We start from the raw sequence: 57347 nt of genomic DNA on the forward strand, positions 1-57347 counted from the left end.
CCCGGCCCTGCAGCTCGTGCGGCACGAGCCGCTGCCGCACGGTCGTCGAGATCGTGCCCCAGATGAACGCGTAGAACCCGAACACGAACATGATCAGCAGCGCGATCCAGCCCTGCGTGGTCAGTGCGAACGCCAGGTGCATGACCACCTCGAGCGAGAGGCACACGCGCATCATCGTGGCGAAAGACACGTGGCGCTCGAGCCGGCCGAAGCTCACCGTCGCGAGGAGCCCGCCCGCGGCCGAGGCCGTCGTGAGCATCCCGTAGCCGACCGCGCCCATGTGCAGGTGCTCGGTGGCGTAGAGCACGAGCACACCCCAGGGCGCCGCCCAGGTGACGTTGAACAGCAGGATGATGAGGACGAGCATGCGCACGGGAGGATTGCGCCACAGCCAGCGCAGGCCCTCGGCGATGTCGGTGTGCACCTTCACCCGGCCAGGCGCGGATCCGGCCGCCTCGCCGGCCGAACCGGTCGGGGCGGTCCCGGAGCCCGTCGAAGGGCGCGGCGGCACCGGCGTCCGCGCGATGCGGGAGATGAGCACCACCGCGAGGCTCACGCACACGGCCTCCAGCAGGAACGGCCAGGCGTGGCCCGCGGCGAACAGGAACGCGCCGAGCGGCGGGCCCGCGAACTGGTTCGCGACGAGGAACCCGGCCTGCAGGCGGGCGTTGCCGAGGCCGAGGTCGGCCGGCTTCAGGAGCATCGGCAGCAGCGTGGATCCCGCGGTGTCGACGAACACCTCCGCGGTGCCGTAGAGGAACGCGGAGGCCAGCACGATCCAGATGTTCGCCACACCCGTGACGAGGAACGCGCACAGCGCGAGCAGCACGACGGCACGCGCCGCGTTCGCGACCATGACGAGCCGGCGGCGGTCGAAACGGTCCGCGATCGCGCCCGCATGCAGCCCGAAGACCAGCCAGGGCAGGAACTGCAGGATCGCACCGGCGGCGACCAGGATCGGCGACGAGGTCATCGACGCGATCAGCAGGGGAGCGGCCGCCAGGGCCACGCCGTCGCCGACGTTGCTCGTCCAGCTGGAGGCGAGCAGCCAGCGGAAATCCCTGCCCATGCGCCGGGGCGCGACGAGTTCACCGATCGAGGGCATCCGAGAAGACTATCGACCGTAGGGGACAATGGTCAGATGACCGTCTCCCTGCTCGGCGCCGCCGACATCCGCCGGCTCGCGGCCGAACTCGATGTGACGCCCACCAAGAAGCTCGGCCAGAACTTCGTCGTGGATGCGAACACCGTGCGCAAGATCGTCCAGGCGGCCGACGTCCGGCCCTCCGAACGGGTCGTGGAGATCGGGCCGGGCCTCGGATCCCTCACCCTCGCGATCCTCGAGACGGGGGCGAGCGTCACGGCCGTCGAGATCGACCACCGCCTCGCCGAGCGCCTGCCGCAGACCGCTCGGGACCGCGGCGTGCCCGAGGGTGCGCTGACCGTCGTCGACGCCGACGCGATGCGCGTGACGGCGCTGCCGGGGGAGCCGACGGTGCTCGTCGCGAACCTGCCGTACAACGTCTCGGTGCCGGTGCTGCTGCACTTCCTCGAGACGTTCCCGTACCTCGAGCGCGGCGTCGTCATGGTGCAGGCCGAGGTCGCCGAGCGGCTCGCGGCCAAGCCCGGCTCGAAGATCTACGGCACGCCCAGCGTCAAGGCGGCCTGGTACGGTCCGTGGAAGCTCAGCGGCACCGTGTCGCGCCAGGTGTTCTGGCCGGTGCCGAACGTCGACAGCCTGCTCGTCGGATTCCACCGGGATCCGCAGCCGCGCGGATCCGAGGAGGAGCGTCTGCGCACCTTCGCGATCGTCGACGCGGCGTTCAACCAGCGCCGCAAGATGCTGCGCCAGGCGCTGTCCGGGATCTTCGGCAGCTCCGCCGCGGCGTCCGCGGTGCTGGAGTCCGCCGGGGTCGCGCCGACCGCGCGCGGCGAGGACCTCACGGTCGACGACTACCACCGCATCGCGCTGGCGGCGCCGGCCGCCTGACGTCCTCGGATCCCGGAGGGTAGAGTGCCGATCGTGATGCTGATCGCGGTGCTCGACGAGGCGATCGTCCGGATGGACGTGTCGCTCGCGCTGTCGCTCACCGCGATGCCGGCCGCGTGGCTCCTCGCCCTCGGGCTGGCGGCCGTCGGCCTCGTGCTCCTGGGGGCGCGCGGCCGGATCCGGATGCAGGCGATCCTCGCCGCGATCCTCGGCGGGAGCACCCGGATGGCGGTGCGCCCCGCGGAGGGCGCGCGGTCCGAGATCCTGGCCGGGACAGTGTTCCGACCGGCTGGAGCGCGCGGTGCACGCTCACCGGGGAGAGGGCCGCTGCGCTCCCCGCTGCACGGCTGAGCGGTCCACCGGATCCCGGCGGCGTCTTCGACGACCCCGAGCGATCGGTATCGACCCCGGCCGGACGTGCGGGCACGCGCGCGTGTCCGTCTGTCCGTCGACCCGGAGTCCACCATGCCCGTCCTGCCCCCGCCCCGTGTCCGCCCGCGCCTGCTCCGGATGATCCGCTACCGCCTTCTGCGCCTCAGGCACCGATGCGCCGAGACGGCGCTGCGTCATGCCGTGCGCATGGAGGTGTGGGTCTATCTCGCCGCCGGCGCGTTCCTCGGGTTCGAGGGGCTGGAGGCGCTGCTCGGTGCGATGCTCATCGCGCCGGAACTGGTTCCGCTCGTCCTGCTGGCGCTCGCCGTCGTCTGGACGGCGAAAAGGCGCGGCCGCTGGATCCTGCGGCGGATCGCGCTGGCGCGACGGCGGCGCAGATCGCGGAATCCTCGACGCTCCGCGGCCTGATGGCGCGGATCCTCCCCGCGAAGTTGTGCCCTCTCGGGATCGGGTTCCCGAGAGGGCACATTCACTTCGACTGGAGGTACCTTCACGTCGACCGAGTCCCCAGTCCCGGTCGACTTCCTCAGCTGAGGTCTAGACAGTAACACCGGATCGCCTTGTCCCCCAAATGGGGGACAAGAACAAATGCTGAGAGTTTGCCGAGAATGGGGTCGACGGGCCGGTCGGGAACCGCTTCGCGCGCATCTCGAGCGCGTGCAGCCAGGCGATGACCGACCCGAACGCGAGCCCCTCGAACACCGTGAGGGTGAGCACGCCGGCGATCAGGCCGACCATGCCGAGGGTGAGGACCACGACCGCCCCGGTCGCGATGCGGTCGAGATTCCGGGAGAGGCCGCGCAGGTACCGGCGGTGCAGCAGCAGCAGTCCCGCCGACGAGGCGAGCGCTCCGTTGGCCGCGCGCTCGTGGGCGAAGACGTTGAACGAGAGCGGCAGCATCCCGATCAGGATGAGGCTGAGTCCGAGGGTCGCGATGAGCAGCGGAACGTACGCGGCGGCGGCACCCGTTCCCCGGAATCCCGCGGCAGAAGCGCCGCGGAGACCGCGCATCACGGGGACCGCGGAGAGGCCGATCACCGCCCCCGCCAGGACCATGCCGCCGTTGAAGAACATGCTGGAGGCATCGTCCGTCGCGCCCAGCCGGCTGAAGCAGGACAGCCACCAGAGGGAGTCGGGGGTCGTCAAAGCAGCGGCGGGGATGCTCGCGCAGAGCACGCCTGCCGCTGTCAGGACGAACGGTACGCGTCGGTGCCAGTGCATGACGATCCTGTCGCCGCACGCTCGGGCGAATGCATTGGCCGGGTAGGGATCCGCACTCGGGCGAGCGTGATCGGACGCGGATCGGGCTCGGTCCGCGGTTGGCGGATCATCTTAGCGAGCCTGGGAAGACACGGCGAGCCGGGCAGCGACCCCCGGGGCGCCGCGACGCACGGCCCGCGCATCGCACAGGCGCCGATCAGAGCGGGCGACGCTAACCTGGGACGGTGACCGAGCCGCGCTTCCGCCCAGACGTCCTCGACATCCACCGCCCCTACACCGCTGCGGCGGACCGGTACGAGGGGGCGCATTTCCGTCAGGTCGGATCCTCCGGACTGTACCTGCCGGCGATCTCGCTCGGGCTGTGGTGGAACTTCGGCGACAACATTCCGCTGGACGATCAGCGCACACTGCTGCGGCACGCCTTCGACCGGGGCATCACGCACTTCGACCTCGCGAACAACTACGGACCGCCCTACGGATCCGCCGAGAAGAACTTCGGCCGCGTCTTCGCCGAGGACTTCCGCCCCTACCGCGACGAGCTGATCATCTCGTCGAAGGCGGGCTGGGACATGTGGCCGGGACCGTACGGCGACCTCGGCAGCCGCAAGTACATCCTGGCGAGCGCGGAGCAGTCGCTGACCCGGATGGGGCTGGACTACGTCGACATCTTCTACTCGCATCGCGTGGACCCCGTCACGCCGGTCGAGGAGACCGTCGGCGCACTCGACACCTTGGTCCGCCAGGGCAAGGCCCTGTACGTCGGCATCTCCTCCTACAGCGCGGAGCGCACCGAGGCCGCGATGGACGTCGCGCGTGAGCTGGGCACGCCCCTCGTCATCCACCAGCCCTCCTACTCGATCCTGAACCGCTGGATCGAGGACGGGCTCACCGAGACCCTCCGCGAGGAGGGCATGGGCGCGATCGCGTTCACGCCGCTCGCCCAGGGCCTGCTCACCGACAAGTACCTCGGCGACGGCACCGCGGCGCGCGCCCAGAAGCGCGGATCCCTGCCCGACAAGCCGCTCAGCGACGAAGGGCTCGCGATCCTGCGCGCTCTCAACGAGCTCGCGCGCGAACGAGGGCAGAGCCTCGCCCAGCTGGCGCTGCAGTGGGTGCTCCGCGACGGCGTGGTGGCCTCGGCGCTCATCGGCGCCTCGCGTCCCGCACAGCTCGACGAGAACCTCGCCGCCCTCGACGCGCCGGAGCTCACCGCGGCGGAGATCGCCCGCATCGACGCCATCGCGGGCGCGGGCCTCGACGTGAACCTGTGGTCGGTCTCGTCGGAGCTGTGAGCCGATGAGCATCGCGGAGGAGCAGGCGGACGAGCAGCCGCTGCGGCGCGTGCACGTGCGCGCGCCCGGCAAGGTCAACCTCTTCCTCGGCGTGGGGGATCTCGACGACGACGGCTACCACGAGCTCTCCACGGTCTTCCAGGCGGTCTCGCTCTATGAGGACGTGATCGCGACCTCCGCGGACGACTTCACGATCTCCGTGTCGGGTGTCGCCGATCCGTCCACGGTCCCGCTCGACGACCGCAACCTCGCGATGCGCGCCGCCAAGGTCCTCGCCGCGGCGACCGGCTACGACGGCGGGGTGCACCTGGACGTGCACAAGCGCGTGCCCGTCGCCGGAGGGATGGGGGGAGGATCCGCCGACGCCGCGGCCGCGCTCGTGGCCTGCAACGAGCTGTGGCGCACGGGGCTCGACCACGGGCGCCTGCACGAGCTCGCCGCGCGGCTCGGAGCAGACGTGCCCTTCTCGCTCATGGGCGGCACCGCCGTCGGTTCGGGGCGGGGCGATGTGCTGACGCCCGCACTGTCCCGCGGCCGGTACGAGTGGGTGCTGCTCCTCGACGACGAGGGCCTGTCCACGCCCGCGGTCTACCGCGCGTTCGACATGGTCATGGCCGAGGACCAGCGGAGCGACCCGGAGCGGCACGCCCAGCACCGCCGGCTGGATCCCGTGCAGGTGCCGCCGTCGTTCTTCGAAGCGCTGCTCACGGGGGAGGCGTTCGAGCTCGGGCAGAGCCTGCGCAACCAGCTGGAGGCGGGATCCTTCCGGCTGCGCCCGCAGCTCGAGGAGACCATCGACGCGGTGGTCGGCGAAGGCGGCGGGCCGGCTGTGAGCGGGATCGTCTCGGGGTCGGGGCCGACGCTCGCGTTCCTCTGCGAGACGGCCGAGGGCGCGGACAGCACCGCCGAGCGGCTGCGCGGGTGGGGGCGCACGGCGCTGCGGGCGCACGGCCCCGTGCGCGGCGCGCACGTCGTCGCCGCGGACGACTGAGCGACCGGCGAACGAGCCGGGCGGGCCTCAGCGCTCCTCGGCGGTGAGCAGGCGCAGCTGCATCATCGCGGAGAACCGCGATTCCGGATCCGCGAGGTCCAGCCCGCTGATCTCGGCGAGCCGGCGCAGCCGGTAGCGGAACGTGTTCGGGTGCGTGTAGATGCGGGCGGCCGCGATGCTGACGTCTCCGAACGCGTCCAGCCACGCCCGCAGCGTCTCGACGAGCTGGGTGCCCTTCTCGCGGTCGTGGTCGATCAGGAGGCGCACCGGCCCGGTCGGCTGGTCCCCGCGCGCGCGGGCGAGATCGCCGAGCTCGACGAGCAGGGCGTCCACCTGCACCGCGGTGAACAGCGCCACCGGCTCTCGGTGCGGGGAGTGCTGCAGCACGCGCAGCGCGCGGTCCGCGTTCACCCGCGACGCCGGGATGCTCTGCACGTCCTCGGCGACCGTGCCCACCCCGACGCGCACTTCGCGCGTGCTGCCGAGACGCCCGAGGAAGTCGGACGCGACCCGGGAGGCGCGCAGGTCGGCGTCGCCGTGATCGGCGCGGATCCCGACGACGGCGTAGACGACGTCCCCGATCGGCGCGACCGCCGAGCGCAGGTACACGGCGCCGAGATGCATCGCGAACGCATCCGCGATGTGCTGCCGCTCCGCGATGGCCCTCGCGTCCGCGGAGGACTCGTCCCTGGTGCGATCCGCGGCGGCGAGCGCCAGCACGACGCAGCGGTGTCCGTCGAGCCGGAGCCGGGACGCCGCATCCGCGGCCCCGCCTCCGCCCTCCAGGACGGTGGCGAGCAGGTCGGCGCGGAGCCGTCGCTCGACGTCGGCTCCCGCCCGCTGGCGGAGCATGTGCAGGGCGACGAGGCCGGCGGAGTCCTTGAGCGCGCGCACGCGATCCGCGGTGAGCGGCTCGTGCACGGCGGCCCAGATCGAGCCGAGGATCTCGTCGCCCGCGCGCACGGCGAGGGCGACCCGGGGGAAGGACGGGACCCCGTCGGCGTCGACCGGATCGATGTCGATCGGATCCTCGCTGCGGTACAGATCCCGGAAGACGCCGCGCTCCTCGAGCTGACGGGTGAAGCGCTCCGGCACCTGGCGGCCCAGGACCGTCTCCACGCGGGCGGGGTCGGCCTCGTCCTGGCGTCCGGAGAACGCCACGACGCGCGAGTTGCGGTCCTCGATGGTGACCGGCGCGTTGAGCAGGGTGGCGATCGCGTTGGCGAGCGCGAACAGGTCGCCCGAGGGCATTCCGCCGAGCGTCTGCGCCCCCTGGTCGCCGACGTCGCCCTCCGCGATCAGGGAGCGGAGCATCGCGGCCAGCTGCGCCCAGGACGCGCCGCGCGTGAGGGCGAGCACGGGGATGCCCGATGCCTCGGACGCGGCGAGCACCTGCTCCTCCGCGCGCACCGGTGCGCGCAGCACGAGCGCGGTCGCCTGCTGCGCGGCGAGCGCGGCGAGCAGGTCGGCGATCTCGGCCGGATCGCTCAGCCCCACGCCGAGCACCATGGCCCCGCGCATCGGCATCCCGTCGTCGAGCACGTCGTGGATGACGACGGTCTCGATCTCCGCATCGCCGTCGGCCGCACCGCACACCACCTCGAGCAGCGTGGTGCCGAGGTCCTCCACCACGCGACCGAGACTGGCACGTGGACGCGTCGTCACTGACATGAGCACAGCCCCCAGGGTAGGCGGCGGGCGTGCGGCCCGCGATGGTGCGGGACGCCCGAATCGAGGGTGGAGTTCGTCGGAATCGACGAAGGGGCGGTGCGCGCGGGGCTGGTCATGCGGGATCAGGGCTCAGCTGCGCAGGTAGGCGAGGACGGCGAGCACGCGGCGATGACCGCTGTCGCTGGCGGCGAGACCGAGCTTCGCGAAGATGTTGCCGATGTGCTTGCTCACCGCGGTCTCGGTGACGAAGAGACGGGCGGCGATCGAGGCGTTGTCGAGCCCCTCCGCCATCAGGCCGAGCACCTCGCGCTCGCGGGGCGTGAGAGCGCGCACCGGATCGTCGGCGCGGCGGCGGCTCATCAGCTGCGAGATGACCTCGGGATCCATGACGGTCCCGCCGGCGGAGACGCGGTGCAGCGCGTCGATGAACGAGGCGACCTTGCCGACCCGCTCCTTGAGGAGGTAGCCGAGCGCGCCGGCGCCGTCCGCGAGGAGCTCTCCCGCATAGCGGTCCTCCACGTACGCGGAGAGCACCAGGACGGGGAAGCCGGGGCGGCGGCGGCGCGCCTCGGCGGCCGCCTTCAGCCCCTCGCTCGTGAACGTCGGGGGCATCCGCACATCGAGCACGGCGGCGTCGGCCTCGTCGAGGCGGGCGAGGAAGTCCTCGCCGTTGTCCACGGCGGCGATCACGTCGAACCCCTCGCTGCGCAGCAGGAGGGCGAGTCCCTCCCGCAGCAGGGTGTCGTCCTCGGCGATCACGATCCGCATGGCAGCTCCGTCCTCAGTACTGTCGGCCCGCCGGCCGGGCTGGTGAGCGTCATCGCGCCCTCGAAGGCCTCGAGGCGCTTGCGGATCCCCGCGTAGCCTCCGCCGGGTCGCTCCACGGCGCCGCCGACGCCGTCGTCCTCCACGGCGACCTCGAGGACGTCCTCCCGGCGGCGCACGCGCACCGCGGCGGCGGTCGCCGCGCTGTGCTTGTTCACGTTGCTGAGCGCCTCGGCGACGATGAAGTAGGTCGCGGACTCGACGGCGGCGGGAACCCGGCCCACCCCGCCCGCCTCGAGCGTGCAGGGCACGGCGCTGCGGCCGGCGAGCGAGGCCAGGGCGCCCTCGAGCCCGAGCTCGTCGAGGATCGGCGGGTAGATGTCGTGCACCGTGCGGCGCAGGGCCGAGAGCGCCTCGGTCGCGGCCTCCTGCGCGCGATGCAGCTGCTCGACGGTCTGCCCGTCCTCGCCCTGCATCGAGCGCTCCGCGATCCCCAGCATCATGACGACCGAGACGAGCCGGTTCTGCGCGCCGTCGTGCAGGTCGCGCTCGATGCGCCGCAGCTCGGCGGCGTGCGCGTCCAGCGCCGCGGCGCGGCTCAGCGTCAGGGCGTCCACGCGCTCGGCCAGGCTCGATCGCAGGGGCGCGGCCAGCAGGCGTGCGGAGATCAGCGCCAGAAGGCGCGTGACCGCGGGGATCAGCGCCCAGGAGATCAGCACGTAGACGAGGGCGATGAGCGGCATGGTCGCCGCGAGCGGCCAGGACGTGACCGGGTACGGCGCCGTCACCGGCTCGTCGACCGGAGCGTACTGCCAGTAGAACGGCACGGCCAGGGCGTTCACCGCGCCCAGCGGGATCACGATCGTCACGATCGAGATCGAGAAGAGGGGGACCGCGTCCACCGCCAGCCAGAGCGCGTCGCGCACGGTGGCCGGTGAGAACGCGAGCTGGATGCGCTCGTCGATCGTCCGCAGGTCCTGCGGCACGGGTGCAGGACCGCGGATGCTCTCGTCGCGGTAGGCGCCGATGCGACGGCGCGCGCGATCCGACCAGCCGTGCAGGATCCTGACGGCCCCGGGCAGCAGGAGGACCCCGCCGGGGATGATCATGAGCGGGATCAGCACGAGGCCGGCGCAGAACAGGAGGATCGACACGGCGGACGTCACGGCCTCGACGGCCACGAAGCGCCAATCCCGCAGCCAGCGCCGCACCGGTCCCTGAGTCATCCCGACAAGTCTGCCGGAGCGGGAGGCCCCGCACGGTACAGCCAGCTGCACCATCGGGGCGGTGCCCAGCAGGATGGGCATCGCCCCGGGTGCTTCCTAGCGTCGAAGCATGACGACTTCATCCGCACCATCCCGGCCCACGCAGGCCGGCGACGCGCTCCGCCTCGAGAACATCGTGAAGACCTACGGATCCGGAGCGAACACCGTCCCCGCGCTGCGCGGCGTCGACCTCACCCTTGCGCGGGGGACCTTCACCGCGATCATGGGGCCGTCGGGATCCGGCAAGAGCACCCTGCTGCACAGCGCCGCGGGACTCGACCGGCCGACGAGCGGCCGCGTGGTCCTCGGCGACACCGAGGTCTCGTCGCTCAGCGCACGCCGGCTCACCGAGTTCCGGCGGGATCACGTCGGCTTCGTGTTCCAGGCGTACAACCTGCTGCCGGCCCTGAACGTCGAGGAGAACATCACGCTCCCGTTGCGGCTCGCACGGCAGAGGCTCGACCGGGAATGGCTCGACTTCCTGCTCGAGTCGGTCGGGCTGGCCGACCGGCGTCGGCGGCGCCCCTCCGAGCTCTCCGGCGGGCAGCAGCAGCGCGTGGCGATCGCCCGCGCGCTGATCACGCGGCCGTACGTGGTCTTCGGCGACGAGCCCACCGGCGCACTCGACTCGCGGTCGGGCAAGCAGGTGCTCGACCTGCTCGCGCACACCACGAAGGCTCTCGCGCAGACGGTCGTGATGGTCACGCACGATCCCGTCGTCGCGTCGCACGCGGACCGGGTGATCTTCCTCGCCGACGGCGCCTTCGCGGGACACCTCGACGGCGCCACGCCCGCGGAGATCACGGACCGCATGAGCTCGCTCGGGGAGTGGTGATGGCCGGCGCACGATTGGGGTTCGGCCGGCTCGTCCGGGCCGACCTCCGGCAGAACAGGGGCGGCTTCGTCGGCGTGGCCGTCGCGGTGTTCGTCGCGAGCGCCCTCGTGACGGGCCTCGGCGTCCTGGTGGAATCCGGTGTCCGCGGCGGGCTGGCCCCGGTCCGCTACACGGCGGCTCCCGTGATCGTCGGGGCCTCGCAGCAGGTGGAGGTGCCGGAGGATCTGCCGGTCCCGCTGCACGAACGCGCCCCCCTGCCCCAGGACGCGGCGGCGCAGGTCGCGGCGGTTCCGGGCGTCGACCACGTGGTCGCCGACGTCACGGTGCCCCTCGTGGATGCGGGCGGGCGCGTCGTCGAGGCGCACCCCTGGGGTGCGGTCGCCCTGGCCGGCACCGCGCTGCAGGAGGGCGCAGAGCCGGCCGGCGCGGACGAGGTCGTCGTGACCGCCGGCCGCGCGGAGGGACTCGGCGCCCGGATCGTGCTCGCGCACGGCGGGACGCCCGAGGAGTACCGGGTCGTCGGCGTCGTCGAGGCCACGGCCGGAGCCGAGCGCGCCCCGCAGGTGTACCTCAGCAGCGCGCGCATCGCGGAGCTGGATCCGCGCGGCGGCGCCGCGCAGACCCTCGGGGTGTTCCCGGCGCCCGGCGCGGACGCGGCGGAGACGGCGGAGTCGATCCGCCGGGCGGTGCCGGGTCTCGCCGTGCAGACCGGCGCGGGGCGGGGCGACATCGAGTTCCTCGACTCCGGGGCGGCGCGCTCCACGCTCGTGACGATCGGCAGCGCGTTCGTCGGGACCTGCGTCCTCGTCGCGCTGTTCATCGTGTCCGGCACGCTTTCGCTGTCGGTGCAGTCCCGCCGTCGCGACTTCGCGCTGCTGCGGGCCGTGGGAGCGAGCCCGAAGCAGGTCCACGCGCTGGTGTCGCGCGAGGTGATGTCGATCGCGATCGTCGCGGGACTCCTCGGCATCGTCCCCGGATACCTCCTGTCCGGCGTCCTGCAGCGCGCGTTCGTCTCCGGCGGCGTGATCCCCGGCGACTTCGCGCTCGCCGTCGGCCCTGCGCCCGCCGTGGGCGCGCTGCTGCTCGTGCTGGGCGCCGCCTGGGCGGCCGCGAGGATCGCCGCGCGCCGACCGGCCGGACTGGATCCGATCGAGGCGCTCCGGGAGTCCTCGAGCGGACCGACGCGCATCGGACCCGCCCGGTTCGTGAGCGGCGGGATCCTCGCCCTGGCGGGGCTGGCGGTCTCGGCCGTCCCGCTCTTCGCGCGCGGCGTGGCCGCGGCCGGCGCCTCGGCCGCGGCGGCCCTCATGCTCATCGTGGCGCTCGCGCTGCTCGGCCCGTGGCTCGTCGCGCTCGTGATGCGCGCGGCGGCTCCGTTCCTGGGCCGCCTGTCCGCGGCCGGCTTCCTGGCCTCGGCCAACGGCGTCGCGAGCAGTCGGCGCCTGGCCGGCGCGATCCTCCCGATCGCCCTCGGCGTGGGCCTCGGGCTCGTGCAGATCGGGGCGCCGTCGATCGTCGCGCACGAGTCGGCCGCGCAGGCGGATGCGGGCGTGACCGCTGCCCTGCGGGTCAGCGCACCCGCGGGCCTGTCATCGGGCGCGGTCGCAGGACTCGGGGAGATCCCCGGGGTCGCCACCGTCGCCCCCATCGCCCTGAGCGGCGCGATCATCGGCTACAAGGAGTTCGACGGCACGCCGAAGAACGCCGAACCCGTGCTGCAGGGCGTGGATCCGGCAGCGGTCGAACGGACCATGGACCTCCAGGTCCGGGCGGGTGCGCTGACCGGGCTCGACGGCGCGGGCACCGTGGCCGTGAGCAGCGATGCGGCGCAGACCTGGGGCGTGGGCGTGGGGGACGCGATCGAGGGCTGGTTCGGCGATGGCACGCCGCTGCATGCGACGGTCGTCGCGGTCTACGAGCGCGGCCTCGGGTTCGGCGATCTCACGATGGACGGCGCGGCGGTGCGCGCGCACACCACGAGCGCTCTCGACGCCTTCGCGCTCGTCGCCGTCGACGCCGGGCAGGCCGAGCAGGTGCAGGCGGCCGCGGTCGCGCAGGGGTTGCACGCGGCCCCCGGGGGCGGGCAGAAGGCCGCCGGCGCCGATGCGCAGTCGCAGCAGGGCTGGGTGAACCTCGTGGCGCTCATCGTCATCCTCGGCTACATCGCGATCGCGGTGATCAACACGCTCGTGATGGCGACGGGAGAGCGCTCCCGGGAGTTCGCGCTCCTGCAGCTGATCGGATCCTCGCGGCGCCAGGTGCGCGCCATGATGCGGACCGAAGCGGTCATGGTCGCCGTGATCTCGACGGCGTTCGGCGTCATCGTCGCGATCCCGCCCCTCATCGGGATGAGCATCGGCATCTCGGGCCGGCTCGTGCCGGAGCTTCCGGTGCTCGCCGTGCTGGGACTCGTCGGCACGATGGGCGCCCTGGCGCTGGCGACCCTGTGGGTCGCGACCCTGGGCGCGATGCGCACCCGGCCGATCGAGGAGATCGGATCACGGCAGTGACGGCCCGCTGACGAGGAGGCCGACGACGAAGAAGGGCGGCCCCGCGGATGCGGGGCCGCCCTTCTCGGTCGCGGGAGGTCGGCGGAGCAGAGGGATCAGAAGGTGATCCACTCGGTGCGGACCGTGACCTCCTCGAGCGCCTCGGCGGTCGGGGTCACGCCGATCCCGGGGCCCGTGGGCACCGTGAGAGTGCCGTTCTCGATCACGAACGGATCCGTGATGTCGCGGGTGTAGTAACGGTTCGAGCCGGACGTGTCGCCGGGGAGCGTGAAGCCGGGAAGCGCGGCGAGCGCCACGTTGGCCGCCCGCCCGATCCCCGTCTCGAGCATTCCGCCGCACCAGACGGGGATGTCGTTGGCGGCGCAGACGTCGTGGATCCGCCGCGCCTCGAGATAGCCGCCGACGCGGCCCGGCTTGATGTTCACGATCGAGCACGCGCCGAGGGCGATCGCATCGGCCGCCGCGCGGGCGGACACGATCGACTCGTCCAGGCAGATCGGCGTCCGCACGGCCTTCGCGAGCTGGGCGTGACCCAGCAGGTCCTCCTCGTCCAGCGGCTGCTCGATCAGCAGCAGATCGAACGGATCGAGGCGCGCGAGGTGCCCCGCGTCGCCGCGGTGGTACGCGGTGTTGGCGTCCACCTGCAGCAGCACGTCGTCGCCGAAGCGCTCGCGGACGGCGCGCACCGGCTCGACGTCCCAGCCGGGTTCGATCTTCAGCTTGATCCGGACATAGCCCTCGTCCAGATAGCCGCCCACGGCGTCGAGGAGCTCGGGGATCGAGTCCATGATCCCGACGGACACGCCGCAGTCGACCTGCGAGCGCACGGCGCCCAGCTCCCGCGAGAGCGGCACCCCTCTGGCGCGCAGCTCCGCGTCGAGGATGGCGAGCTCGACGGCCGCCTTGGACATCCGGTGGCCCTTGAACTTCGCCAGGGCGGGCGCGACCTTGGACGCGTCGAGGTCGGACACCTGGGCCAGGGCGGGCAGCAGGAAGCGGGTGATCACGTCGACGCTCGCCTCGACGTATTCGGAGGAGTACAGCGGATCGGCCATCGCGACGCCCTCGCCCCAGCCCTCGGCCTCGTCCGTCACGGCGCGGACCAGCAGGGCCTCGCGCGCGGTCGCGACGCCGAACGACGTGCGGAACGGAGACACCAGGGGCATCTCGATGACGCGGAGTTCGATCCCGCTGAGCTTCATTGCACTTCTCCTCTGTCGATGGTGTAGGCGCCGGAGCGGTCGAAGGAGAGCACGTGCGCCCCCTCGTCCATGAGGTCGCCGAGGGTCTTGCGCACGGCGAGGCGCCAGCGCGTGGCGAGCTCCGGATCCGTGCGGCGGAGGGATTCGATGTCCCGGGGGAGCGAGACGCGGACCAGGCGGGCGGACGTCTCGCGCACGACCGGGACCGTGTCGTCCTCGCGGTCGAGCAGGGCTTCGGCCGGACCGGCCGTCGCGTCGGGGGCCGCGCCGCGGCAGGCCGCCGACACCGCCGGATCGTGCAGATACCAGGTGACGAGCATCCGGTCGGTGTCGTCCGCGCCGTTCAGCGCGTCGCTCATCTGCCCGTAGAAGTTGCGGAGGTACCCGGTCGGGGTGGCGGCGAGCTTCACGAGGTTGAAGTAGGCGTTCCGGCTGATCAGCGGATCGAAGGTCCAGGAGATCTCGTCGAGCCCGTGCTCGAGCGCCCAGGAGCGCTGGTGCACCTTCAGCGCGAAGCCCACGTTCCGGCCGCGCATGCGCGCCGAGACCCCCGCGATGTGACTGTGCAGCGCGCGGCGCTCCGGGGCGGCGAAGAAGCCGAAGCACGCCCCCACGAGCTCGTCGCCCTCGTAGGCTCCGCCGACGTAGCTGCCGGCCTTCGAGAGCGCGCGCAGCGTCTCCACGTTGACCGGCGCGCGGTCGCCCTCCGCGGTCCAGATGCCGCGGAAGAGCGCGGTCACCTGCGCGAACTCCTCGACCCCGGAGAGGATCCGGATCTCGATCCCCGCCTCGGCCGCGGCCGCGTCGGCGGCATCCGCGGCGGCCGCGGTCTCCTGCATGGAGGTTCCCATGATGGTCATCTTCCGCCTCCTGACAGGACGTCCGCGATGAGTTCTCGCACGAGCGCGATCCGCTCGGGGATCATGCCGACGATGACGTGCTCGTCGTCGGCGTGCGCGCCGCCGCCGACCGCGCCGAGGCCGTCGAGGGTCGGCACGCCGATGCCGGCCGTGTGGTTGCCGTCCGAACCGCCGCCCACGGCGACGCCCTCGAGCGGCGCGAGACCCAGATCGGCGGCGATCGCGCGAGCGCGGGCGAACAGGCCGGCGGAGGCGCTCCGCTCCATGGGCGTGCTCCGCGGCCCGTCCTCGACGCGCACCCCGGCACCCGGAAGGGTCGCGCCGAGCGCATGCAGGGCCGTGTCGACGCGCTCCTGCTCCGCACGGGTGACGGCGCGCACGTCGACCGAGAACTCGGCCTCCGCAGGCACGGTGTTGCTCGCGGATCCGGCCCGCAGCAGGGTCGGCGTCACGGTCGTGCCGGCGTCGGGGTCGCCGAGCGCCGCGATCGCGAGGATGAGATGCGCGGCCTCGACCGACGCGTTCACGCCGCGTTCGGGTTCGAGACCCGCGTGCGCGGCCCGCCCCGTGACGTGCACGCGGTAGACCGAGACACCCTTCCGGGCGACTTTGACCGCACCGCCGTCGGCCGAGGCCTCCAGCACGAGAGCCGCCGCGCAGCCGCGCGCCTCGGCTTCGATGAGCGCGCGGGAGGAGGGCGATCCGAGCTCCTCGTCGCCCGTGATGAGGATGCTCACGCCCTCGCGGTCGTCGAGCGCCGCGACCGCATGCATCGCCATCACCACGCCCGTCTTCATGTCGAAGCAGCCCGGCCCGCGCAGGACGCCGTCCTCGACGCCGAAGGGGAGGCGCTCGAGGGATCCGCTCGGCCACACCGTGTCGTGGTGCCCGAGCAGCAGCACCCGGGGAGCGCCGAACCGCCAGCGCAGATGGGGCGTGCCGTCGACGACGATGCGCTCCGGAGCGGCGCCGAGCACGCGCTCGCCGAGTGCCGCGGTGACCTCGGCGCTGCGGAGGAGGGCGTCCCGGTCGCGCGAGGGCGACTCGCAGCGCACGAGCGTGCCGATGTCCGCGACGATCGCGTCCAGGGAGACCCCTGGCGCTTCCGCGATGCGGGCCTGCGCGGCCATCACGAGACCTTCGGCGCCGCGCGCACGCCGTAGTGCAGGTACTGCTCGCCGGTGGCGAGGCGGTAGAAGACCACGGCGTTCCACGCCTGCGTGCCCTCGGGGCGGACGACGAACTCGTTCTCCCGCACCGGGATCAGCGCGTGCTCGTCGACCGGATCCGGCAGCAGCTTCGCGAGCGGGCCCGTCATCGTGGTGCGCAGCCGCAGGCCGGCGTCCGAGTCGAACACCTCCGCCCGCACTCCCGCGCGGTCGTAGGTGCCGAACAGCTCCGAGAAGTCGGCGACGAAGGGATCCTCCGGAGGGGCGAGCTCCTCCGGGAGGTGCACGTCGGCGACCTCCGAGAAGATCTCCTCGAACAGCTCGAGGTAGAGGTCGTGCGCGCCCCCGCCGTTGGTCAGCAGGGTGACCGCGACGCCCTCATCGGGCAGCACGCGCAGGAACGCGGACTGGCCGATCGTGTTGCCGTCGTGGCCGTACAGCCGCCGCCCGTTCCAGTCGAACAGGATCCAGCCGACGCCCCAGGCATCCCCGAGCGTGTAGGGGTTGGGCATGTCGACCTCGCGCTGCTGCATGCGCGCCACGCTGCGCTCGGAGAGCACCCGCGTGCCGTCCGCGGCGAGGCCGCCGGTGAGGTGCATGCGCGCGAAGGCGAGCACATCGGCGGTCGTGGAGCAGACCAGCCCCGCCGGGCCCATCGCGCGGGGCAGCATCCACGCCGGGGCCAGCTTCCAGCCGTCGTCGAGGATCTCGGTGTGGCCCGCGGCCGCGCTGTGCAGCAGCACCTCCTCGGGCAGCGTCGCGGAGTGCTCGAGGCCGAGCGGCGTCATCACGAGGTCGCGCAGGGCCTGGTCCCAGGTGGTGCCGGTGACCTTCTCGATCACCCTCCCGGCCAGGACGAACCCGGAGTTGCAGTAGGACATGGTCGCCCCGATGGGATGGTTCTGCGCGACGCCGTCGAGGATGCCGACGTAGTTCTCGAGGGCGTCGTCCCCGCGGCCGGTGTCGGTGAAGACGTCGCCGTCGATGCCGCTCGTGTGGTTGAGCAGGTGCCGGAGCGTCACCGTCCGGGTGATCTCGTCCTCGGAGGAGCGGAACTCGGGGAGGTACTCCACGACCGGACGGTCGAGGTCCAGCACGCCGTCGTCCACGAGCCGCATGATCGCCGTCGTCGTCCAGACCTTGGTCATCGATCCGATCTGGAACAGGGAGTCATCGGTCGCGGCGACCCCGGTGCGCACGTTCAGGATGCCGTGGCGGGCGAACACCGGATCCTCGCCGAGCCGCAGGATGCCGAGCGTCGCGCCCGGCACCTTGTGCGCGGTCGCGAGCGCGCTCAGCCGCTGCTGCCAGTGCCGTGCGTCCAGCCGGGCGCGTCCGGGCCGGCCGGCGGCGGGCGCGTACTGCTCGACCCAGTCGATCACGCGCTGCGAGAAGTCGGCGCGGTGCGACGGCGGCCCCGACAGCGGGAACAGGTGGGATCCGCCGGGGTACAGCACGAGACGGGAGGGGACGTCGCGCTCGCGCAGCGCGGTGAACCACTGCTCCGCCTGGCCGACGGGGCAGCGATCGTCCTCCGCGCCGTGCAGGATCAGGGTCGGCGTGGTGACCCGGTCGACGTGCGTGAACGGGGACTGCGCCGAGATGAGGGCCTCGTCGCGCCAGGGAAGGCCGCCGTTCTCCTTCGCGGAGAGGTAGTGGCCCATGTCGGACGTGCCGCCCATCGAGAACAGGTCGGTCACGACGCCGCCCGCGACGGCGGCGGCGAAGCGGTCGTCGCGCGAGGTGAGATAGCAGGTCATGAACCCGCCGTAGCTGTATCCGGTGAGGGCGAGGCGGGCCGGATCCGCGACGCCCTCCGCGACGAGCGCGTCGATCGGCTCGAGGAAGTCGTTCGCGTCGCTCACGCCCCAGCCGCCGGCCACGGCGCGGAAGAACGCGTCGCCGTAGCCGTCGCTGCCGCGCGGGTTGAGGGTGAGGATCGCCCAGCCGCGGCTCGCGAGCACCTGGTGGTAGGGATGGACCAGGTCGGCCGCGCCGTTCCAGGCGTTGTGCGGTCCGCCGTGCACGTCGAGCAGCAGCGGGAGCGGGCCGGAGGCGTTCTGATCCCGGCGCAGCCACCCGGTGACGACGGTGCCGTCGGAGATCGTGAACCTCCGCTCCTCGGCGGGGACGAGATCGAACCCGCGCTCGGCCGCCGTGGTGAGCACCGTGGTCGTGCCTTCGACGAGGTCGACCAGGACGACCTCGCCGAAGGAGTCGGGGGTCGACCGCACGATCGCGGCGGCCGAGCCCGCGACGGAGAGGCCGGAGACGTTGGCCGTGCCGTCCACGAGCGCGCGGGCGGCCGAGCCGTCCTCCGCGATCCGCCAGAGGTGGGAGGATCCGTTCTCACGCAGGCAGAAGACGAGTGCGCCGTCGGCGGCGTGCTGCGGCATGCCGCCGGGGTATCCGGGACCGCCGGGCATGATGTTGCGGTCGAGCCCTGAGGTGAGATTCGTCGGGGCGCCGTCCGCGAGCGGGAAGAGCAGCAGATCGGCGTTGCCCACCTCGGTGTCGGTGCGGCCGGCGGCGAGCACGTGCCGTCCGTCCGCGCTCCAGCCGACGGCGCTCGCCTGCACCTCGGCGGCGCTCACCCGCACGGGGGCGCTGTTCGCATCGGTCGAGGAGGTGACGAAGACCTGGATGCGCAGGGTGAGATCGGCGTCGTCATCCGGCGCGGAGGAGTAGGCGAGGAGGGATCCGTCGGGCGACCAGAAGGGGTCGGAGGCGTGCGCGCGGCCGCGGGTCAGCACGGTGACGGCGCCGGTGGCGACCTCGACGACGTGCAGCTGCTGCACGAGCGTGCCGAGCCGGCCCGCGCCGTCGGCCTTGTACCCGAGGCGATCGGCGACCGTCGGGGCGGAACGGCGGGCGAGGATCGTCTCGGCGCCCTCTCCGGGCAGGGCTGCGCTGTCCACCGGCGCGGCGAACGCGATGCGCGTGCCGTCGGGGCTCCACTGCGGGGAGCCCGCCCCGAGCGGCAGGGCGGTGAGCGCGCGGGCCTCGCCGCCGGACGCGGGGAGCACCCAGAGCTGTGCGGGGCCCTGCGGGGCGCGCAGGAACGCGAGTGCGGATCCGTCCGGACTCCACACGGGCGTGGTGTCGGCGTCCCCGCGGGTGAGCCGCTCGGGCTCGCCTCCGCGGGTGGATACCTGCCAGAGCGATCGGAGGTCGCGGTCGGCGTCGCGGTCCGTCGTGCGCAGCGCGTACACGACGCGCGTGCCGTCGGGGGAGAGGGCGGGCTGCTCGGGGGAGGCGATGGCGAGGAGGTCGTCGACGGTCGCGGGGCGGTTCATGCGGACTCCAATCGGTGGTCGGTACTCACTGTGTCCGCACGGGGACGGCGGATGTTGTCGTGCCCGCCGAAAGGGCCACCCCCTCTTGGGCGCCGCGCACAGGCGCGGCCGAGTGGGCGTCGCCGAAGGCCGCGAAGTGGCAGGAGGCGCCGCGGACGCCCGTGGGCAGGACGGGGATGACGGTGCGGCAGACCGCACGATCCGGATGCGCGGCGGGCCCGATCGGGCACCGCGGGTGGAAGCGGCATCCGCTCGGCGGAGAGTGCGGGTCCGGCGGCTCGGCGTCGAGCGCCGCGGTGCCGCCCGTGCGCAGGAGGTCGCCGTTCCGGGTGGGCGCGGCGGCCAGCAGCTCGCGCGTGTACGGGTGCTGCGGGTCGGCGAGCACCTGCTCGGTCGGACCGAACTCGACGATGCGTCCCAGGTACATCACGGCGAGGTGATCGCTGAGATAGCGGACCACGGCGAGGTTGTGCGAGATGAACAGCATCGTGAGCGACAGCTCCCGCCGCAGCTCGCGGACGAGGTTGAGCACCGAGCCCTGCACGGAGACGTCGAGCGCCGAGGTGATCTCGTCGGCGATCACGACCTCGGGGTCGGCGGCGAGCGCGCGGGCCAGGGCGATGCGCTGACGCTGACCGCCGGAGAGCGCCGCGGGGAGGGATCCGGCGCGCTCGGGGTCGAGACTGACCATCTCGAGCAGCTCCGCGACCCTGGCGCGCCGGGCCGCACCTCCGCGCAGACTGCGGGGCAGCGCCTCGGCGATCGATTCGCCGATGCTCATCCGCGGGTCGAGGGAGGAGAAGGGATCCTGGAAGACCATCTGGATGGGCCGGCGCCGGCGGAACGAGCGCACGTCGGCGCCGTCCAGCGTGATCGCACCGCCGCTGATCGGTGCGAGGCCGATCGCGGCGCGGGCGAGCGTCGACTTCCCGGATCCGGATTCGCCGACGAGGCCCACGACCGAGCCCGACGGGACGACGAGGCTCACGTCGTCGACGGCGGTGAGGCCGGAGCGGTGGGTGCCGTAGCGCACGCTCACCTGATCGAAGCGCAGCTCGCTCATCGGACGACCTCCTCGGATTCGAGCTCGGGCACCGGCACGGCCGTGGTGATCGCGGGCACCGCCGCGACCGGCAGCGCGCCGTCGACCGGGTGCCAGCACGCGACCCTGTGGCCGTCTCCGGCGTCGATCAGCGCGGGATCCTGCTCCCGGCACAGGGCGGAGGCGAGCGGGCAGCGGTCCGCGAACGCGCAGCCGGCGGGGAACGCCCCCGGTGCCGGCGGACGACCGGGGATCATCCGCAGCGGTGCGTCGCGGTCGGTGTCGAGCTCTGGCACGACGTCGAGCAGCGCACGCGTGTAGGGGTGCCGGGCGCTGTCGTTCAGCCGGCTCGCGGGGAGATCCTCGACGATGCGTCCCGCATACATCACGAGCACGCGATCGCAGGTCTGCGCGACGACCGCGATGTCGTGGCTGATCAGCAGGATCGCGGCCTCGGTGTCGCGCCGCACGCCCGCGAGCAACTGCAGCACCTGGCGCTGCACGGTGACGTCGAGGGCCGTGGTGGGCTCGTCGGCGATGATGAGCCGCGGGTGGTTCATGAGGCCCATGGCGATCATCGCGCGCTGGCGCATGCCGCCGGAGAACTCGTGCGGGAACTGGCGCGCGCGGCGCTCGGCGGCCGGCACGCGCACGGCCCTGAGCCGCTCGATCGCCCGCTCCATCGCCGCCGTGCGGCGGAGGCCCTGATGCTCCGCGGCGGCCTCGGCGAGCTGCGAGCCGATCCGGCGGGTGGGGTTGAACGAGGTCATCGGATCCTGGAACACCATGGCGAGCGAGGTGCCGAGCAGGGGGCGCAGCGTCCGCTCGGGGGTGTCGAGCAGCGGCGTGCCGCAGAACTCGAGCCGGGCCGCGTCCACGTGGCCCGGTCGCTCGATGAGCTGTGCGGCGGCCAGCGCGGTCAGGCTCTTGCCGGATCCGGATTCGCCGACGACGCCGATCGCCTCGCCGCGGGAGATCGAGAAGCTCACACCGCGGACCGGGGTGACCCAGCCGTCCGCGGCGGGGAAGGACACGCGCAGATCGTCGACGAGGAGAACCATGTCATCGTTCACGACCTGCGCGTGCCCGGGGTCGCCCGTGGGGGCGGTCTGGGGGAGCCGGCGCGGGCGCCGTGCGTTGCGGCCGCCGAGGGCTGCGGCGGCGGTCTCGCCGAGGAGGTTGAAGGCGAGACCCGCGATCACCACCGCGGCGGCGGGACCGAGGGCGGCGGCCGGGTTCAGGTAGATGCGGTTGAGGCCCTCGCCGAGGAGCCGGCCCCAGTCGTACGCCGGCACCTGCACACCGAGTCCGAGGAACGACAGGCCGGCGAAGGCGAGGAGCGCCCCGCCCGCGCTGATCGTCGCGTTGACGATGAGCGGCTCGCCGATGTTGGGCAGGATGTGCCGGATCAGCACGCGGAAGCGCGAGACGCCGGCGACGCGCGCCGCGGCGATGAAGTCGCGCCCGGCGATCGCCGCGGACAGCGTCTGGGTGAGGCGGGCGAAGCCCGGGGCCATCGCGAAGCCGATCGCGAGGACCGATCCGACGGTGCCCACACCGAAGATCACCGCGAGGAACAGCGCCAGCAGCAGTCCGGGGAACGCCACGGCGATGTTGACGAACGTCGAGAGGATGCGACCCGCCCACCGGGGCAGCACGGCCGGCGCGGTTCCGAGCACGGTCCCCGTGACGACTCCGATCAGCACCGCGGCCATGGCGAGTCCGAGGGACAGGCGCGTGGCGACCATGACGCGGGCGAGCACGTCGCGTCCGAGGGCGTCGGTGCCGAGCAGGTGGGCCGCGCTCGGGGCGCGGTAGGCGGCGGTCGGGTCGATCTGCTCCGCCTGCGCGCCCCAGATCAGCGGACCCAGCAGGGCGACGAGCACGAGCAGGAGCACGAGGGTCAGTGAGACGGATCCGAGCGGGGTGCGGACGACCTTCTTGATCGTGGCTGCGGCGGACATCAGGCCTCCTTGATCGTGGAGCGCGGATCGAGGACGGCGAGGGCGATGTCGATCACCAGGTTCACGAGCAGCACGCCCATGCCGTAGACCAGCACGATCGCCTGCACCACGGGGTAGTCCTTGGTCAGGATCGACTGCACGATCATGGTGCCGAGCCCCGGCCAGGCGAAGACGTTCTCCGCGAGGACGGTGCCGGTGACCATGCCGGCCAGCAGCAGCCCGGTGAGGGTGAGGGTCGACGTCATCGCGTTGGGGAGCGCGTGGCGCGTGTAGACGCGACGGGGGAGCAGCCTCTTGGCGCGGGCGGTGCGGATGTAGTCCTGTCCCAGCACGCTCAGCACCTCGACGCGGATCAGACGGGAGAACACCGCGATCGGACCGATCGCGAGCGCGGTCACGGGAAGCACGAAGGAGAGCGGTCCGGAGGCGCCGGCGATCGGGAGCCATCCGAGGGAGACGGCGAAGACGTACACGAGCCCGACCGCGAGGAGGAACTCGGGGATCGCGGCGAGCACCACGGTCACGACCGCGAAGCTCAGCTCGAGTCCGCGCCGGCGGCCGCCGCGCGTCGCGACCGCCATCGTGACGCCGATCGGCACCGAGGCCAGCAGCACCACCAGCACGGCCAGCAGTGCGAGCTGCAGCGTCGCGGGGAGGCGGGTCGCGATGATGTCCGAGACGGGCTGGTTGGTGAGCATCGAGACGCCCATGTCGCCGGTGAAGAGGTTGCCGAGGTAGTGCAGGTACTGCACGATGAGCGGCTGGTCCAGTCCGAGCGCCGCCCGTCGCGCCTCGACCAGCGCGACGGGCGCGTTCAGGCCGAGCGCCGCGCGCACCGGATCCCCCGGCACGAGGTGGATCATCAGAAAAGCAGCCGTGACCAGCACCCAGACCGACAGGACGAAGAGACCTCCGCGACGGACCAGGAAGGACAGCCAGGGGCTGCCCGACCGTGCGGATCGGATGAGTATCGCCTGGGTGGCGGTGGTGCTGGTCACGGCTGGGTCCTCACAGGTGCGGAGAGATCGAGGCTGGTCCGGTGGGACCGAGGCTATTGACCGGGTGGCGGGGCCGGGTTGTCGCCCGCCACGAGATGGGCGGGCGAAGTTGTGCACGATGACAACGTCGCCCGCCCCTCGGTCGGCGGATCAGATCCGCGGGGCCGCGCGCAGACCCATGTGCAGGAACTCCGTGCCGTCCGCGGCCGTGAGGAACCGGCCCACCGCCCGCCCGTCGGGGTCGCGCAGCAGCAGATCCGCGCCGAGTGTCGCGCGCACCGTGGGCAGAGACGGCAGGCCCAGGTCGATGAGATCCTGGCGCAGCTCGGGCGTGATCACGATCTCGTCCTGCTCGCGCGTCACCACGTTCTGCCAGAGATTGACGTCGTAGCGCCCGAGGACATCGTCGGGAGACGGGTGCGGTTCCACATCGTCCGCCGGCGCAGGACGGATCCCGCGCAGGTTCTCGAGGCACCAGGACACCACCTGCGGGCCGAGTCCGCTCGCGCCGTTGGTCAGCACCGTCACGGCGAGGTCGTGGTCGGGCAGCAGCACCATCTCGCTGAGCTGCAGGTTGCTGATGTTCCCGCCGTGCCGCACGACGCGTGCGTCGCCGACGTGCGTGAGCAGCCAGGGCAGGCCGATTCCTTCCAGGGGCGGTCCCACCTCGATGTGCGCGCGCTGCATCGTCCGCCGCGTCTCGTCGCCGATCGGGGCCGACCCCTCGGCCTCGCCGCGCAGGTGGAACCGGGCGTAGCGCAGCTGGTCGCGCACCGAGGAGAGCAGACCGCCCTCGGGTGCCAGGTCGCGGGCGAGGCCCCAGACCGGCGCGGGGGTCGCGACGCCGTCGACCACGACATGGCCGGTCGCGACGGGCCGGGTGATCGCCTCCCAGGGGAAGTACACGCTGTCCGTCATGCCGAGAGGGGCGAGGACGGACTCGGTGATGAGCTCCTCGAACCCGCGACCGGCCACGACGGCGCAGAGGTGGCCGAGCAGGCGCAGGCCGCTGTTGCTGTACGACGCGATCGCCCCGGGCGGGAAGAGCTGGGGGAGCTCGCCGAAGCCGGCGATGCTCTTCCGCAGCGCATCCGGTCCCCAGTCCTCGGCGTCGTCGTCGATGTCGCCGAGGAAGCCGCCGGAGTGCGTGAGCAGGTGCCGCACCAGGAGCTGGTCGAGGGCCTCCGCGTCGGCCAGCCGGAGATCGGGCAGGAGCTCGGCCACGCGCGTGTCCAGCTCGAAGGCGCCCTGTTCGATGAGGCGCATCGCGGCCGTGGCGGTCACGGTCTTCGAGGTGGATCCGATCGCGAACAGGGTGTCCGCGGTCACGGGCGCCCCTGTCGCGGTGGAGGCGACCCCCGTCGTGAGCACGTGCTCCGTGCCGCGGTCGAGGATGCCGACCGCGACCCCGGGGACGTTCATCTCCCGGGCGCCGTCGTCGAGAAGTTCCTGAAGTGCGTCCAGCATGGTGCTGCCCCTCACTCGTACATGCGGATCGAGGTCGGGTCGATGCCGTCGCCCTCGGTGAAGGTGGCCTTGTTCGCGAACGTGTGCCGTGCGATGGTCGCGTAGAGCACCACGGACGACGTGGTCAGCAGCGACTTCTCGGCGGCGGCCCAGTCATCGCATCCCTCGGTGCCCGCCTTGGCGGACGCGGCCGCCACCGCGGCGACGTAGTCCGGGTCGTCGATCGAGGCGAAGTTGGAGCCGTTCGGAGGGGTCGGGCCGGAGACGAACGGCACGAGCGACGTGGGCAGTCCCACGGTGACTCCGGCGCCCGAGATGTCCCAGTCTCCGGTCGAGAGCAGCGTCTCGCTGATCGAGGGGCCGTCGAGGGACTTCACGGTCACGTCCACGCCGATCTTCTTCCACATCGACTGCAGGAGCTCGACGGCCGCCGTGCCGGTGTCGCCCAGGACCGAGGCGTAGACCATCTTGAGCGTGAGCGGCTTGCCGTCCTTGGCGCGCACGCCGTCGGATCCGAGCTTCCAGCCGGCTGCGTCGAGGGCAGCGCCGGCCGCCTTGGCGTCGAATCCGGGGATGTTGCCCTTGACGGTGTCGGCACGGCACGGGTTCGGGGCGACGGTCACGAACCCGGTCGGCACCTCACCCGCGAAGACCTGACGCGCCTGGTCCAGATCCACCGCCTGGGTGAGCGCCTTGCGCACGGCGGGATCCGCCGTGGCCCGGCCGCTCGCCTGGTTGTAGATCAACTGGCCGGCCGGGGCGAGGATGTGCGTGCTGAAGAGCTTGGCGTTCTGGAGGCGCTGCTGATCCGGTCCGACGACGCCGGCGGCGTTGACCTCGCCGGACATCACGAGATTGGCCGCGGTGGTCTCGTTGGGGATCACCCGGAAGACGGCCTTGTCCGGCAGTCCCTTCTGGTTCGGATCCCAGCCGCCGGCGACGAAGTCCTTGCGGCGGGTCAGCGTGTACTGGCTGTTCGGGGTGATCTCGGTCATCGTGAACATGCCCGTCGAGCCCTTGCCGGCGGCGAGGGCCTTGGGGTCCTTCAGCACGGTGCCGCACACGATCGAGATGTTGCCGATGTTCTGCAGGAGGAACGCGTCGGGGTGGCCGCTCGTGACCGTCACGGTGCGCGTGGCGTCGTCGCCGACGGCGGTCGTGCCGGGCTGCACCTCGAGGCCGACGAGAGGGGAGGCGGTGGCGGGATCCACGACGTGGCTGATGTTGGCGGCCACGTCGCTCGCCTTCAGCGGGGTGCCGTCTTCGCAGGTGAGCTTGTCGCGCAGCGTGAACGTCGCGGTCGTGGTGTCGGCGGTCCACTTCTCGGCGAGACCGGACGCGACGCCGCCGTCCTCCTTGATCGAGACGAGGCGGCCGTAGAGGAAGCGGTCGATCCCTCGGGCCACGGACATCGCCGTGATGAACGGGTCGAGCGATCCGGGGTCGGTCGCGATGGCCTGCGTGAACGTCTTTCCGTTCGCGAGCGCGGCGTCCTTGCCGGCTCCGGCAGCGCCGCCTCCGGCGCAGGACGTCAGCACGAGGGCGGTCGCGCCGAGGATCGCGATGAGCGGGGTGCGGTGTCGCATCAGAAGCCTCCAGCAGTGTTCGGGTGGTGCGGGATGGGGAACGGGATGGTGCGGGAAGGGGAGAGGGGAGGGATGACGGGGGGAGGGGAGTCCGGGCCGACCCCTGAGCGGGTCGGCCCGGACGTCAGGACCGCTCGGCGCGCAGCTGCTCGACAGCGGCGAATCCGGCGCGGCCGATCGACGCGTCGACGCGCGGCAGCCGCTCGTCGAGCGTGCGCGCGCGGGTGAACACGGCGACGGCGTGCTGGCGGCCGTCGGGATAGGTGACCACCCCCGCCTCGTTGCGCCAGCGCGGGAGGGTTCCGGTCTTCGCCGCGAGGGTCACCCCGTTCGGGAACCCGGACGTCAGCCGGTGCGGCCAGATCTGCTGCGCCATGATCGCCCTGGCCTGTGCGCAGGCCTCGGCGGGGGCGGCGGTGTCGGTCCACAGCGCGTTCAGGAGCGTGGTGACGTCGCGAGGGGTGGACGCCGAGGTGCGTGCGGGGTCGAGGGCGGAGATCCCGAGCAGCTGCTCGGGCTCCGCGCCGGACAGCAGCTCCTCCAGATCGTCGTCGCTGGAGCCGCCGAGGTCGGCCACGACGGAGGCGAACAGATCCTCGCAGCACCCGATGAGCCGCGTGTTCCGCAGGCCCAGGTCGGCGATCACCCGGTCGACGGCGTCGCCGCCCAGGCGGTGGTACAGGACGTCGGTGGCGGCGTTGTCGCTCATCGTCATCATGTTCTGGGCGAGATCGCGCCAGCTCGCCTGCACGTCGTCCGAGAACCCGGCCGTGCCGATGCCGCCGATGCGGTAGCGCGCGGTGACGGTCGCCCTCTCGGTCGGATCCAGCGTGCCGGCCGCGACGGCCCGGACGTAGGCGGTGAGCACCAGGATCTTGAAGACGGAGGCGAGCACGACGGGCTCGTCGGCGCCGGAGTCCACCTCCGGGCCGCCCTCGGCGCCGATCTCGCGGGCGTGCAGGAAGCCCTCCGCGTCCGCCTCCTCGAAGATCTCCGCGATCGAGGTCGCGGTCGCGGCGAGCGCGCTCATGCGTCGACCCGGCGGTCGGCGCGTCCGGTGTGCAGGTACAGGGCCCGGCCGTGGCCGTCGTCCCCGACGAAGGCGTGCGGGATGCGCACGCCGTGGTCCGTCTCCCGGGGGAGCAGGCTGTCGCGCGACCAGCCCACGAGCTCGACGGGCGCGGGCGCGGGTCCGAGATCGGCGAAGATCCCCTTCATCGTGCGCGTGAGCCAGATCCGGCCGTCGTCGTCGACGCTCACCGTGGAGTCCGAGACCGAGGACGAGTAGGTGCCGAGGATGCGGTCCAGGTCGACGTCGACCGGGGAGGACGGGAGGGCGGGGAGCGGGGGCATCTCGACCCCGGCGAGGGCGGACAGGACCTTCGAGAGCACGCGGTGGTAGAGCTCGATCGTCTCGCCGCCGTTGGTGAGCAGCACCACGGCGACGCCCGCGGAGGGCACGAAGCGCAGGAACGCGTTCTGCCCGATCGTGCCGCCGTCGTGTCCGTAGACGGGCCCGCCGGCCCAGTCGAAGATCTCCCAGCCGAGGCCCCACGCGTCGCCGAGCACGCCGAGGTCGGGGAGGTCGACCTGACGCTCCTGCATCGCGGCGACGCTCCGGGCGGACAGCACCCGCGTGCCGTCCTCGGCGACGCCGCCGGCCATGTGCATGCCCGCGAAGCCCAGCAGGTCCCGCGGGGTCATCGCGAGCATCGATCCCGCCGGCGCGTTGGAGCGGACCAGGCTCCACACCGGCGCGGGGACGGGCTCGCCGCCGCCGTCCGCCGGGATGTGCCCGAGCGCGGCGCGGAACATGATCGCCTGCGAGGCGTCGGTCGCGACGTGCGTGAGTCCCAGCGGGCCGGCGAGGTGCGCGTGCAGCGCCTGGTCGTAGGTCTGGCCGCGCAGCACCTCGATGATGCGGCCGAGCACGACGAAGGCGGCGTTGTTGTAGGAGAAGCGCTCGCCGGGGGCGAAGAGCTGCGGGGCGTCGGCGATCGTCGCCAGGTACTTCTCGACCGCGTCGTCGCCGACCCCGGTGTCGTTGAAGAGATCGCCCTCGAAGCCGCTGACGTGGCTGAGCAGCTGCCGGGTGGTGATGGCGGAGGCGGCGGCGTCGTCGCCGATCGCGAAGGCGGGGACCGTATCGCGCACGGGGGCGTCGAGATCGAGCAGCCCTTCGTCCACGAGCTGCATGATGAGCGTCGCGGTCCAGGTCTTCGTGATGGATCCGATCTGGAACACCGAGTCCTCGTCGGCCTCCACTCCGGTGTTCTTGTTCAGGACGCCGGCCGCGGCGGTGAAGATCTCGCCGCCGGCGAGGATTCCCACGGAGGCGGCGGGGACGTGCGCCTCGGCGATCAGTGCGGGGAGGTTCTCCCGCACCCAGGTGCCGATTTCGTTCAGGTCGGACATGTGCGCTCCTCTTCGTCGAGTGCGCCGTCGGTCAGGGTGACGGCGATGGGCCGAGACTATTCGCGCGGATCCGCGTCCCGTTGGTGCGTGCCGACGAGGCTTCCGGAGACCTTGGTGCCCCCGGACAAGGCCTCGCCGGTCCGCGGCGACGGACGGGGCGCACGGTCGTCTCCGGCTACGCGGCGCCGCGTACGGCGCGCCCCGGGTGGGCGTCCGTCACGATGTCCCCGGCGCGGACGACCTCGGTGCCGTGCACGTACAGATGCCGCACGCCCTGCGAGGGGCGTGTGGGATCGGCGTACGTCGCGCGGTCGGTGATCGCGGCGGGGTCGAGCACGACGAGGTCCGCATCGGCGCCGACGGTCAGGTGACCCTTGGCGCGCATCGCGGGGGAGACCTCGTCCAGCACACGGGCGGGCAGATAGGAGCAGCGGCGGAACGCCTCCGTCCAGCTCCAGGCGCCGGATTCGCGGACCATGAGGCGCAGCGACTTCGCGAAGGTCCCGGCCGTGCGCGGATGCGTCTGGCCGCCCTCGGGCAGCGGCCAGACGCGCTGCTCGTACACGGTCGGCGCCCCGCCCGATGCCGGCCAGGCGATCGGCATCGCATCGCTCGCCACGATCGCGTCGGGGTAGGCGAGGGCGCGGTGCAGATGGGCGCGATCGAGGGGATCCGCCTCGTCCAGGAATGTGACGATGCACGCGGCCCCGGGATCCGAGGCGCGCACTTCGCGCAGCCGGGCCTCGTCGGCGATGCGCTCCCCGGTGTCGACGAGCACGAGTGCGGTCGGGCCGATGCCCAGACCCGCGAGCTTCTCCGGCGCGAGGAAGAACGCGCCGATCGCGGTGCTGCCCGCGCCATAGGGATACGCCTCGACGGTGACCTGGGATCCGGCTGCACGACTGCGGTCCAGCAGCCCGAGAACGCGGTCGATGTGGCGCAGCGACGTGCTGTTCACATGGCAGTGGTGCATCGCGGCCCCGGTCTCCGCCGCCGCGCGGACGAGCTCCTCCGAGCCGTCGATCGGGGTCGCCGGGTCGGCTTCGATCAGCTCCCGCACGTGCGTGAAGGTCGGGGCGTGGGCTGCGGCGGCGAGGCGCGCGAGCTCCAGGTACTCGTCGGGATCGGAGCGCGGGGCGTAGCCCATCAGCACGCCGATGCCGAGGGCTCCGGCGGCGAGCTCGTTCTCCAGCAGCCCCAGCCAGCGCCGGCGTTCCGCGGGACTTGACGAGCGCTGCCATCCCGGGTTGCCGAGGAGGTCCATCGACGCGGTGAAGTCGGGGACGGGGACCCGCTCGAGGTGCGCGTAGGCGCGGGCCTGGGCCCAGGAGGCGGAGAATCCGTAGTTCAGCGGACGCCCCTCGCGCCCGGCGCGCGCGATCGCCTCGGCTACCGGCATGAGGCCGGCCTCCAGATCGAGCGCCGTGGTGACGCCGTCCATGGCCTGCAGGCGATGTCCGGCGATCGAGTGCACGTGGCTGTGCAGGTCGACGAAGCCCGGCCCGACGACGAGGCCCTCCGCGTCGACGACGGCCGCCCCCTCCGGTGCGGGGATGCCCGATGCGATCGCGGCGATCCGGCCGTCGGAGATCAGCAGGTCTGAGATCGTGTCCGATCCGGTCCTCGGGTCGATGACGCGCCCGCCGCGCAGCAGAGTTTCCACGCCCCCACGGTGCCAGCATCCGCACGCGGATGTCCGATGCGGCCGGACGAAGATCGCGCGCATTCCGGTGCGCCACGACGAAGGCCGCGGGCGGCGCGGCGGCGAAGCGGATGCGCAGGGAACGCTCCGACCCCATAATGGACTCAGCCATGTGACCGTGCACATCGAGGAGGCTCTGCATGTCGACCTCCTCCGAGCGCGCCCGTATGCCCAGCATCCGGGACGTCGCGCGTCTCGCCGGCGTCTCCCATCAGACGGTCTCCCGCGTGTTGAACGACCACCCGAGCATCCGTCCGGAGACCAAGGAGCGGGTGCTCGACGCGATCCGCGTGCTGGACTACCGGCCCAACATCGCGGCGCGCGCGCTCGCCACCAGCCGGTCGAACACGCTCGGAATACTGTCCGCGACCACCGGGGAGTTCGGCCCGACGTCCTCGATCGCCGCGATCGAGGACGCGGCGCGCGCGGAGCGCTACTCCGTCAGCACGCTGAACCTGCCGGACACCACGCCCGAGGCGATCGGCGCCGCGGTGCGCCAGCTGGTGAGGGAGGCGGTCGACGGCATCGTCGTGCTGGCCCCGCAGGTGCGCGTGTTCAACGTGCTGCGCGGGATGGCCGTGTCGGTGCCGTTCGTCAGCCTGCAGACGGCCTCGGGATCCGACGGCTTCAGCCACTCGGAGGATCAGCTCGCGGGCGCGCGCATGATCACCGAGTACCTGATCCGGCTCGGGCACAGCGACATCCTGCATCTCGCGGGACCGCAGGACTGGATCGAGGCCGAGTCGCGCATGCGCGGCTACCTGGACGCGATGCGCGATGCCGACCTGCCGACGATCCCGCCGATCCGCGGCGACTGGACCGCCGACTTCGGCTATTTCGCGGGGCAGGAGCTCGCCCGCCGGCGGGACTTCACGGCCGTGTTCGCGGCGAACGACCTCATGGCGATCGGCCTCATGCACGGCTTCCGCGATGCGGGGATCCGGGTTCCGATCGATGTGAGCGTGGTGGGCTTCGACGACATTCCGGTTGCGGCACATGTCGCGCCGCCCCTGACGACCGTGCATCAGGACTTCGCCGAACTGGGTCGCAGGGCCGTGCGGATCCTGCTGGCGCAGCTGCGCGGAGAGACCGCGCCGGCGTTCGGGCCTGTCGTGCCGGTGCTGTGCGGCCGCGAATCCGCGGCGTCACGGTAAGGACACGAATTCGGCTGCGGCACTTGACACTGCCGAAGCGCACGTGCACGATGTATCCCGATGTGAACGGTAACATTGACGGGAACATCACCGGACCTGGTATCGAAGGAGATCCGTGAGCGAGACGACGGCGTTGCCCACCGTGGCGGGACCGATCCTCGAGATGCGCAGCATCACGAAGGAGTTCCCGGGCGTGAAAGCCCTCTCGGAAGTGTCGATCACCGTTCGCACCGGTGAGGTGCACGCCATCTGCGGCGAGAACGGCGCCGGCAAGTCCACGCTGATGAAGGTGCTGTCCGGGGTGTACCCGTACGGCAGCTACGACGGCGAGATCCTGCTCTACGGCCAGGAGCAGCGCTTCAAGGACATCGCGGCGAGCGAGCATGCCGGAATCGTGATCATCCACCAGGAGCTCGCGCTCATCCCCGAGCTGTCGATCACCGAGAACATCTTCCTCGGCAACGAGATCCGTCGCGGCCCGCGCATCGACTGGACCGCGCAGAAGCAGCGCACGGTCGAGCTCCTCGCCCGCGTCGGCCTCAAGGAGGACCCCGATGTCGCGGTCAAGCACCTCGGCGTCGGCAAGCAGCAGCTCATCGAGATCGCCAAGGCGCTCAACAAGGACGTCAAGCTGCTGATCCTCGACGAGCCGACGGCGGCGCTGAACGAGAACGACTCGCAGCACCTGCTCGACCTGATCCTGGGCCTGAAGGCCAAGGGGATCACCTCGATCATCATCAGCCACAAACTCAACGAGATCGAGCAGATCGCCGACGAGATCACGATCATCCGCGATGGACGCACGGTGGAGACGCTCGATGTCGGCCGGGGCGAGATCAACGAGGACCGCATCATCCGCGGCATGGTCGGCCGCTCGCTGGAGAGCCGCTATCCCGACCGCACCCCGGAGATCGGGGACGTGTTCTTCGAGGTCAAGGACTGGTGGGTGCGCCACCCGTCGGTCGCCGAGCGCATGGTCGTGAAGGGCTCCAGCATCGAGGTGCGCCGCGGCGAGGTCGTCGGCATCGCCGGACTCATGGGCGCCGGCCGCACCGAGTTCGCGATGAGTATCTTCGGCCGCTCCTACGGGCAGTTCCTCTCCGGCACGATCGTCAAGGACGGCCAGGAGATCGCGCTGCCCGACGTGCGCAGCGCCATCCGGCACGGGCTCGCCTACGTGAGCGAGGACCGCAAGGTGCTGGGCCTCAACCTGCTGGACACGATCAAGCGCTCGATCGTCTCGGCGAAGCTCTCCAAGATCTCCCGCAACGGCGTCGTCAACGACATCGACGAGGCGCAGGTCGCGGAGCGCTACCGGAAGTCGCTGCGGATCAAGACGCCGACCGTCGACCAGGGGGTGGGCACGCTCTCGGGCGGCAACCAGCAGAAGGTCGTGCTGGCCAAGTGGATGTTCACGGATCCGGATCTGCTGATCCTGGACGAGCCCACGCGCGGCATCGACGTCGGCGCCAAGTACGAGATCTACGGCATCATCAACGAGCTCGCGGCACAGGGCAAGGGCGTCATCGTCATCTCCAGCGAGCTGCCGGAGCTCCTCGGCATGTCCGACCGCATCTACACCGTGTTCGAGGGGCGGGTCACCGACTGCCTCCCGGCATCCGAAGCCACCCCGGAGGCGCTCATGCGCAGCATGACCTCCCTTAACCAGAAGGCGTCCGCATGAGCACCACGACCACCCCCGCACCGCAGGTGCCCGCGCCCGAGCCAGGCTTCCGCATCCGCGACATCACGAAGATGATGGGCGGCGGGCAGTCCACCGGGCGTCAGTTCGGGATCCTCGGATCGCTGATCGTCATCATCCTCATCTTCCAGGTCTGGACCGGCGGACTGACGCTGTCGTCCGGCAACCTGATCAACGTCGTCAGCCAGTACTCGTACATCCTGATCCTGGCCATCGGCATGGTGATGGTCATCATCATGGGTCACATCGACCTCTCGGTCGGTTCGGTGGCCGCGTTCGTCGGCATCGTCGTGGCCCAGTCCATGGCCAACTGGCACTTCCCGTGGTGGGCGGCGATCCTGCTCGGTCTCGCGCTCGGGGCGCTCGTGGGCGCGTGGCAGGGTTTCTGGGTCGCGTTCGTACGGGTTCCGGCATTCATCGTCACGCTGGCGGGCATGCTGTTCTTCCGCGGCGCCAACCAGGCGGTCGGGCAGTCGACGTCGGTGGCGGTTCCGGCTGACTTCCAGTTCATCGGCGCGGGGTATCTTCCCGAGCTCGCGGTGCCGCTCGACTTCAACGTGCTGACGATGCTGCTCGCGGTCCTGGCCGCGGCGTGGGTCGTGTTCTTCGAGTTCCGCATGCGCGCCTCACAGCGCAAGGCCGGCACCGAGAGCGCCCCGGTCTGGGTGAGCATGGTCAAGGTCGTGGTCCTCGCCGCGATCATCCTCGCTGCCGGCTGGCTGTTCGCCAACGGGCGACCGGGCACGAGCTTCCCGATCTCGGGCCTCATCCTGCTGGTGCTCGTCATCGTCTACACGTTCGTCACCAACAACACCGTCTTCGGTCGCCACATCTACGCGGTCGGCGGCAATCGCCAAGCCGCGCGCCTCAGCGGCGTGAAGGACCGGTGGACCGACTTCTTCGTGATGATGAACATGTCGGTGCTCGCCTCGGTCGCGGCCATGATCTACGTGGCCCGCGCCACCGCCTCCGGCCCCCAGGACGGCAACGGCTGGGAGCTCGACGCGATCGCGGCCGTGTTCATCGGTGGCGCGGCCGTCTCCGGCGGCATCGGCACCGTGATCGGCTCCATCATCGGTGGTCTGGTCATGGCCTTCCTGAACAACGGTATGGCGCTGCTCGGCGCCGGCGCCGACACCGTCGCGATGGTCAAGGGACTCGTGCTGCTCGGGGCCGTCGCCGTCGACGTCTGGAACAAGCAGCAGGGCCGGCCATCGATCACCGGATTCATCACCCGGCGGTTCTCCCGTGCGGAGGAGCCGTTCGCCACCACCGCTGGCGGCACCGCCAGCGGAAAGTAAGAGAGGTCCGGGTCGCGCGAGCGGCACGATCCTGCATTCACCTGAGATGCACACACCAAGAGAGAAAGAGATCCCAATGAAGAAGATCCTCCTTTCGGCGACAGCGGTCGTCGTCGCGGGTGCCTTCGCCCTCACCGGCTGCTCGTCCGAGCGCGGCGGAACCCCCGCCTCGAGCGGCGCCGCAGCCAAGGGCTTCGCCGCCGACGCCAAGATCGGTGTCGCCCTGCCGGACAAGACCAGTGAGAACTGGGTGCTCGCGGGCAAGCTGTTCACCGACGGTCTGACCAAGGCGGGCTTCAAGCCCGACGTGCAGTACGCGCCGGCCAGCAACACGGTCGCCGAGCAGCAGAACCAGATCCAGGCGATGGTCACCGGCGGTGCGAAGGTCATCATCATCGGCGCGAAGGACGGCAAGCAGCTGTCCACCCAGGTCAAGGCGGCGCACGACGCCGGCGCGACCGTGATCGCCTACGACCGCCTGATCGAGAACACCGACGCGGTGGACTACTACGTCGCGTTCGACAACTTCAAGGTCGGCCAGCTGCAGGGCCAGGCCCTGCTCGACGGTCTCGCCAAGCGCGCTGGTCACCCGGCGCCGTACAACATCGAGCTGTTCTCCGGATCCGCGGACGACGCGAACTCGGCGGTCTTCTTCAAGGGCGCGATGGACGTGCTCGAGCCGAAGATCAAGGACGGCACGCTCAAGGTCGTCTCGGGTCAGACCGAGATCACCCAGACGGCGACCGACGGCTGGAAGGCCGAGAACGCGCAGCGCCGCATGGACGCGCTGCTCACCGCCAACTACAGCTCGGCCACGATCGACGGCGTGCTGAGCCCGAACGACACGCTCGCCCGCGCCATCATCACCTCGGTGCAGCAGGCCGGCAAGCCCGTGCCGGTCGTGACTGGTCAGGACTCCGAGGTCGAGTCCGTGAAGTCGATCATGGAGGGTGTGCAGTACTCCACGATCAACAAGGACACCACGCTGCTCGTCGCCCAGGCGATCAAGATGGCTCAGGAGCTGCAGAAGGGCTCCACGGTCGACGTCAACGACACCAAGTCGTACAACAACGGCGTGAAGGTCGTCCCGTCGTTCCTGCTCGCGCCGGTCATCGTGACGAAGGAGAACGCCGCCGAGGCGTACGCCAACGTCCCGGCCCTGCTCGATGTCGTGAAGTCCTACAAGTAAGCAAGGACCTCAGGAGAGGGCCGCGCGGATGCGTCCGCGCGGCCCTTCGCCGTCTGCGCGCGGCGCTTCATCGTCTGCGCCGCGAGGGCGGCTCCGACTAGACTGGCGACGGATCGACGTCGCTCCACCACCCCACTTCCCTCTTGAACAAGGAGCACTCTGTGGCACTGATCGAGGCTGTAGGCGCACGCGAGATTCTCGACTCCCGTGGCAACCCGACCGTCGAGGTGGAGGTGCTCCTCGACGACGGCATCGTGCAGCGCGCGGCCGTCCCCTCCGGTGCTTCCACCGGCGCGTTCGAGGCGTATGAGCTGCGCGACGGCGACAAGAGCCGGTACGGCGGCAAGGGCGTCCTGAAGGCCGTCGAGGCCGTCATCGACGAGCTGGGCCCGGCGATCGAGGGCGTCGAGGCGAGCGAGCAGCGCGTGATCGACGAGATCCTGATCGAGGTCGACGGCACCGAGAACAAGAGCCGCGTGGGCGCGAACGCGATCCTGGGCGTGAGCCTCGCGGTCGCCAAGGCCGCCGCCGACTCGGCGGACCTGCCGCTGTTCCGCTACCTGGGCGGTCCGAACGCGCACCTGCTGCCCGTCCCGCTGTTCAACGTCATCAACGGCGGCTCGCACGCCGACAACGGCATCGACATGCAGGAGTTCTTCCTCGCCCCGATCGGCGCGGACAGCTTCTCCGAGGCGCTGCGCTGGGGCACCGAGGTCTACCACGTGCTCAAGGGCGAGCTCAAGGCGGCCGGCTTCGCGACCGGACTCGGCGACGAGGGCGGTTTCGCCCCCGATCTGCCCAGCAACCGCGAGGGCCTGGAGTTCCTGGTCAAGGCGATCGAGAAGGCCGGCTTCACGCCCGGCGCCGACATCGCGCTGGGCCTCGACGCCGCCGCCACCGAGTTCTACAACGAGGGCGTGTACCGCCTCGACAACAAGGACTGGGACGCCGCGTCGCTCACCGACTACTACGTGGGCCTGGTCAAGGACTTCCCGATCGTCACGATCGAGGACGCCCTCGCCGAGGACGACTGGGACGGCTGGAAGGCCCTCACCGAGAAGCTCGGATCCCAGATCCAGCTCGTCGGCGACGACCTGTTCGTGACCAACCCCGAGCGCCTGCAGAAGGGCATCGACCTCGGCGTCGCGAACTCGCTGCTGGTCAAGGTGAACCAGATCGGCACGCTCTCCGAGACCCTCGACGCGATCAACCTCGCGCACCGCTCGGGCTACACCACGATGCTCTCGCACCGTTCCGGTGAGACCGAGGACACCACGATCGCCGACCTCGTCGTCGCGGTGAACTCGGGCCAGATCAAGAGCGGCGCGCCCGCTCGGTCGGAGCGCGTCGCGAAGTACAATCAGCTTCTGCGCATCGAGGAGGAGCTGGGCGACGCGGCGGTCTTCGCCGGGCGTTCCGCCTTCCCGCGCTTCAAGGGCTGAGCAGCGCGACGGAGCCGGCCATCGGCCGCAGGCCGCTGACGGACAGGGAGGAGGAGTCATGACACCACGTCGGACTCCTCCTTCGTCGTCTGCGCCCGCCGGACCTTCCGAAGGCGCCGCGGGGCGCGCTGCGCGCGCGGTCGACGTCCGCGGCTGGGTGGGCGGCATCCGGCTCAGCGGCTTCATGGTGATCATGCTCTCGCTCGTGGTCCTCGGCGCCTGGGTGCTCGTGCCCACGCTCGGCACGTACCTCGACCAGAAGCAGCGGATCGCGGCGCTCGAGCATTCCGTGCAGGTCACGCAGAAGCAGATCGACGCCCTCACGGCGGAGCGCGAGCGCTGGAAGGATCCGGCGTACATCACCGCCCAGGCCCGGGAGCGACTGTTCTACGTCAAGCCCGGCGAGGTCGTCTACCTCATCGACAACGACATCGATCCCGCCGCGCAGCCCGTCGAGCAGGGTCCCGTCAGCGACACCGTGCAGGAGAAGTCCTCGGACTGGGCGGGCCAGCTGCTGCGCAACGTGACGGGTGCGGGCCTCGCGAAGACCGCCGCGGGCTCGGCCGCGCGCTGAGGCGCCCCGCAGGCGGACCCCGTACCCTGGAGGGGTGACCACGCCTCCCTTCGCCCCGCCCACCGACGCCGAGATCGCGGTCGTGTCCGCACAGCTCGGCCGCGAGGCCAGGGGAGTCGTCGGCATCGCCGCGCGCTGCACCTGCGGCAACCCCACGGTCGTCGCGACGCTGCCGCGGCTGGCAGACGGGTCGCCGTTCCCGACGTTCTACTACCTCACCCACCCGGCCGCCGCCGCCGCGATGTCGACCCTCGAGGCCGAGCACGTGATGCCGGAGCTCGCCGAGCTGCTGGGCGACGAGGACACCGCCGCCGCGTACCTGCGGGCGCATCAGGCGTATCTCGCCGACCGCGCGCAGTACGGCGACGTCCCCGAGATCGCGGGGGTCTCCGCGGGCGGCATGCCCGCGCGCGTCAAGTGCCTGCACGCGCTGGCCGGTCACGCGCTGGCCGCGGGGGAGGGCGTCAACCCCATCGGCGATGAGGCGCTGCGCCGGGCGCGCTGGTCGCCCGCGCGCTGCGAGTGCGTCGAGCCGGGAGCCGCGCGGGCGCGCTGATCCGAGTCCGATGACCTCGCAGACCACACGCCCTCCGAACGCACGGCGGATCCGATCCGTCGTCGCGGTGTTCGTGCTCGCGCTCGTCGCACCGCTCGTGATGGGGGCGACTCCGTCGCCCACCCCGACCCCGGATCCCGAGCGGGCCGCCGAGTACTGGATCGAGGGCGCCCACATCGACACGGCGTGGAAGACCACGCGGGGCGCAGGGGTCACGATCGCCGTCATCGACACGGGCATCGCCAAGGGCCCCTCGCAGTTCGACGGCGCCGTCACCGACGGCACCGACGTCTCGGGCATCGGTACCGACGACGGGCGCACCCCGCTCGGTCCGCTCGACAGCGACCACGGATCCCGGGTCGCCTCGCTCGCCGCGGGCAGGCCCAACGCCGACGGCACGGGCATGATCGGCGTCGCGCCGGACGCGAAGCTGCTCTCGATCTCGCTCGGCTTCGGCGCGACGGCCCCGGTGCCCTTCGCGAAGCAGGTGGCGGAGGCGATGAAGTGGGCGGTCGATCACGGCGCGAACGTGATCAACCTCTCCTTCACCACGAACACCCTGGAATGGGATCGCAGCTGGGACGACGCGTTCCTCTACGCCTTCCAGCACGACGTGGTGGTCGTCGTGGCTGCGGGCAACCGCGGCAGCGGCACCGCCATGGTCGGCGCCCCCGCGACGATTCCCGGCGTGCTCGCGGTCGGCGGAGTGGATCAGCACGGCGTCGCGAGCAAGGCCGCCTCCACGCAGGGGATCTCGATCGCCGTCTCCGCGCCCAGCGAGTCACTGCTCGGCGTCGACGCGAACGGAACGATCGAGACCTGGAACGGCACGAGCGGCGCGGCTCCGATCGTGGCGGGCGTGGTCGCGCTGGTGCGCGCCGCGCATCCCGACATGGACGCGAACAATGTCATCAACCACATCATCCAGACCGCGCGTCCCGCACCGCAGGCGACCTCGCACCCCGACCCGCTGTACGGCTACGGCCTCATCGATGCCGCCGCAGCGGTGTCCGCGTCGCTGCCGTCGGTGGATCAGAATCCGCTCGGAGACCTGTCGGACTGGATCCGCCTGAACCGGCGAGCACAGGCTCCTGAGCCCGCGCAGCCGACGTCGACCCCGCTCGCGATCCCGCCGCTGCCGCGCGCGGACACGCCCACCAAGGCGACCTCGCCGCTGATCCCCAGCCCCGATTCGCTGCTGTACGGTACCCTGCCGCTCGTTGCACTCACGGTGCCTGGTATCCTGATAGCGCTTGGCGTCACCGCTGCTGCCCGGCGCATCCGTTCGGCGCGCGCATCTGCACGCCAAAATCCCGATGACTGAGGAGTTAGCCTCCGTGACTGAGAGCACCGTGGCAAAGAGCGCTGCTGCGCCCAAGATCCTGATCGTGGGCGGTGGTTACGCCGGTTTCTACACCGCGTGGAAGCTCGAGAAGCACCTCCGCAAGGGTGAGGCCGAGGTCACGATGGTGGACCCGCTGCCGTACATGACCTACCAGCCCTTCCTGCCCGAGGTCGCCGCCGGGTCGATCGAGCCGCGGCACGCGGTCGTCGCCCACCGCCGCCATCTCTCGCGTACGAACGTGGTGACCGCCAAGGTCACCGGCATCGACCACGCGAACAAGGTCGCCACGATCGCGCCGTCCATGGGCGAGCCGTACGAGTTCGCGTACGACCAGATCGTCGTGACCGCGGGCGCCGTCTCGCGCACCTTCCCGATCCCCGGCATCGCCGACAACGCGATCGGGCTCAAGACGATCGAAGAGGCCGTCGCCGTGCGCGACAAGCTGCTGTCGAACTTCGACAAGGCCGCCTCGATCCCGGCCGGCCCCGAGCGCGACCGCCTGCTCACGGTCATCGTCGTCGGCGGCGGTTTCGCGGGCATCGAGGCTTTCGCCGAGCTCCGTTCCTTCGCCTCGTCGCTCATCGCGAAGTACCCGCAGCTGTCGTTCGACGACACGCACTTCCACCTCATCGAGGCGATGGGGCGGATCATGCCCGAGGTCTCGCTGAAGACGAGCGAGTGGGTGCTCAAGGACCTCGCCAAGCGCGGTGCGAACGTGCACCTGGACACCCAGGTCAAGGGCGCCGTCGACGGCAACGTCGAGCTGTCCACGGGCGAGGTCATCCCGTCCGACCTCATCGTCTGGACCGCCGGCGTCATGGCCAACCCCACCGTCGTGCGCGGCGGCGACCTCCCGGTCGAGGAGCGCGGACGCATCCAGACCCGCGCCGACCTGCGCGTGGGCACCGCCGACGAGATCGTCGACGGGGCCTGGGCCGCCGGTGACGTCTCGGCCGTCCCCGATCTGTCCGGCGGCGGAGTCGGCGGCATGTGCGTGCCGAACGCGCAGCACGCCGTCCGTCAGGCCAAGCTGCTGGCGAAGAACCTCGTCGCCGTGCTGCGCGGTGAGACCCCCAAGGACTACTTCCACAAGAACCTCGGTGCCGTGGCCGGCCTCGGCCTCTACAACGGCGTCTTCCAGTCCGGCAAGCTCGCCCTCAAGGGCTTCGTGGCCTGGGTCGCGCACCGCGGCTACCACGGCCTCGCGATGCCGTCGTGGGAGCGCAAGTGGCGCGTGCTGTGGGGCTGGTGGAACAACCTGTGGCTCGGCCGCGACATCGTCGGCCTGGAGGCGCTGCAGACGCCGCGCGCGGTGTTCGACGAGTTCGCCGCACGCCCCCGTCCGGCTGTGGACGCCGCACCGGCGCCCGCTGCCGCCGCAGCGCCGGCCGCGAGCAAGCCCGCCGCGGCTCCGCGCCAGGCCGCCGCGAAGAAGCCTGCCGAGGCCGCAGCGAAGTAAGGCCCTCCCGGACGCCCCCGGATCCCGCCCCGCGCGAGGATCCGGGGGCGTTCGTCGTTCATGGCGGGGATCGGCGCCGGTGCTATGGTGGCGCGCGAACGCCGAGTTCGGATCCGGAGGCACCATGTCGCAGGAACGCATCCACGTCAACCCGCTGCACCGCCGGGCCGGATCCGGGCTCTTCGTCGACAAACATCGCATCCCCGACCGGGGCATGGACCCGCTCACGGCCTACCACGTGGTGAGCGACGAGACCATGCTCGACGGCAACGCCCGGCTGAACCTCGCCACCTTCGTCACCACGTGGATGGACGAGGAGGCGCAGCGTCTCTACGCCGAAGCGGTCGACAAGAACATGATCGACAAGGACGAGTATCCGCAGACGGCGGCGATCGAGACGTACTGCCAGCGCATGATCGCCGAGCTCTGGCACGCCCCTGATGCGGCGACCGCGCCCGCGACCTCGACGATCGGATCGAGCGAGGCCTGCATGCTCGCCGGGATCGCCCTCAAGCGTCGCTGGCAGGAGAAGAGGCGCGCGGCGGGGCAGGACGCGTCCCGGCCCAACCTCGTGATGTCCAGCGCCGTGCAGGTGTGCTGGGAGAAGTTCTGCAACTACTTCGAGGTGGAGCCCCGGTATGTGCCGGTAAGCGCGGAGCATCCGGCGCTCGACGGCGCCCTGCTGGAGCAGTACGTCGACGAGAACACGATCGGCGTGGTCGCGATCCTCGGTGTCACCTACACCGGCGCATACGAGCCCGTCGCGGAGATCGCCGCGGCGCTCGACGCCATCGCCGCCGCGCACGGCCATGACGTGCCGATCCACGTCGACGCGGCCTCGGGCGGAATGGTGGCCCCCTTCCTGGATCCCGATCTCGAGTGGGACTTCCGGGTGGCGCGCGTCGCGTCCGTCAACACGTCGGGCCACAAGTACGGGCTGGTCTATCCGGGACTCGGCTGGGTCGTCTGGCGCGACGCCGAAGCGCTGCCGGAGTCGATGGTCTTCCGGGTCAGCTACCTCGGCGGGGACATGCCCACCCTGGCGCTGAATTTCTCGCGTCCCGGAGCGCAGGTCCTGCTGCAGTTCTACCTGTTCCTGCGGCTGGGGAGGGAGGGGTACGCGGAGGTGCAGGGGACCTCGCGGGCGGTGGCGCGCTTCCTCGCCGACGGCATCGGCGCCCTGGAGCCGTTCGAACTCATCAGCGACGGGTCGACGATCCCCGTGTTCGCCTGGCGCCTCGTCGACGGGCACACCGCGAACTGGACGCTCTACGACCTCTCCGACCGGCTGCGGATGCGAGGCTGGCTGGTGCCCGCCTACCCCCTGCCGGACGACCTCGCCGAGATCACGGTCCAGCGGATCGTGATCCGCAACGGCGTCACGATGGATCTCGCCGAGGCGCTGCTCGCGACGATCCGGGAGGAGGTCGCGTATCTGGACGCGCTGACCTCTCCGCTCCCGGACCGGACCGCGGGCGCGGGCTTCCGGCACTGAGAGGAGGGATCGATGAACGTCGTCGTCCTCTACCGTCTGCGCGACGGCGTCGATCGCGCGCGGATCCTCGAGGTCTTCCCGCGCCATCAGGCGTACTACCGGGCCTTCCACGAGACGGACGGTGGCCTGATCGCGCTGGGTCCGTTCGCGACGCCGGACCCCGCCGCGGGATCCATGGGCATCTTCTCGTCGCGCGAGGCTGCGGAGCGCTTCATCGCCGCGGATCCGTTCGCGACCGAAGGCCTCGCGGATCCGCGGATCCTGGACTGGAACGCCGTCTGGCTGGAGCCCGGCGTCGGGGACGGGGCCGGCGATGGGTGAGCGCCGTCGCGTCCTCGTCCCTGATTTCGTCGGAGAGCCCGTCCACGTGGCGATCGAAGCCGCAGCCGAGCTCGGGCTGGTTCTGGTCGGCGCCGATCCTGACGGCCCGAGTCTGCATGCACTCACCTGGCCGGGACTGTTCTGGGTGACGGCGCAGTGGACGCAGCCGGGGATCACCGTCGAGTGGGGATCCGAGGTCGAGGTCGAGGTCATCGAAGACGGTGAGAGCAGGAGCGATGCGCGAGCGGACGCGGGCGATCCTGCGCCCGCGCTCTCCGAGCACGCCGCCCCCGAGGGCGACCCGGACGTCGTGACGATCCGCAGCACGGACCGGGCCGGCTCTTCGGCGCGGGAGCAGATCGATGAGGATCGTGCGACGTGAGCGCACCGGAGGTACCGTGACCGACCTCGAGACGATCGCGGCGGACCTGTATGCGGGGCCTCCCGGCGACTTCGTGTCTTCCCGGAACGTGCGCGCGAAGGAGGCGGCGGATGCGGATCTCGCCGCGCGGATCAGGGAGCTGCGGAAGCCGAGCGTCTCCGCCTGGGTCGTGAACGTGTTCGCCCGCGAACGCGCGCAGCAGCTCGCCGAAGCGCTGCGTCTGGCGGACGAGCTCAGGGAGGCGCAGGAGGACGTCGATGCAGTCACGCTCGCGCGCCTCACCCGCGAACGCCGCGCTCTCACGAACCGGCTCGCGGCCGATGCCGCGGCGCTCGCGACAGCGCGCGGGGAGAGGGTCACGGCGGCGACCCTCGACGCCGTGCAGCGGACGATCACGGCCGCCTTCTTCGACGCGAGCGCGGCCGCGGCCGTCGCGTCGGGCCGGCTCGTGCACGAACTCGAGCCGGCTGCCGAGTTCCCCCTCGATCTGGACGCAGTCGTGGGAGGCGGGGCACCCCGCCGGCCCGACGCGCCGCCCGTGCCCGTGGACGAGGTGACCGCGCGGCGCGAGCTGAGGAAGGCGCAGAGCGCGCTCCATGACGCCGAGCAGGCGCATGCCCGCGTCGGCCGAGACCTGGCCACAGCCGACCGTGAGGTGCGGGACGCGGCGAATCGTGCTGCGCAGGCGGAAGCCCGGATCGTTCAGCTCGAAGCCGAGCTCTCTGCCGCCAGGGCGACTGTCGGCCCCTTGCGCGACGCGGTGACGGCCGCCGAGGACCGGCAAGCGCAGGCCGCCGACCGCGCGGCGACGACCGAGAGGGCGGTGGAGGAGGGGCGACGCGCGCTGGACCGATTGACCGGCGGCTCGGCCTGACCTCCGTGCTCCCAGAACTCGGATCCCGCATGCGCAGTGGGGCCTTCGCCTGAGTGCTCAGCTCGTCGTCGATGCGTGACGGATTCGGTCGCCGTGCTTACAAAATGGAAGACGGGTGCGCGAGAATGTGACGGGCGGTGGGATCACCGTGAAGTCCGGAAGATTCCTCGGGGGGAGTGCGGATGCCTGCACAGAAGGCGCGTTGGGCGCTCGGGATACTCCGGCGGCGCGGAGTGAGTGCGGTCGCCCCGCACGTGGCAGGCCGGATCGGGGCGATCGCCGGCGTGACCGAGGTGCAGGTCGAGCTCCTCGGTGAGCGACTCACGGCGGGCCAGCTCTCCGGGATGAGGGTTCTCCCCGACCCGTGGCCGCTGGCCGAGGACGAGGCGCGCACGGCGCGGAGCGCGACGCCGCACGCGGCGGAACGCGTGCTGCTCGGAGCGGCGCTCTCCGTCTCGGATCGGATCGACGTCCTTCTCTCCGCGACCGGGATCAATGCCGGCGTGCTCACGTCCGTGGCGATCAGGGCGGCGCTGCGCTTCTCCCAGGGGCGGTACGAGTTCGTCTCCGAGCGGGCGCGGTCCTCGGCGATCGCCACCGCCGATCCCCGGGAAACGGACGAGATGCACCATGCGCTCGCGCTCGCGCATCGCCGGCTCGGGCTCGCGAGCGCCGCATGGCACGCCTTCCGGGCGGGACGCGGAGACGCACGCCGCATGTCGCGGGATCTCGTGGTGCTGGGGGAACGACTCCTCGGCGGCGGGAACGCCGAAGCCGCATATCGGGTCGCACAAGCCGTCGACGACGACGCGGATCCCGCGGTGCGCGCTCAGGCCGCGCTTCTTCGCGGCAGGGCCGCCATCGCGCTCGGCTGCCTGGACGATGCGCGAGACGACTACACGCGCGCCGCCGGCGCCGGGAACCCGGTCGAGATCCGCGATGCGGCGCTGCGTGGTCTCGCCTCGGTGACCGCGTACGTCGACGGCCCCCCGGCGGGCGACGACCCGTTCCAGCGTCAGGACGGGCAACGCCGTGCCCTGGAGGCCGCGGTGGGCAGCCTCGCCGATCGTGAGGTGAAGTCGATGATCGACGCCACCTCCGGGGCCTGGTGGACGACGCCTGAGGAGGTCGACGCGATGCTCGCGGGGCTGGCGCTGTCCCTGGTGCCGGCGCCGCCGTCGCGGCCGTGGAGCCTCGGCACGGGGAGTCTCACGCCTCTCGTCGAGGCGTATGCGCGCGGCGTGCTGATCCTCTTCCTGCTCCATGCTGACAGGCCCAGAGAGGCTGCGCCGGTGCTTCTCGACGCCCTCGCCCGCCTGCCGCTGACCCACGTGCTGGGCGGCGTCGCGCACAGTGCGATCGGCGCTCTCGCGCGGATCCAGCCGGGGATCGATGAGTTCCGCGCGTCGTTCGAGGAGATCTGCCCGGATGCTCCGGTGAGATACGAGATCGATCGGAATCTGGTCGGGGAGACCACCGCGGCCGCATCGCAGGGCGCTTCCGTCGGTCCGAGTCGGACGGTCGCGATCCGGACGGCGGGCGTCCTGACCTCTCGCGAGACGGACGTCTTCGAGCATGTCATCCGAGGGCTTCGCAACCGCGACATCGGTGCACGGATGAGCATCTCCGAACGCACGGTGGAGGTGCACCTCACCAGCATCTTCCGGAAACTGAAGGTCGAGGGGCGCTCCGAGCTCATCGCCAAGGCCTTCGCACAGCAGGAGGTCGTCGACGCGGTTCCGCAACAGGTGCACGCGTCCTGACCGACCCCGCCGCCAGCCCGTGCGCGTCGCCGTCCACCAGTCGTTTTGGGGCGCAGCACCCCTCGGAATCACGGCAGGACGCGCCCCGGAACGAGGTGGCGCGCCCCAAACGGTGAACCGGCGGCGCAGGGAGTGGTGCCCCCGCTGGGATTCGAACCCAGACTGAAGCGATTTTAAGTCGCCTGCCTCTGCCGTTGGGCTACGGGGGCCGCCTCTTGAGCCTAGCGAGCGCGGCACCGCAAGCGATGTTGACTCGGAGCCAATAGGGTGGGGGAGTGCTCGAGCTCATCGCCGATCAGGGCCATGCGACCCCCCGCCCCGCTGCGCACGCCTGGGAGGATCCGGCCCGATGGTGGCCGCGGCTGACCGAGGCCACGGCGCATCTGCCCGCGCCCGTCGCCGTCATCGACCTCGATGCGCTGCGCTACAACACGATGGACATGGTCGTGCGCACGGGCGGCCTGCCGATCCGGATCGCGACGAAATCGGTGCGCGTGCGCGAGGTCATCGACGCCGCCCTCCGCGTGCCGGGCTACCGCGGTCTGCTCGCGTTCACCCTGGCCGAGGCGCTCTGGCTCGCGGAGGAGCACGATGACATCGTGCTCGCCTACCCGACCGCCGATCGTCCGAGCCTCGAACGGCTGCTCGCCGACGAAGCCGCCGCCGCACGGATCACGCTCATGGTCGATGACGAGTCCCAGCTCGACTTCATCGACGCGGTCGCCGCCCCCGCAGCGCGGCCCGTGGTGCGTATCGCGATCGATGCCGACGCTTCCTGGCGCGCCCCCGCGCTCGGCCACATCGGCGTCTTCCGCTCGCCCCTGCACACCCCGGAGGAGGTCGCACGGTTCGCCCGCCGCGCCGCCGAGCGCGACGGGTTCCGCCTCGTCGGCCTGCAGATGTACGAGGCGCAGATCGCAGGTCAGGGCGACGACACCGGCAGCGGGGACACGCTGATCAGGACCGTTCAGGCACAGTCGCGTCAGGAGCTGCGCGCGCGGCGCGCGCGCATCGCGGAGGCCGTGCGGGCGCTCGTGCCCCTCGAATTCGTCACCGGGGGAGGGACCGGATCCCTCGAGTACACCGGATCCGATCCCGCCCTCACCGAGATCACGGCGGGGAGCGGGCTGCTCGCCGGGCATCTGTTCGACGGCTACCGCGCCTTCGCACCGGCGCCCGCGAGTGCGATCGCCTTCGACGTGGTGCGTCGTCCGGCGCCGGACATCGCGACGATCCTCGGCGGCGGATGGATCGCATCCGGGCCGCCGGTCGCGTCGCGCCAGCCCGCGCCGGTGTGGCCGCAGGGCCTGCAGACCGCGCCGCGCGAGGCTGCCGGCGAGGTCCAGACGCCGTTGCGCGGCGAGGCCGCTCGCACGCTCCGGATCGGAGACCGCGTCTGGCTGCGGCACGCGAAGAGCGGCGAACCCGCCGAGCGGATCCTGAGCTACCACCTCGTGGACGGCGATCGCGTCGTCGCCGAGCTGCCCACGTATCGCGGTGAGGGGAAGGCGTTCCTATGACACGACCCGGGGGAATCTGGCAGAACTGGGGCCGTTCGGCGTCGGTCCGACCGATCCGGGTGGAGCGTCCGCGCACTCCGGAGGGCGTGCAGCGCGCCGTGCTCGCCGCCGCCGCCCAGAACCTGCGGGTGAAGGCGGTCGGCGCCGGCCACAGCTTCACCGGGGTGGCGGTCGCGCCCGACGTGCTGCTCGAGCTCGACGACCTGCAGGGTCTGGTCTCGGCGGACGAGGCCCGCGGGCGCGTCACCCTGCTCGCCGGCACCCGTCTGCACCGCATCCCCGCGCTGCTCGCGCCCTACGGGCTCGCCATGGAGAACCTCGGCGACATCGACCGGCAATCCATCTCCGGGGCCATCTCCACGGGAACCCATGGCACCGGTGCCGGCTTCCGCGGGATCGCCGCCCAGGTCGTCGGCGCCACGCTGATCACCGCGGCGGGGGAGTTCCTCCGCGTCGACGAGACCCGGAACACCGAGCTGCTGCCCGCCGTCGCGCTGGGTCTCGGGGCCCTCGGGATCCTCGTCGAGGTCACAGTGCAGTGCGTGCCCGCGTTCGTGATGCACGCGATCGATGCGCCTGCCCCGCTGGAGGAGGTGCTGGAGGACGTGCACGAGCGCGTCGCCGCGGCGGACCACTTCGAGTTCTACTGGTTCCCGCACACCGACGTCGCGCTCACGAAGACCACGGAGCGGCTCCCGGAGTCGGCGGTGCGTCGTCCGCTGCCGAAGGTCGGCAAGTGGATCGACGAGACGCTGCTCTCGAACGGCGTGTACCGGGCCGTCTGCGCGGGAGGTGTGGCTGTTCCGGCGATCACGCCGCCGTTCAGCAGGCTCGCGGTGAAGCTCACAGGAGACCGTGAGTACACGGATCTCTCCCATCGCGTGCTGACGCAGAGCCGCACTGTGCGCTTCCGCGAGATGGAGTACGCGCTCCCGCAGGATCAGATCGTGCCGGTGTTCCGTGCCGTGCACGCCCTCATCGCGAAGCGCGGCTGGCGCATCGAGTTCCCGATCGAGGTGCGCTTCGCCGCGGCCGACGACCGCTGGCTCTCCACGGCGCACGAGCGCGCCTCGGCCTACATCGCGGTGCACCGGTACTGGCGCCATGACCCGCGCGAGTACTTCGACGCCGTCGAGCAGATCTGCCTCGCGCACGGCGGGCGGCCGCACTGGGGCAAGCTGCACATGCTGGGCGCCGATCAGCTGAGGGAGCGCTATCCGCGCTTCGACGACTTCCTCGCGCTGCGCGACCGGCTGGATCCGGAGCGCCGGTTCGGCAACCGCTACCTGGAGCGCGTTCTCGGCGCCTGACCGTTCGCTGGCAGCCCGGCGAACACGGAGGATGCCGGGATAGGATGAGCCGAAACCGCGTCTGCTAGGGGGTTGTCGTCCGTGGATGTTCTCATGCCAGTGCTCGTCGTCGTCGGTGTGATCGTCGTTCTGATCGTCGCCGTCGGCATCTATCTGTGGGCCACGTACAACTCGCTCGTGCAGCTGGGGGTCCGCGTCGATGAGGCGTGGAGCGATATCACGGTGCAGCTCAAGCGTCGCGCCGACCTGATCCCGAATCTCATCGACACGGTCAAGGGCTATGCCGCGCACGAGAAGGCGGTTTTCGAGAACGTCACGCGCGCCCGCGCCGAAACCCTCTCCGCTTCGAGCCCCGGCGAGGCCGGTGCCGCCGAGGGCCATCTGCAGCAGGCGCTGAAGAGCCTCTTCGCGGTCGCCGAGGCGTATCCGCAGCTGCAGGCCAGCCAGAACTTCCTTCAGCTGCAGGCGGCGCTCGTCGACACCGAGGACAAGATCCAGGCGTCCCGCCGCTTCTACAACGGCGGCGTGCGCGAGCTGAACACCAAGATCAAGGTCTTCCCGAACAACCTGTTCGCCCGCAACCTCGGCTTCACCGAGCGCGAGTTCTTCGAGGTGGCCGACGGCGCCGCGATCGCAGAGCCCCCGCGCGTGCAGTTCTGACGCACGCCCTGTCCGGGACGGGTCAGGCCCCGAGCGGCACCTGATCCGTCCGCCCCGCATCGTGCCGGAGCACGCCCGCGGAGTGTCCGGCGAGCACGTCGGTGAGGGCGGCCGAGGCATCGCCCCAGCCCGACACCGAGACGTGCTCGAGCCCCTGCCAGGCGGCGGCCGCGCGCAGCTCGGCCGCGATGGGCTCGACGTCCTCGGTCCGGCGCGCCTGCGGCTCCCACCACGCCGATTGCACGCGCAGCGTGCTCGCCGCGCGATCGGCTTTGAGATCCACCCGGGCGGCGATCCGGTCGCCGGTCAGCACCGGCAGCGAGTAGTAGCCGTAGCGGCGCTGGGCGGCGGGTGTGTAGATCTCGATGCGGTAGTCCAGGGCGAACGCCCGCAGCGCCCGATCGCGGAACCACACGACCGGGTCGAACGGGGTGAGGATCGCCGTCGTGTCGATCCGCCGCGGCAGGACGGCATCGACGTGCCGCCATGCGGGAACGGGCCGTCCGCCTCGCTCCCACCCGCGCACCCGGACGGGCTCTAGCTCGCCCTGCTCCACGAGATCGCCGATCGCGCCGAGCACCAGCGCACGGTCCTTGACGCGGTAGTAGTCGGCGATGTCCGCCGCGGTCGCGACCCCGTGCGCCTTCGCCGCCCGGCGCACGAGCTCGCCGATGGCGGTGGCACGATCCAGGTCGCGTCCGAGCAGCTCGGCGGGCACCACGTGCTCCGCGAGGGCGTAGCGGCGCTCGAAGCCGTCGCGTCCTGCGATCGCGACCTCGCCGATGCGCCACAGATACTCCAGCGCGTGCTTGACGTCGTCCCACTCCCACCAGCCGCCCTTGCCGCCCGGCGCGTCGCCGCGGATCTCGGCCGGACGTGAGGGCCCTCGCTCCTGCAGCTCGGATCGCACCCAGTCCAGCGTGCGGGCCGACGAGGTGCGTCCCCAGAACTCGCCGCGCTTCGCCCGGAACGCCTCGCGGCGGAAGCCCCACAGCGGCCAGTCCTCGACCGGCAGGAAGGTCGCCTCGTGCGCGAGGTACTCGGTGTAGCGGCCCGACCGTGCGGCCGTCGGGCGGGACAGGAACGCCCGCTCCAGCAGGGCGGGGTCGTACGCGCCCAGGCGCGAGAACAGCGGCAGGTAGTGCGAGCGCGCGAACACGTTCACGGAGTCGATCTGCAGCACGCCCATGCGCGCCATCGCCGTGTGCAGATGCCGCACGCCCGGATCCGCGGGTCGTCGCCGCGAGAACCCCTGCGCCGCGAGCGCGATCCGCCGGGCCTCGCCGGCGCTCAGCGAGTCGACCGCGGTGCGGGCGGACGTTCGGCGGACGGCGGCGGGGGAGTCGGTCACGTCGCCAGCGTATCGACGGCCGCCGACATCGGCGGTGCCCGCTGCGGCGCCGTCGCACGGGCGAGGCGCCCGGCGCCGCGCCCGTAGACTGGGCCGATGAGCGAGGACAGCACGCCCCGGCTGCGCGATCTCATCCGCCAGCGCACCGTCTCGGGCCAGGTCGACGTGCGCGACGACGTGCAGCGATCGCTGCCGAGAGGGCTGCGCATCGCCACCTCCTACGCCTGGCGCCTGCTGGTGATCGCCGCCGCGCTCGGCGTCGTGATCTGGCTGGTCATGCTGTTCAAGATCCTGGTCATCCCGCTGATGGTCGCGATCCTGCTCACGGCCCTGCTCTGGCCCGCGTTCAGCACCATGCTGCGCGCTCGGTGGCCGCGGTGGCTCGCGATCGTGGTGGCGCTCGTCGGCACGCTGGCGATCGTGGGCGGCCTGCTCTGGCTCGCGATCTGGCAGATCACGCAGCAGTGGGACGGGGTGCAGACGCGCACGGTCGCCGCGTGGGCGCAGCTCCAGAAGTTCCTCCTCGACGGTCCGCTGCACCTCACGGCGAAGCAGATCCAGGATCTGCTCGACCAGGCGGTGACCTTCCTCAGCGAGCAGGGCGAGCTGCTGAAGAGCGGGGCGATCGCGGTCGGCACCACGTTCGGCCACGTCGCGACCGGCGCAGTGCTGACGCTGTTCATCCTGCTCTGCCTGCTCGCCGACGGCGGCGGCATCTGGCGCTGGACCCTCAAGCTGTTCCCGAAGGCCTCGCGCACCGCGGTCGACGCGGCGGCCCGCAACGGCTGGGCCACCGTGATCAACTACGCGCGCACGCAGATGCTGGTCGCCTTCATCGACGCCGTCGGCATCGGTCTCGGCGCCTTCCTGCTCGGCGTGCCGCTGGCCGTCCCCGTCGCGGTGCTCGTCTTCCTCGGCTCCTTCATCCCGATCGTCGGCGCCGTCGTCACCGGAGCGCTCGCGGTCTTCCTCGCCCTGGTCTACAACGGACCGTGGATCGCGCTGTGGATGCTGATCGTCGTGCTCGCGGTGCAGCAGATCGAGGGGCACCTCCTGCAGCCGATCCTGATGGGATCCGCCGTCAAGGTGCACCCGCTCGCCGTGGTGCTCGTGGTGGCCGGCGGAGCGCTGATCGCCGGGATCCCCGGCGCCCTGTTCGCGGTACCGCTCGCGGCCTTCGTGAACGTGGCCGCCGTGACCATCAACTCCGGTGCATGGCGCACCGGCGCCGCCCCGGATGGCGACTACATCTGGCAGACCGTGCCCCGTGCGCGGAGAAGGAGCAAGCGATGACGAACGACACGATCCCCACCCTCGCCGAGATCCAGCAGGCGGCGGACGGCCTGGACGGCGTGATCGTGCGCACCCCCACGCTGCCCTCGGTCGCGCTCACGAAGGTTCTGGGTTCGCCCGTGCTGCTGAAGATGGAGAACCTGCAGCGCACGGGGTCGTTCAAGATCCGCGGTGCGGTGCACCGGCTCTCCCGGCTCACCGCCGAGGAGCGCAGCCGTGGCGTCGTCGCCGCCTCCGCCGGAAACCACGCGCAGGGTGTCGCCCTGGCGGCCCAGGCGCTGGGGATCCCCGCCACGATCTTCATGCCCATGGGCGTGCCGGTCCCCAAGCTGCTCGCCACGCGCGGATACGGCGCGGAGGTCGTGCTCGAGGGGGAGACCGTGGCCACGTCGCTGCGCCTCGCGGCCGAGTTCGCCGAGCGCACCGGCGCGGTGCTGATCCCGCCGTTCGACCACCGCGACATCGTGACCGGGCAGGCCACGCTCGGCCTCGAGCTCGTCGAGGACGTGCCCGACGTCGACACGATCCTGGTCGGCATCGGCGGCGGCGGCCTCATCGCGGGCGTCGCGGCGGCCGTCAAGGCGCGCGCGGCCGAACAGGGCCGCACGGTGCGGGTGATCGGCGTGCAGGCGGAGAACGCCGCCGCGATGGGGCCTTCGCTCGCCGCGGGCCACCCCGTCGAGATCACGACGCAGCCCACGATCGCGGACGGCATCCTGGTGGCGCGTCCGGGGGACGTGCCGTTCGCGATGATCGCGGAGCTCGTCGACGAGGTCGTGACCGTGAGCGACGACGACATCGCCCGCGCCCTGCTGCTGCTCCTGGAGCAGGCCAAGGTCGTGGTCGAGCCCGCGGGCGCGGTCGGCGTCGCGGCGATCCTCGCCGGCAAGGTGCACGCGAGCGGCACCACGCTGGCCGTGCTCTCCGGCGGCAACATCGACCCGCTGCTGCTGCAGCGCGTCGTGTCGCACGGGCTCGCGGCCTCGGGCCGCTACCTCACGCTGCGCATCCCGCTGCCCGACCGCCCCGGCCAGCTCGCCCGGGTGTCCGAGCTCATCGCGCATGCCGGCGCCAACGTGATCGAGGCCATGCACACGCGCCACGGCCACGGACTGCAGATCAACGACGTCATCCTCGAGCTCAGCGTGGAGACGCGCGGCCCGGAGCACTCCGAGCTCACCCTCGACACACTGCGCGCGGCAGGGTTCGAGCCGATCGTCGTCCAGGACTGAATCGCGCAGATCGTTCCCGATACGACGAACCCGCCGGCCCTCGATGGCGCGGCGGGTTCGTCGTATCGGGATGCGGTCAGCCCGCGAAGGTCTCGACCTTGAGGATCTCGACCTCGATCGCGCGGCCGTTGGGCGCCTCGTACGAGGTCTTCTCGCCCACCTTGAGGCCCTGGATCGCGGATCCGAGCGGGCTGGCCTCGCTGTACACGTCGAGGTCGGTGCCGCCGGCGATCTCACGGCTGCCGAGGAGGAAGACCTCCTCGCCGCCCGCGACGGTCGCGGTCACGACGGTGCCGGGCTCGACGATGCCGCGGCTGGCCGGGGCCTCGCCGACCTTGGCCGACTTCAGCAGGAGCTCGAGCGTGCGGATGCGCGCCTCCATCTTGCCCTGCTCGTCCTTGGCGGCGTGGTAGCCGCCGTTCTCCTTGAGGTCGCCTTCCTCGCGCGCGAGCTCGATGCGCTTGGCGATCTCCTCGCGTCCGGCCGTGGAGAGGTTCTCCAGCTCCGCGACCAGGCGGTCGTACGCCTCCTGCGTGAGGAAGGTGACCTGTGCGTCGTTCGACACGGCGAACTCCTTGCGAATCGGATCCGGGAACGGAACGCCCCGGATATGCCAAGACGCCCCGGCTCCTGCCGGGGCGTCGATCAACACGATGAGCCTAGGACACCCAGCAGGAGTTCACCAAACCCGTCGTCGCGGCCGAGACGATCGGGACGTGCTCCGTGAACGCCCTGGAGTGCTTCTCGGAGGCGGGGTAGGAGACCAGCCGCCAGCCCACGATCCCGAACTCCTCGTCCTGCGCCTCGACGATGCAGTGCACCGGCCGGTTCGGGGGACCCGAGATCTGGAAGGACACCGTCACGCTGTGATCGTCGACGAGGTGGAATCCCGTTCCGGTGACGTCGACGGTGTCGGCGGAGCCCTGCCAGGTCCACCAGCCGAAGACGCCGACGACGATCGTGGCGGCCGCGATCGTGAGGATCATCGGCAGGCGGCGGCGGGGTCCGCGACCGTAGCGCTCGTCGAGCTGGGCGGGGGTCGTCACGGCGGGGTGCTTCCGATCGTTAGGCTTGAGGTTCCAGGTTATCCCGCGGGAGGCCCGGGGCCCGAACGGGCCGTGCCCAGAAAGGCTGAGAGATGATCGAGGCGATCCTTGCCGCTGCCGCGGCGACCCCCACTCCGACCCCGACGGTCGACCCGAACCTGGTCACCCCGGGCCCTGTGGGCTTCGTGATCGTCGCGGTGGTCGTGGTCCTCGCGGCCGTCCTGATCTGGGACATGCAGCGGCGGATCCGTCGCGTGCGGTACCGCGAAGAGGTGCGCGCCGAGCTCGACGCCGAAGAGGCCGCCCAGCGCGATGCCGCCGACGGCGAGGGCGACGCGGGCGCGCCGAAGGCCTGACGGCTCCGGCGACGCGCGCGGACCGCCCGGCTCAGGCGGGCAGGCCGAGCGACGGGTGCAGCGGTGCCAGCGAGATGAGCAGGCACGCGGTCCAGTGGCAGAGGAACGCCAGGACCGTGCACACGTGGAAGATCTCGTGGAAGCCGAACTTCCCGGGCCACGGGTTGGGCTTCTTGAGCGCGTACACGATGGCGCCGCCGGTGTAGAGCAGACCGCCGACGCAGACGAGCACCATCATCGCGACGTTGGCGTTGACCAGATCGACGATGTACATGATCGCGGCCCAGCCGAGCAGCAGGTAGAGCGCGACGTACAGCCAGCGCGGGGCGTTGATCCAGAACACCCGGAACAGGATCCCCAGGAGGGCTCCCGACCACACCAGGACGAGGAGGAGCACGCCCTTCTCCGGCGGCAGCGCGAGCGTCGCGAGCGGCGTGTAGGTGCCGGCGATCAGCAGCAGGATGTTGGCGTGATCGATCCGCTTCAGGATCGACTTGGTCTTCGGCTTCCAATTGAAGCGGTGGTACAGCGCGGAGTTGCCGAACAGCAGCAGCGATGTGATCATGAACACCGCCGCAGCCCACTTCGCGACGGTTCCCTGGGCGAGCACGATGAGCACGATCCCGGCCGCGATCGCCACCGGGAACGTGCCGGCGTGGATCCAGCCCCGCCAGGTCGGCTTGATCTCGAGCTGCGCATCGAGTTCGGCCGCCTCCATGAGGGGCAGCTGGGGCACGTCGGGTGCAGCGGATCGGGTCGCTCTGCGCATGGTTGAACTCTAGGCGTCGGCCCATGCCGCAAACCGTACATATCCCGTGGAAGCCATGACGGCCGGATCGCGTCCGCGCGGTAGCGTAGAGGAGTGAGCGCACGGTCCGAGCAGCCAGGGAACGGCCCCCTCTATCGGCTGTATTCCCGACGCCTGCGGCGACGGCTGGATCCGGCGACGATGCCGCACCACATCGCCATGATGATCGACGGCAATCGCCGCTGGGCCCGCCAGCTCGGCTACGCGACCCCCGCGCACGGGCACAGGGCGGGAGCCGCGAAGATGCGCGAGTTCCTGGGCTGGTGCGATGAGCTCGGCATCAGGGTGGTCTCCCTCTACCTGCTCTCCGCGGACAATCTGGGCAAGCGCGATTCGGCGGAGCTCGCCGACCTCATCGAGATCATCGGCGAACTCGCCGACGGCCTCTCCCGCGAGGGCAACTGGCGGGTCAAGCACGTGGGACGCACGGACATCCTGCCTGCGGAACTCGCACGGGTGCTGGCCGAGGCGGAGGAGCGCACCCGGGAGCACACCGGCCTGCACGTGAATCTCGCGGTGGGCTACGGCGGGCGCAACGAGATCGTCGACGCCGTGCGCTCGATCCTCGCCCAGCACGACGCGTCCGGGGGCACCCTCGAAGACCTCGCGGCCAACCTCACCCCGGAGATGATCGGCGAGCACCTGTACACGGGAGGCCAGCCGGATCCGGATCTCGTCATCCGCACGAGCGGGGAGCAGAGGCTCAGCGACTTCCTGCTCTGGCAGAGTGCGCACAGCGAGTTCTACTTCGTGGAGGCACTCGGCCCGGATCTCCGTCAGGTCGACTTCCTCCGCGCCATCCGCGACTACGCCGACCGCGATCGCCGCTTCGGCCGCTGAGACACGCGGCGCCGAGAGCGCCTGCGCCGCATGTCAGACTGGCCGGATGCGCGCGATCGACGACTACACCGCCACGTTCGGCGAGGATCCGGGGTATCTGAACTGGGCCGCCTTCGGCCCGCTGTCTCCGGTCGCGCGCGCCGCGCTGGTCTCCGATGCCGACCTGCTCGCGACAGGGCGTGCCGAGGCCATCGCGGCGACGGCGGGTCGTGCCGCTGAGGCGCAGGCGGCGGTGGCGGGGCTGCTCGGATCCGCTCCCGGCGAGGTCACCGTCCATCCCTCGTCGACGCATGCGCTGCAGCAGGCGCTCGCCGGCCTCGACGGCACGGCGATCGCGTCCGCCGCCGAGTTCCCGAGCGTCACGATCACGCTCGAGCGCGCGGCGGCCGCCTCGGGCGGGCGGCTCGCGCCGCGCTGGATCACGCCGCCCCGCACCCGGGTGACGGCGGATACCGTGGCCGACGCGCTGGACCCGGCCGTGACGGCGCTCGTCGTGAGCCATGTCGACTTCCGCTCGGGGTACCGGGCCGATCTCGCCGCGCTCCGCGAGGCGCTCGGCGAGGACCGGCTGCTCATCGTCGACGCGGTGCAGTCCTTCGGCGTCGTGGAGGAGGACTGGGCGGTCGCCGACGTCGTCGTCGGCCACGGGTACAAATGGCTGCGGGCAGGACGCGGCACCGGTTTCGCGCGCTTCACGGACCGCGCCCGCGAGCGGATCCGTCCCGTGCTGAGCGGGCGGA

The 57347-nt window shown here is 71.5% G+C and carries 50 protein-coding genes and 1 tRNA gene (2 of these 51 cut by a window edge); 29 read left to right on the forward strand and 22 right to left on the reverse strand.

Annotated features, from left to right (window positions below; translation table 11 throughout):
- On the reverse strand, positions 1 to 1105 hold the 5' portion of the coding sequence (locus tag ACIPY5_RS17170; RefSeq protein ID WP_400972823.1) for an MFS transporter. Its footprint begins 209 nt before the window's first position; the window shows 1105 of its 1314 coding nt (coding positions 1-1105); its start codon is at positions 1103 to 1105; its stop codon lies off the left edge, out of view.
- Positions 1106 to 1141: 36 nt separating this feature from the next.
- Here ACIPY5_RS17170 and rsmA point away from each other — a divergent pair, with 36 nt between their 5' ends.
- From rsmA to ACIPY5_RS17185, 3 genes are all read left to right on the forward strand, one after another.
- On the forward strand, positions 1142 to 1990 hold the full coding sequence (rsmA, locus tag ACIPY5_RS17175) for a 16S rRNA (adenine(1518)-N(6)/adenine(1519)-N(6))-dimethyltransferase RsmA (protein WP_400972826.1): 849 nt from the start codon (positions 1142 to 1144) through the stop codon (positions 1988 to 1990).
- A gap of 33 nt (positions 1991 to 2023) precedes the next feature.
- Entirely contained in the window at positions 2024 to 2341 is a 318-nt protein-coding gene (locus tag ACIPY5_RS17180) for a hypothetical protein (protein WP_309356895.1), read from the forward strand.
- A gap of 159 nt (positions 2342 to 2500) precedes the next feature.
- Positions 2501 to 2791, forward strand: coding sequence for a hypothetical protein (locus tag ACIPY5_RS17185; protein ID WP_400972829.1), 291 nt, complete (start codon positions 2501 to 2503; stop codon positions 2789 to 2791).
- 129 nt (positions 2792 to 2920) lie between these two features.
- Here the strand turns inward: ACIPY5_RS17185 and ACIPY5_RS17190 are convergent, their stop codons facing one another.
- Positions 2921 to 3604 (reverse strand): hypothetical protein, encoded by a 684-nt coding sequence (locus ACIPY5_RS17190; protein ID WP_309356897.1) that lies wholly within the window; start codon positions 3602 to 3604, stop codon positions 2921 to 2923.
- Positions 3605 to 3828: 224 nt separating this feature from the next.
- Here ACIPY5_RS17190 and mgrA point away from each other — a divergent pair, with 224 nt between their 5' ends.
- Positions 3829 to 4896 (forward strand): L-glyceraldehyde 3-phosphate reductase, encoded by a 1068-nt coding sequence (mgrA, locus tag ACIPY5_RS17195; RefSeq protein WP_400972832.1) that lies wholly within the window; start codon positions 3829 to 3831, stop codon positions 4894 to 4896.
- Between the two features lie 4 nt (positions 4897 to 4900).
- Positions 4901 to 5887 (forward strand): 4-(cytidine 5'-diphospho)-2-C-methyl-D-erythritol kinase, encoded by a 987-nt coding sequence (locus ACIPY5_RS17200; protein WP_400972835.1) that lies wholly within the window; start codon positions 4901 to 4903, stop codon positions 5885 to 5887.
- A 27-nt stretch (positions 5888 to 5914) separates the two neighbouring features.
- On the opposite strand, the gene ACIPY5_RS17205 is transcribed toward ACIPY5_RS17200, so the two are convergent.
- The 3 genes from ACIPY5_RS17205 to ACIPY5_RS17215 form a co-directional block, all read right to left on the reverse strand.
- Positions 5915 to 7519, reverse strand: coding sequence for a PucR family transcriptional regulator (locus tag ACIPY5_RS17205; RefSeq protein ID WP_400972838.1), 1605 nt, complete (start codon positions 7517 to 7519; stop codon positions 5915 to 5917).
- Positions 7520 to 7687: 168 nt separating this feature from the next.
- Entirely contained in the window at positions 7688 to 8326 is a 639-nt protein-coding gene (locus ACIPY5_RS17210; protein WP_400972839.1) for a response regulator, read from the reverse strand.
- Positions 8314 to 9549, reverse strand: a complete 1236-nt coding sequence (locus ACIPY5_RS17215) for a sensor histidine kinase (RefSeq protein WP_400972841.1) — start codon at positions 9547 to 9549, stop codon at positions 8314 to 8316. The genes ACIPY5_RS17210 and ACIPY5_RS17215 overlap by 13 nt, the downstream gene beginning before the upstream one ends.
- Positions 9550 to 9658: 109 nt before the next feature.
- Between ACIPY5_RS17215 and ACIPY5_RS17220 the strand changes: the two genes are divergently transcribed.
- Positions 9659 to 10423, forward strand: a complete 765-nt coding sequence (locus tag ACIPY5_RS17220) for an ABC transporter ATP-binding protein (RefSeq protein WP_400972844.1) — start codon at positions 9659 to 9661, stop codon at positions 10421 to 10423.
- Positions 10423 to 12933, forward strand: coding sequence for an FtsX-like permease family protein (locus ACIPY5_RS17225; protein WP_400972847.1), 2511 nt, complete (start codon positions 10423 to 10425; stop codon positions 12931 to 12933). Before ACIPY5_RS17220 ends, ACIPY5_RS17225 begins: the two co-directional genes overlap by 1 nt.
- A gap of 95 nt (positions 12934 to 13028) precedes the next feature.
- Here ACIPY5_RS17225 and menC read toward each other — a convergent pair whose 3' ends face one another.
- The 12 genes from menC to ACIPY5_RS17285 all read right to left on the reverse strand — a co-directional run bounded on the left by menC (position 13029) and on the right by ACIPY5_RS17285 (position 30595).
- On the reverse strand, positions 13029 to 14135 hold the full coding sequence (gene menC / locus ACIPY5_RS17230; RefSeq protein WP_400972850.1) for an o-succinylbenzoate synthase: 1107 nt from the start codon (positions 14133 to 14135) through the stop codon (positions 13029 to 13031).
- Entirely contained in the window at positions 14132 to 14995 is an 864-nt protein-coding gene (locus tag ACIPY5_RS17235; RefSeq protein WP_400972852.1) for a GNAT family N-acetyltransferase, read from the reverse strand. Before ACIPY5_RS17235 ends, menC begins: the two co-directional genes overlap by 4 nt.
- Positions 14992 to 16125, reverse strand: a complete 1134-nt coding sequence (locus ACIPY5_RS17240; protein ID WP_400972854.1) for a M20 family metallopeptidase — start codon at positions 16123 to 16125, stop codon at positions 14992 to 14994. Before ACIPY5_RS17240 ends, ACIPY5_RS17235 begins: the two co-directional genes overlap by 4 nt.
- A complete protein-coding gene (locus tag ACIPY5_RS17245; protein ID WP_400972856.1) occupies positions 16125 to 19460 on the reverse strand; it encodes a serine hydrolase in 3336 nt (1111 codons plus the stop codon). Before ACIPY5_RS17245 ends, ACIPY5_RS17240 begins: the two co-directional genes overlap by 1 nt.
- Positions 19461 to 19485: 25 nt before the next feature.
- Positions 19486 to 20523 (reverse strand): ABC transporter ATP-binding protein, encoded by a 1038-nt coding sequence (locus tag ACIPY5_RS17250; protein WP_400972859.1) that lies wholly within the window; start codon positions 20521 to 20523, stop codon positions 19486 to 19488.
- Positions 20520 to 22466 carry a dipeptide/oligopeptide/nickel ABC transporter permease/ATP-binding protein gene (locus tag ACIPY5_RS17255; protein ID WP_400972862.1) on the reverse strand — a complete coding sequence of 649 codons (1947 nt, stop codon included), beginning with the start codon at positions 22464 to 22466 and terminating at the stop codon, positions 20520 to 20522. Before ACIPY5_RS17255 ends, ACIPY5_RS17250 begins: the two co-directional genes overlap by 4 nt.
- Entirely contained in the window at positions 22466 to 23464 is a 999-nt protein-coding gene (locus ACIPY5_RS17260; protein WP_309356911.1) for an ABC transporter permease, read from the reverse strand. The genes ACIPY5_RS17255 and ACIPY5_RS17260 overlap by 1 nt, the downstream gene beginning before the upstream one ends.
- Positions 23465 to 23614: 150 nt before the next feature.
- The gene (locus ACIPY5_RS17265; protein ID WP_400972865.1) at positions 23615 to 24931 is read right to left on the reverse strand and encodes a serine hydrolase domain-containing protein; all 1317 of its coding nucleotides are present in this window, start codon (positions 24929 to 24931) and stop codon (positions 23615 to 23617) included.
- Between the two features lie 11 nt (positions 24932 to 24942).
- Positions 24943 to 26517: an ABC transporter substrate-binding protein gene (locus ACIPY5_RS17270; RefSeq protein ID WP_309356913.1), complete on the reverse strand. Its 1575-nt coding sequence runs from the start codon at positions 26515 to 26517 to the stop codon at positions 24943 to 24945.
- A 124-nt stretch (positions 26518 to 26641) separates the two neighbouring features.
- On the reverse strand, positions 26642 to 27547 hold the full coding sequence (locus ACIPY5_RS17275) for a serine hydrolase (RefSeq protein ID WP_400972869.1): 906 nt from the start codon (positions 27545 to 27547) through the stop codon (positions 26642 to 26644).
- Positions 27544 to 28932 carry a serine hydrolase domain-containing protein gene (locus ACIPY5_RS17280; protein ID WP_400972872.1) on the reverse strand — a complete coding sequence of 463 codons (1389 nt, stop codon included), beginning with the start codon at positions 28930 to 28932 and terminating at the stop codon, positions 27544 to 27546. The genes ACIPY5_RS17275 and ACIPY5_RS17280 overlap by 4 nt, the downstream gene beginning before the upstream one ends.
- 175 nt (positions 28933 to 29107) lie before the next feature.
- Positions 29108 to 30595: an amidohydrolase family protein gene (locus tag ACIPY5_RS17285; protein WP_400972875.1), complete on the reverse strand. Its 1488-nt coding sequence runs from the start codon at positions 30593 to 30595 to the stop codon at positions 29108 to 29110.
- A 179-nt stretch (positions 30596 to 30774) separates the two neighbouring features.
- Here ACIPY5_RS17285 and ACIPY5_RS17290 point away from each other — a divergent pair, with 179 nt between their 5' ends.
- The 14 genes from ACIPY5_RS17290 to ACIPY5_RS17355 all read left to right on the forward strand — a co-directional run bounded on the left by ACIPY5_RS17290 (position 30775) and on the right by ACIPY5_RS17355 (position 46191).
- Positions 30775 to 31788, forward strand: a complete 1014-nt coding sequence (locus ACIPY5_RS17290; RefSeq protein WP_400972876.1) for a LacI family DNA-binding transcriptional regulator — start codon at positions 30775 to 30777, stop codon at positions 31786 to 31788.
- Positions 31789 to 31951: 163 nt separating this feature from the next.
- Positions 31952 to 33472: a multiple monosaccharide ABC transporter ATP-binding protein gene (mmsA, locus tag ACIPY5_RS17295; RefSeq protein WP_400973269.1), complete on the forward strand. Its 1521-nt coding sequence runs from the start codon at positions 31952 to 31954 to the stop codon at positions 33470 to 33472.
- A complete protein-coding gene (gene mmsB / locus ACIPY5_RS17300) occupies positions 33469 to 34791 on the forward strand; it encodes a multiple monosaccharide ABC transporter permease (protein WP_309356918.1) in 1323 nt (440 codons plus the stop codon). Before mmsA ends, mmsB begins: the two co-directional genes overlap by 4 nt.
- A 76-nt stretch (positions 34792 to 34867) precedes the next feature.
- Complete coding sequence (locus ACIPY5_RS17305; protein WP_400972879.1) at positions 34868 to 35980, forward strand: substrate-binding domain-containing protein; 1113 nt, start codon at positions 34868 to 34870, stop codon at positions 35978 to 35980.
- A 161-nt stretch (positions 35981 to 36141) separates the two neighbouring features.
- On the forward strand, positions 36142 to 37422 hold the full coding sequence (gene eno, locus ACIPY5_RS17310) for a phosphopyruvate hydratase (RefSeq protein ID WP_309356920.1): 1281 nt from the start codon (positions 36142 to 36144) through the stop codon (positions 37420 to 37422).
- Between the two features lie 58 nt (positions 37423 to 37480).
- Complete coding sequence (locus tag ACIPY5_RS17315) at positions 37481 to 37996, forward strand: septum formation initiator family protein (protein WP_309356921.1); 516 nt, start codon at positions 37481 to 37483, stop codon at positions 37994 to 37996.
- Positions 37997 to 38030: 34 nt separating this feature from the next.
- The gene (locus ACIPY5_RS17320) at positions 38031 to 38552 is read left to right on the forward strand and encodes a DUF501 domain-containing protein (protein ID WP_309356922.1); all 522 of its coding nucleotides are present in this window, start codon (positions 38031 to 38033) and stop codon (positions 38550 to 38552) included.
- Between the two features lie 10 nt (positions 38553 to 38562).
- Complete coding sequence (locus ACIPY5_RS17325) at positions 38563 to 39876, forward strand: S8 family serine peptidase (RefSeq protein ID WP_400972884.1); 1314 nt, start codon at positions 38563 to 38565, stop codon at positions 39874 to 39876.
- A gap of 13 nt (positions 39877 to 39889) precedes the next feature.
- The gene (locus ACIPY5_RS17330) at positions 39890 to 41356 is read left to right on the forward strand and encodes an NAD(P)/FAD-dependent oxidoreductase (protein ID WP_400972887.1); all 1467 of its coding nucleotides are present in this window, start codon (positions 39890 to 39892) and stop codon (positions 41354 to 41356) included.
- Between the two features lie 124 nt (positions 41357 to 41480).
- Positions 41481 to 42851, forward strand: a complete 1371-nt coding sequence (locus ACIPY5_RS17335; protein ID WP_400972890.1) for a glutamate decarboxylase — start codon at positions 41481 to 41483, stop codon at positions 42849 to 42851.
- Positions 42852 to 42863: 12 nt separating this feature from the next.
- On the forward strand, positions 42864 to 43172 hold the full coding sequence (locus ACIPY5_RS17340) for a YciI family protein (protein WP_400972893.1): 309 nt from the start codon (positions 42864 to 42866) through the stop codon (positions 43170 to 43172).
- Complete coding sequence (locus ACIPY5_RS17345; RefSeq protein WP_400972896.1) at positions 43165 to 43554, forward strand: PASTA domain-containing protein; 390 nt, start codon at positions 43165 to 43167, stop codon at positions 43552 to 43554. Before ACIPY5_RS17340 ends, ACIPY5_RS17345 begins: the two co-directional genes overlap by 8 nt.
- A 16-nt stretch (positions 43555 to 43570) precedes the next feature.
- The gene (locus ACIPY5_RS17350) at positions 43571 to 44428 is read left to right on the forward strand and encodes a hypothetical protein (RefSeq protein ID WP_400972898.1); all 858 of its coding nucleotides are present in this window, start codon (positions 43571 to 43573) and stop codon (positions 44426 to 44428) included.
- Positions 44429 to 44610: 182 nt separating this feature from the next.
- Positions 44611 to 46191 carry a LuxR C-terminal-related transcriptional regulator gene (locus ACIPY5_RS17355; RefSeq protein WP_400972901.1) on the forward strand — a complete coding sequence of 527 codons (1581 nt, stop codon included), beginning with the start codon at positions 44611 to 44613 and terminating at the stop codon, positions 46189 to 46191.
- A 133-nt stretch (positions 46192 to 46324) separates the two neighbouring features.
- Here the strand turns inward: ACIPY5_RS17355 and ACIPY5_RS17360 are convergent.
- Positions 46325 to 46400: transfer RNA gene (locus ACIPY5_RS17360), tRNA-Leu, on the reverse strand.
- A gap of 66 nt (positions 46401 to 46466) precedes the next feature.
- Here ACIPY5_RS17360 and ACIPY5_RS17365 point away from each other — a divergent pair.
- From ACIPY5_RS17365 to ACIPY5_RS17375, 3 genes are all read left to right on the forward strand, one after another.
- The gene (locus ACIPY5_RS17365; RefSeq protein WP_400972904.1) at positions 46467 to 47711 is read left to right on the forward strand and encodes an alanine racemase; all 1245 of its coding nucleotides are present in this window, start codon (positions 46467 to 46469) and stop codon (positions 47709 to 47711) included.
- Positions 47708 to 49021: a D-arabinono-1,4-lactone oxidase gene (locus tag ACIPY5_RS17370; protein WP_400972906.1), complete on the forward strand. Its 1314-nt coding sequence runs from the start codon at positions 47708 to 47710 to the stop codon at positions 49019 to 49021. The genes ACIPY5_RS17365 and ACIPY5_RS17370 overlap by 4 nt, the downstream gene beginning before the upstream one ends.
- Before the next feature lie 93 nt (positions 49022 to 49114).
- Positions 49115 to 49681 (forward strand): LemA family protein, encoded by a 567-nt coding sequence (locus ACIPY5_RS17375; RefSeq protein WP_396652896.1) that lies wholly within the window; start codon positions 49115 to 49117, stop codon positions 49679 to 49681.
- Between the two features lie 22 nt (positions 49682 to 49703).
- On the opposite strand, the gene ACIPY5_RS17380 is transcribed toward ACIPY5_RS17375, so the two are convergent.
- On the reverse strand, positions 49704 to 51032 hold the full coding sequence (locus tag ACIPY5_RS17380) for a winged helix-turn-helix domain-containing protein (protein WP_400972909.1): 1329 nt from the start codon (positions 51030 to 51032) through the stop codon (positions 49704 to 49706).
- A 96-nt stretch (positions 51033 to 51128) separates the two neighbouring features.
- Between ACIPY5_RS17380 and ACIPY5_RS17385 the strand changes: the two genes are divergently transcribed.
- Both ACIPY5_RS17385 and ilvA read left to right on the forward strand, forming a co-directional pair.
- The gene (locus ACIPY5_RS17385) at positions 51129 to 52325 is read left to right on the forward strand and encodes an AI-2E family transporter (RefSeq protein ID WP_400972912.1); all 1197 of its coding nucleotides are present in this window, start codon (positions 51129 to 51131) and stop codon (positions 52323 to 52325) included.
- A complete protein-coding gene (gene ilvA, locus ACIPY5_RS17390) occupies positions 52322 to 53557 on the forward strand; it encodes a threonine ammonia-lyase (protein WP_309341013.1) in 1236 nt (411 codons plus the stop codon). Before ACIPY5_RS17385 ends, ilvA begins: the two co-directional genes overlap by 4 nt.
- A gap of 76 nt (positions 53558 to 53633) precedes the next feature.
- Here the strand turns inward: ilvA and greA are convergent, their stop codons facing one another.
- On the reverse strand, positions 53634 to 54122 hold the full coding sequence (greA, locus tag ACIPY5_RS17395; RefSeq protein WP_309341015.1) for a transcription elongation factor GreA: 489 nt from the start codon (positions 54120 to 54122) through the stop codon (positions 53634 to 53636).
- Positions 54123 to 54216: 94 nt separating this feature from the next.
- Complete coding sequence (locus tag ACIPY5_RS17400) at positions 54217 to 54603, reverse strand: DUF4307 domain-containing protein (RefSeq protein ID WP_400972917.1); 387 nt, start codon at positions 54601 to 54603, stop codon at positions 54217 to 54219.
- Between the two features lie 92 nt (positions 54604 to 54695).
- Here ACIPY5_RS17400 and ACIPY5_RS17405 point away from each other — a divergent pair, with 92 nt between their 5' ends.
- The gene (locus ACIPY5_RS17405) at positions 54696 to 54959 is read left to right on the forward strand and encodes a hypothetical protein (RefSeq protein WP_309341022.1); all 264 of its coding nucleotides are present in this window, start codon (positions 54696 to 54698) and stop codon (positions 54957 to 54959) included.
- 31 nt (positions 54960 to 54990) lie between these two features.
- On the opposite strand, the gene ACIPY5_RS17410 is transcribed toward ACIPY5_RS17405, so the two are convergent.
- Positions 54991 to 55728 (reverse strand): hemolysin III family protein, encoded by a 738-nt coding sequence (locus tag ACIPY5_RS17410; protein WP_400972920.1) that lies wholly within the window; start codon positions 55726 to 55728, stop codon positions 54991 to 54993.
- A 93-nt stretch (positions 55729 to 55821) separates the two neighbouring features.
- Between ACIPY5_RS17410 and ACIPY5_RS17415 the strand changes: the two genes are divergently transcribed.
- Positions 55822 to 56607, forward strand: coding sequence for an isoprenyl transferase (locus ACIPY5_RS17415; RefSeq protein WP_309341025.1), 786 nt, complete (start codon positions 55822 to 55824; stop codon positions 56605 to 56607).
- 46 nt (positions 56608 to 56653) lie between these two features.
- A protein-coding gene (locus ACIPY5_RS17420; protein ID WP_400972923.1) for an aminotransferase class V-fold PLP-dependent enzyme crosses the window boundary here: on the forward strand, positions 56654 to 57347 show its 5' portion. The gene runs 431 nt beyond the window's last position; the window shows 694 of its 1125 coding nt (coding positions 1-694); the start codon lies at positions 56654 to 56656; its stop codon lies off the right edge, out of view.

Source organism: Microbacterium sp. NPDC089698 (assembly GCF_044749045.1).
GTDB lineage: Bacteria > Actinomycetota > Actinomycetes > Actinomycetales > Microbacteriaceae > Microbacterium.

Bases quoted from the DNA above. Each gene is read 5' to 3' on its own strand.
- rsmA (WP_400972826.1), top strand. From the start codon at position 1,142: ATGACCGTCTCCCTGCTCGGCGCCGCCGACATCCGCCGGCTCGCGGCC.
- ACIPY5_RS17185 (WP_400972829.1), top strand. From the start codon at position 2,501: ATGATCCGCTACCGCCTTCTGCGCCTCAGGCACCGATGCGCCGAGACG.
- ACIPY5_RS17190 (WP_309356897.1), bottom strand. From the start codon at position 3,604: ATGCACTGGCACCGACGCGTACCGTTCGTCCTGACAGCGGCAGGCGTG.
- ACIPY5_RS17200 (WP_400972835.1), top strand. From the start codon at position 4,901: ATGAGCATCGCGGAGGAGCAGGCGGACGAGCAGCCGCTGCGGCGCGTG.
- ACIPY5_RS17210 (WP_400972839.1), bottom strand. From the start codon at position 8,326: ATGCGGATCGTGATCGCCGAGGACGACACCCTGCTGCGGGAGGGACTC.
- ACIPY5_RS17215 (WP_400972841.1), bottom strand. From the start codon at position 9,549: ATGACTCAGGGACCGGTGCGGCGCTGGCTGCGGGATTGGCGCTTCGTG.
- ACIPY5_RS17220 (WP_400972844.1), top strand. From the start codon at position 9,659: ATGACGACTTCATCCGCACCATCCCGGCCCACGCAGGCCGGCGACGCG.
- ACIPY5_RS17225 (WP_400972847.1), top strand. From the start codon at position 10,423: ATGGCCGGCGCACGATTGGGGTTCGGCCGGCTCGTCCGGGCCGACCTC.
- menC (WP_400972850.1), bottom strand. From the start codon at position 14,135: ATGAAGCTCAGCGGGATCGAACTCCGCGTCATCGAGATGCCCCTGGTG.
- ACIPY5_RS17235 (WP_400972852.1), bottom strand. From the start codon at position 14,995: ATGACCATCATGGGAACCTCCATGCAGGAGACCGCGGCCGCCGCGGAT.
- ACIPY5_RS17240 (WP_400972854.1), bottom strand. From the start codon at position 16,125: ATGGCCGCGCAGGCCCGCATCGCGGAAGCGCCAGGGGTCTCCCTGGAC.
- ACIPY5_RS17245 (WP_400972856.1), bottom strand. From the start codon at position 19,460: ATGAACCGCCCCGCGACCGTCGACGACCTCCTCGCCATCGCCTCCCCC.
- ACIPY5_RS17250 (WP_400972859.1), bottom strand. From the start codon at position 20,523: ATGAGCGAGCTGCGCTTCGATCAGGTGAGCGTGCGCTACGGCACCCAC.
- ACIPY5_RS17255 (WP_400972862.1), bottom strand. From the start codon at position 22,466: ATGTCCGCCGCAGCCACGATCAAGAAGGTCGTCCGCACCCCGCTCGGA.
- ACIPY5_RS17265 (WP_400972865.1), bottom strand. From the start codon at position 24,931: ATGCTGGACGCACTTCAGGAACTTCTCGACGACGGCGCCCGGGAGATG.
- ACIPY5_RS17270 (WP_309356913.1), bottom strand. From the start codon at position 26,517: ATGCGACACCGCACCCCGCTCATCGCGATCCTCGGCGCGACCGCCCTC.
- ACIPY5_RS17275 (WP_400972869.1), bottom strand. From the start codon at position 27,547: ATGAGCGCGCTCGCCGCGACCGCGACCTCGATCGCGGAGATCTTCGAG.
- ACIPY5_RS17280 (WP_400972872.1), bottom strand. From the start codon at position 28,932: ATGTCCGACCTGAACGAAATCGGCACCTGGGTGCGGGAGAACCTCCCC.
- ACIPY5_RS17290 (WP_400972876.1), top strand. From the start codon at position 30,775: ATGTCGACCTCCTCCGAGCGCGCCCGTATGCCCAGCATCCGGGACGTC.
- mmsA (WP_400973269.1), top strand. From the start codon at position 31,952: ATGCGCAGCATCACGAAGGAGTTCCCGGGCGTGAAAGCCCTCTCGGAA.
- mmsB (WP_309356918.1), top strand. From the start codon at position 33,469: ATGAGCACCACGACCACCCCCGCACCGCAGGTGCCCGCGCCCGAGCCA.
- ACIPY5_RS17305 (WP_400972879.1), top strand. From the start codon at position 34,868: ATGAAGAAGATCCTCCTTTCGGCGACAGCGGTCGTCGTCGCGGGTGCC.
- ACIPY5_RS17315 (WP_309356921.1), top strand. From the start codon at position 37,481: ATGACACCACGTCGGACTCCTCCTTCGTCGTCTGCGCCCGCCGGACCT.
- ACIPY5_RS17325 (WP_400972884.1), top strand. From the start codon at position 38,563: ATGACCTCGCAGACCACACGCCCTCCGAACGCACGGCGGATCCGATCC.
- ACIPY5_RS17335 (WP_400972890.1), top strand. From the start codon at position 41,481: ATGTCGCAGGAACGCATCCACGTCAACCCGCTGCACCGCCGGGCCGGA.
- ACIPY5_RS17340 (WP_400972893.1), top strand. From the start codon at position 42,864: ATGAACGTCGTCGTCCTCTACCGTCTGCGCGACGGCGTCGATCGCGCG.
- ACIPY5_RS17345 (WP_400972896.1), top strand. From the start codon at position 43,165: ATGGGTGAGCGCCGTCGCGTCCTCGTCCCTGATTTCGTCGGAGAGCCC.
- ACIPY5_RS17355 (WP_400972901.1), top strand. From the start codon at position 44,611: ATGCCTGCACAGAAGGCGCGTTGGGCGCTCGGGATACTCCGGCGGCGC.
- ACIPY5_RS17370 (WP_400972906.1), top strand. From the start codon at position 47,708: ATGACACGACCCGGGGGAATCTGGCAGAACTGGGGCCGTTCGGCGTCG.
- ACIPY5_RS17375 (WP_396652896.1), top strand. From the start codon at position 49,115: ATGCCAGTGCTCGTCGTCGTCGGTGTGATCGTCGTTCTGATCGTCGCC.
- ACIPY5_RS17385 (WP_400972912.1), top strand. From the start codon at position 51,129: ATGAGCGAGGACAGCACGCCCCGGCTGCGCGATCTCATCCGCCAGCGC.
- ilvA (WP_309341013.1), top strand. From the start codon at position 52,322: ATGACGAACGACACGATCCCCACCCTCGCCGAGATCCAGCAGGCGGCG.
- ACIPY5_RS17405 (WP_309341022.1), top strand. From the start codon at position 54,696: ATGATCGAGGCGATCCTTGCCGCTGCCGCGGCGACCCCCACTCCGACC.
- ACIPY5_RS17410 (WP_400972920.1), bottom strand. From the start codon at position 55,728: ATGCGCAGAGCGACCCGATCCGCTGCACCCGACGTGCCCCAGCTGCCC.